58 protein-coding genes are annotated in these 55,235 nt (G+C 70.7%); 29 read left to right on the top strand and 29 right to left on the bottom strand.

Going from position 1 to position 55,235, the window contains the following annotated elements:
• Positions 1–226 precede the first annotated feature (226 nt).
• The 5 genes from ACGFNU_RS49565 to ACGFNU_RS49545 all read right to left on the bottom strand — a co-directional run bounded on the left by ACGFNU_RS49565 (position 227) and on the right by ACGFNU_RS49545 (position 5,203).
• Positions 227–1,093, bottom strand: a complete 867-nt coding sequence (locus tag ACGFNU_RS49565; protein ID WP_392603769.1) for a carbohydrate ABC transporter permease — start codon at positions 1,091–1,093, stop codon at positions 227–229.
• 5 nt (positions 1,094–1,098) lie between these two features.
• Positions 1,099–2,064 carry a carbohydrate ABC transporter permease gene (locus ACGFNU_RS49560; protein WP_392603768.1) on the bottom strand — a complete coding sequence of 322 codons (966 nt, stop codon included), beginning with the start codon at positions 2,062–2,064 and terminating at the stop codon, positions 1,099–1,101.
• Positions 2,065–2,145: 81 nt separating this feature from the next.
• On the bottom strand, positions 2,146–2,799 hold the full coding sequence (locus ACGFNU_RS49555; RefSeq protein WP_392603767.1) for an extracellular solute-binding protein: 654 nt from the start codon (positions 2,797–2,799) through the stop codon (positions 2,146–2,148).
• Between the two features lie 353 nt (positions 2,800–3,152).
• On the bottom strand, positions 3,153–4,007 hold the full coding sequence (locus ACGFNU_RS49550) for an SAM-dependent methyltransferase (protein ID WP_392603766.1): 855 nt from the start codon (positions 4,005–4,007) through the stop codon (positions 3,153–3,155).
• Positions 4,004–5,203, bottom strand: a complete 1,200-nt coding sequence (locus ACGFNU_RS49545; RefSeq protein WP_392603765.1) for a cytochrome P450 — start codon at positions 5,201–5,203, stop codon at positions 4,004–4,006. The genes ACGFNU_RS49550 and ACGFNU_RS49545 overlap by 4 nt, the downstream gene beginning before the upstream one ends.
• A 312-nt stretch (positions 5,204–5,515) precedes the next feature.
• Here ACGFNU_RS49545 and ACGFNU_RS49540 point away from each other — a divergent pair, with 312 nt between their 5' ends.
• The gene (locus ACGFNU_RS49540; protein WP_392603764.1) at positions 5,516–8,479 is read left to right on the top strand and encodes a BTAD domain-containing putative transcriptional regulator; all 2,964 of its coding nucleotides are present in this window, start codon (positions 5,516–5,518) and stop codon (positions 8,477–8,479) included.
• On the opposite strand, the gene ACGFNU_RS49535 is transcribed toward ACGFNU_RS49540, so the two are convergent.
• Positions 8,454–9,836: an MFS transporter gene (locus ACGFNU_RS49535; RefSeq protein WP_392603763.1), complete on the bottom strand. Its 1,383-nt coding sequence runs from the start codon at positions 9,834–9,836 to the stop codon at positions 8,454–8,456. The two genes, ACGFNU_RS49540 and ACGFNU_RS49535, sit on opposite strands and share 26 nt — an antisense overlap.
• Before the next feature lie 30 nt (positions 9,837–9,866).
• Positions 9,867–10,838 carry a TIGR03557 family F420-dependent LLM class oxidoreductase gene (locus ACGFNU_RS49530; protein WP_392603762.1) on the bottom strand — a complete coding sequence of 324 codons (972 nt, stop codon included), beginning with the start codon at positions 10,836–10,838 and terminating at the stop codon, positions 9,867–9,869.
• A gap of 142 nt (positions 10,839–10,980) precedes the next feature.
• Here ACGFNU_RS49530 and ACGFNU_RS49525 point away from each other — a divergent pair, with 142 nt between their 5' ends.
• Complete coding sequence (locus tag ACGFNU_RS49525) at positions 10,981–12,333, top strand: MFS transporter (protein WP_392603794.1); 1,353 nt, start codon at positions 10,981–10,983, stop codon at positions 12,331–12,333.
• 32 nt (positions 12,334–12,365) lie between these two features.
• Here ACGFNU_RS49525 and ACGFNU_RS49520 read toward each other — a convergent pair whose 3' ends face one another.
• Entirely contained in the window at positions 12,366–12,839 is a 474-nt protein-coding gene (locus ACGFNU_RS49520; protein WP_392603761.1) for a hemerythrin domain-containing protein, read from the bottom strand.
• A gap of 226 nt (positions 12,840–13,065) precedes the next feature.
• Between ACGFNU_RS49520 and ACGFNU_RS49515 the strand changes: the two genes are divergently transcribed.
• From ACGFNU_RS49515 to ddaH, 5 genes are read left to right on the top strand one after another with little or no spacing between them, the layout of a single operon-like run.
• Positions 13,066–13,509, top strand: coding sequence for a hypothetical protein (locus tag ACGFNU_RS49515; protein WP_392603760.1), 444 nt, complete (start codon positions 13,066–13,068; stop codon positions 13,507–13,509).
• Positions 13,506–14,735, top strand: coding sequence for an NRAMP family divalent metal transporter (locus ACGFNU_RS49510; RefSeq protein ID WP_392603759.1), 1,230 nt, complete (start codon positions 13,506–13,508; stop codon positions 14,733–14,735). Before ACGFNU_RS49515 ends, ACGFNU_RS49510 begins: the two co-directional genes overlap by 4 nt.
• A 1-nt stretch (position 14,736) precedes the next feature.
• A complete protein-coding gene (locus tag ACGFNU_RS49505) occupies positions 14,737–15,177 on the top strand; it encodes a hypothetical protein (protein ID WP_392603758.1) in 441 nt (146 codons plus the stop codon).
• Entirely contained in the window at positions 15,164–15,523 is a 360-nt protein-coding gene (locus tag ACGFNU_RS49500) for a PRC-barrel domain-containing protein (RefSeq protein ID WP_392603757.1), read from the top strand. The genes ACGFNU_RS49505 and ACGFNU_RS49500 overlap by 14 nt, the downstream gene beginning before the upstream one ends.
• 18 nt (positions 15,524–15,541) lie before the next feature.
• On the top strand, positions 15,542–16,375 hold the full coding sequence (ddaH, locus tag ACGFNU_RS49495) for a dimethylargininase (RefSeq protein WP_392603756.1): 834 nt from the start codon (positions 15,542–15,544) through the stop codon (positions 16,373–16,375).
• 19 nt (positions 16,376–16,394) lie between these two features.
• On the opposite strand, the gene amaP is transcribed toward ddaH, so the two are convergent.
• From amaP to ACGFNU_RS49455, 8 genes are all read right to left on the bottom strand, one after another.
• Entirely contained in the window at positions 16,395–16,973 is a 579-nt protein-coding gene (gene amaP, locus ACGFNU_RS49490) for an alkaline shock response membrane anchor protein AmaP (protein WP_392603755.1), read from the bottom strand.
• A 2-nt stretch (positions 16,974–16,975) separates the two neighbouring features.
• Complete coding sequence (locus tag ACGFNU_RS49485) at positions 16,976–17,611, bottom strand: DUF6286 domain-containing protein (RefSeq protein ID WP_392603754.1); 636 nt, start codon at positions 17,609–17,611, stop codon at positions 16,976–16,978.
• Positions 17,608–17,955: an Asp23/Gls24 family envelope stress response protein gene (locus ACGFNU_RS49480; protein ID WP_392603753.1), complete on the bottom strand. Its 348-nt coding sequence runs from the start codon at positions 17,953–17,955 to the stop codon at positions 17,608–17,610. The genes ACGFNU_RS49485 and ACGFNU_RS49480 overlap by 4 nt, the downstream gene beginning before the upstream one ends.
• Positions 17,952–18,146 carry a hypothetical protein gene (locus ACGFNU_RS49475; RefSeq protein WP_392603793.1) on the bottom strand — a complete coding sequence of 65 codons (195 nt, stop codon included), beginning with the start codon at positions 18,144–18,146 and terminating at the stop codon, positions 17,952–17,954. Before ACGFNU_RS49475 ends, ACGFNU_RS49480 begins: the two co-directional genes overlap by 4 nt.
• Positions 18,147–18,187: 41 nt before the next feature.
• Entirely contained in the window at positions 18,188–18,418 is a 231-nt protein-coding gene (locus ACGFNU_RS49470; protein WP_392603752.1) for a hypothetical protein, read from the bottom strand.
• On the bottom strand, positions 18,415–18,777 hold the full coding sequence (locus ACGFNU_RS49465; protein WP_392603751.1) for a hypothetical protein: 363 nt from the start codon (positions 18,775–18,777) through the stop codon (positions 18,415–18,417). Before ACGFNU_RS49465 ends, ACGFNU_RS49470 begins: the two co-directional genes overlap by 4 nt.
• Complete coding sequence (locus tag ACGFNU_RS49460; RefSeq protein WP_392603750.1) at positions 18,774–19,322, bottom strand: Asp23/Gls24 family envelope stress response protein; 549 nt, start codon at positions 19,320–19,322, stop codon at positions 18,774–18,776. The genes ACGFNU_RS49465 and ACGFNU_RS49460 overlap by 4 nt, the downstream gene beginning before the upstream one ends.
• 137 nt (positions 19,323–19,459) lie before the next feature.
• Complete coding sequence (locus ACGFNU_RS49455; RefSeq protein WP_392603749.1) at positions 19,460–20,311, bottom strand: DUF72 domain-containing protein; 852 nt, start codon at positions 20,309–20,311, stop codon at positions 19,460–19,462.
• A gap of 119 nt (positions 20,312–20,430) precedes the next feature.
• On the opposite strand from ACGFNU_RS49455, the gene ACGFNU_RS49450 reads away from it, so the two are divergent.
• A complete protein-coding gene (locus ACGFNU_RS49450; protein ID WP_392603748.1) occupies positions 20,431–21,684 on the top strand; it encodes a PucR family transcriptional regulator in 1,254 nt (417 codons plus the stop codon).
• A gap of 6 nt (positions 21,685–21,690) precedes the next feature.
• On the opposite strand, the gene ACGFNU_RS49445 is transcribed toward ACGFNU_RS49450, so the two are convergent.
• Positions 21,691–23,151, bottom strand: coding sequence for a sigma-70 family RNA polymerase sigma factor (locus tag ACGFNU_RS49445; RefSeq protein WP_392603747.1), 1,461 nt, complete (start codon positions 23,149–23,151; stop codon positions 21,691–21,693).
• Between the two features lie 268 nt (positions 23,152–23,419).
• On the opposite strand from ACGFNU_RS49445, the gene ACGFNU_RS49440 reads away from it, so the two are divergent.
• Genes ACGFNU_RS49440 through ACGFNU_RS49420 form a run of 5 tightly spaced genes read left to right on the top strand, consistent with a single transcriptional unit; the run spans position 23,420 to position 29,243 of the window.
• A complete protein-coding gene (locus ACGFNU_RS49440) occupies positions 23,420–24,730 on the top strand; it encodes an ABC transporter substrate-binding protein (RefSeq protein WP_392603746.1) in 1,311 nt (436 codons plus the stop codon).
• Positions 24,731–24,734: 4 nt separating this feature from the next.
• Complete coding sequence (locus ACGFNU_RS49435) at positions 24,735–25,745, top strand: carbohydrate ABC transporter permease (RefSeq protein WP_392603745.1); 1,011 nt, start codon at positions 24,735–24,737, stop codon at positions 25,743–25,745.
• Entirely contained in the window at positions 25,742–26,572 is an 831-nt protein-coding gene (locus ACGFNU_RS49430) for a carbohydrate ABC transporter permease (protein WP_392603744.1), read from the top strand. Before ACGFNU_RS49435 ends, ACGFNU_RS49430 begins: the two co-directional genes overlap by 4 nt.
• A gap of 8 nt (positions 26,573–26,580) precedes the next feature.
• A complete protein-coding gene (locus tag ACGFNU_RS49425; RefSeq protein WP_392603743.1) occupies positions 26,581–28,206 on the top strand; it encodes a glycoside hydrolase family 13 protein in 1,626 nt (541 codons plus the stop codon).
• Positions 28,203–29,243, top strand: a complete 1,041-nt coding sequence (locus ACGFNU_RS49420; RefSeq protein WP_392603742.1) for a LacI family DNA-binding transcriptional regulator — start codon at positions 28,203–28,205, stop codon at positions 29,241–29,243. The genes ACGFNU_RS49425 and ACGFNU_RS49420 overlap by 4 nt, the downstream gene beginning before the upstream one ends.
• 12 nt (positions 29,244–29,255) lie before the next feature.
• Here ACGFNU_RS49420 and ACGFNU_RS49415 read toward each other — a convergent pair whose 3' ends face one another.
• The 3 genes from ACGFNU_RS49415 to ACGFNU_RS49405 form a co-directional block, all read right to left on the bottom strand.
• Positions 29,256–29,453, bottom strand: coding sequence for a hypothetical protein (locus ACGFNU_RS49415; protein WP_392603741.1), 198 nt, complete (start codon positions 29,451–29,453; stop codon positions 29,256–29,258).
• An 87-nt stretch (positions 29,454–29,540) separates the two neighbouring features.
• Complete coding sequence (locus ACGFNU_RS49410; protein WP_392603740.1) at positions 29,541–29,753, bottom strand: hypothetical protein; 213 nt, start codon at positions 29,751–29,753, stop codon at positions 29,541–29,543.
• A gap of 118 nt (positions 29,754–29,871) precedes the next feature.
• Positions 29,872–30,657, bottom strand: coding sequence for an SAM-dependent methyltransferase (locus ACGFNU_RS49405; RefSeq protein WP_392603739.1), 786 nt, complete (start codon positions 30,655–30,657; stop codon positions 29,872–29,874).
• A gap of 129 nt (positions 30,658–30,786) precedes the next feature.
• Between ACGFNU_RS49405 and ACGFNU_RS49400 the strand changes: the two genes are divergently transcribed.
• Positions 30,787–32,139 (top strand): cytochrome P450, encoded by a 1,353-nt coding sequence (locus tag ACGFNU_RS49400; RefSeq protein WP_392603738.1) that lies wholly within the window; start codon positions 30,787–30,789, stop codon positions 32,137–32,139.
• Here ACGFNU_RS49400 and ACGFNU_RS49395 read toward each other — a convergent pair.
• Positions 32,136–33,047, bottom strand: a complete 912-nt coding sequence (locus ACGFNU_RS49395; protein ID WP_392603737.1) for an NAD(P)-dependent oxidoreductase — start codon at positions 33,045–33,047, stop codon at positions 32,136–32,138. The genes ACGFNU_RS49400 and ACGFNU_RS49395 overlap by 4 nt on opposite strands.
• A gap of 80 nt (positions 33,048–33,127) precedes the next feature.
• Here ACGFNU_RS49395 and ACGFNU_RS49390 point away from each other — a divergent pair, with 80 nt between their 5' ends.
• Positions 33,128–33,526 carry a MerR family transcriptional regulator gene (locus ACGFNU_RS49390; RefSeq protein WP_392603736.1) on the top strand — a complete coding sequence of 133 codons (399 nt, stop codon included), beginning with the start codon at positions 33,128–33,130 and terminating at the stop codon, positions 33,524–33,526.
• A 65-nt stretch (positions 33,527–33,591) separates the two neighbouring features.
• On the top strand, positions 33,592–33,912 hold the full coding sequence (locus tag ACGFNU_RS49385) for an antibiotic biosynthesis monooxygenase family protein (RefSeq protein ID WP_392603735.1): 321 nt from the start codon (positions 33,592–33,594) through the stop codon (positions 33,910–33,912).
• Between the two features lie 227 nt (positions 33,913–34,139).
• Here the strand turns inward: ACGFNU_RS49385 and ACGFNU_RS49380 are convergent, their stop codons facing one another.
• From ACGFNU_RS49380 to ACGFNU_RS49365, 4 genes are all read right to left on the bottom strand, one after another.
• Positions 34,140–34,622 (bottom strand): hypothetical protein, encoded by a 483-nt coding sequence (locus ACGFNU_RS49380; RefSeq protein ID WP_392603734.1) that lies wholly within the window; start codon positions 34,620–34,622, stop codon positions 34,140–34,142.
• A 525-nt stretch (positions 34,623–35,147) separates the two neighbouring features.
• Positions 35,148–35,582 (bottom strand): hypothetical protein, encoded by a 435-nt coding sequence (locus ACGFNU_RS49375; RefSeq protein ID WP_392603733.1) that lies wholly within the window; start codon positions 35,580–35,582, stop codon positions 35,148–35,150.
• Positions 35,579–37,192: a CocE/NonD family hydrolase gene (locus ACGFNU_RS49370; protein ID WP_392603732.1), complete on the bottom strand. Its 1,614-nt coding sequence runs from the start codon at positions 37,190–37,192 to the stop codon at positions 35,579–35,581. The genes ACGFNU_RS49375 and ACGFNU_RS49370 overlap by 4 nt, the downstream gene beginning before the upstream one ends.
• Positions 37,193–37,342: 150 nt before the next feature.
• Positions 37,343–38,317: a LysR family transcriptional regulator gene (locus ACGFNU_RS49365; RefSeq protein ID WP_392603731.1), complete on the bottom strand. Its 975-nt coding sequence runs from the start codon at positions 38,315–38,317 to the stop codon at positions 37,343–37,345.
• A gap of 96 nt (positions 38,318–38,413) precedes the next feature.
• Between ACGFNU_RS49365 and ACGFNU_RS49360 the strand changes: the two genes are divergently transcribed.
• The 8 genes from ACGFNU_RS49360 to ACGFNU_RS49325 all read left to right on the top strand — a co-directional run bounded on the left by ACGFNU_RS49360 (position 38,414) and on the right by ACGFNU_RS49325 (position 46,934).
• Entirely contained in the window at positions 38,414–39,778 is a 1,365-nt protein-coding gene (locus tag ACGFNU_RS49360; protein ID WP_392603730.1) for a CitMHS family transporter, read from the top strand.
• Between the two features lie 22 nt (positions 39,779–39,800).
• Positions 39,801–41,132 carry an acyclic terpene utilization AtuA family protein gene (locus tag ACGFNU_RS49355; RefSeq protein WP_392603729.1) on the top strand — a complete coding sequence of 444 codons (1,332 nt, stop codon included), beginning with the start codon at positions 39,801–39,803 and terminating at the stop codon, positions 41,130–41,132.
• A complete protein-coding gene (locus ACGFNU_RS49350) occupies positions 41,119–41,427 on the top strand; it encodes a hypothetical protein (RefSeq protein WP_392603728.1) in 309 nt (102 codons plus the stop codon). Before ACGFNU_RS49355 ends, ACGFNU_RS49350 begins: the two co-directional genes overlap by 14 nt.
• Positions 41,428–41,764: 337 nt before the next feature.
• A complete protein-coding gene (locus ACGFNU_RS49345; protein ID WP_392603727.1) occupies positions 41,765–43,360 on the top strand; it encodes a hypothetical protein in 1,596 nt (531 codons plus the stop codon).
• Positions 43,361–43,376: 16 nt separating this feature from the next.
• Positions 43,377–44,312 (top strand): hypothetical protein, encoded by a 936-nt coding sequence (locus ACGFNU_RS49340; protein ID WP_392603726.1) that lies wholly within the window; start codon positions 43,377–43,379, stop codon positions 44,310–44,312.
• Positions 44,309–44,977 carry a hypothetical protein gene (locus ACGFNU_RS49335; protein ID WP_392603725.1) on the top strand — a complete coding sequence of 223 codons (669 nt, stop codon included), beginning with the start codon at positions 44,309–44,311 and terminating at the stop codon, positions 44,975–44,977. The genes ACGFNU_RS49340 and ACGFNU_RS49335 overlap by 4 nt, the downstream gene beginning before the upstream one ends.
• Positions 44,970–46,034, top strand: coding sequence for a WD40/YVTN/BNR-like repeat-containing protein (locus ACGFNU_RS49330; RefSeq protein WP_392603724.1), 1,065 nt, complete (start codon positions 44,970–44,972; stop codon positions 46,032–46,034). Before ACGFNU_RS49335 ends, ACGFNU_RS49330 begins: the two co-directional genes overlap by 8 nt.
• Positions 46,035–46,127: 93 nt before the next feature.
• Positions 46,128–46,934 carry a transporter substrate-binding domain-containing protein gene (locus ACGFNU_RS49325; protein ID WP_392603723.1) on the top strand — a complete coding sequence of 269 codons (807 nt, stop codon included), beginning with the start codon at positions 46,128–46,130 and terminating at the stop codon, positions 46,932–46,934.
• Here ACGFNU_RS49325 and ACGFNU_RS49320 read toward each other — a convergent pair.
• Positions 46,931–47,275 carry a sensor histidine kinase gene (locus tag ACGFNU_RS49320; RefSeq protein ID WP_392603722.1) on the bottom strand — a complete coding sequence of 115 codons (345 nt, stop codon included), beginning with the start codon at positions 47,273–47,275 and terminating at the stop codon, positions 46,931–46,933. The genes ACGFNU_RS49325 and ACGFNU_RS49320 overlap by 4 nt on opposite strands.
• Here ACGFNU_RS49320 and ACGFNU_RS49315 point away from each other — a divergent pair.
• The 5 genes from ACGFNU_RS49315 to ACGFNU_RS49295 all read left to right on the top strand — a co-directional run bounded on the left by ACGFNU_RS49315 (position 47,178) and on the right by ACGFNU_RS49295 (position 53,421).
• Positions 47,178–48,260, top strand: coding sequence for an MMPL family transporter (locus ACGFNU_RS49315; RefSeq protein ID WP_392603721.1), 1,083 nt, complete (start codon positions 47,178–47,180; stop codon positions 48,258–48,260). The two genes, ACGFNU_RS49320 and ACGFNU_RS49315, sit on opposite strands and share 98 nt — an antisense overlap.
• Before the next feature lie 280 nt (positions 48,261–48,540).
• Entirely contained in the window at positions 48,541–49,950 is a 1,410-nt protein-coding gene (locus ACGFNU_RS49310; RefSeq protein ID WP_392603720.1) for an SUMF1/EgtB/PvdO family nonheme iron enzyme, read from the top strand.
• Positions 49,947–50,729 (top strand): phytanoyl-CoA dioxygenase family protein, encoded by a 783-nt coding sequence (locus ACGFNU_RS49305; RefSeq protein WP_392603719.1) that lies wholly within the window; start codon positions 49,947–49,949, stop codon positions 50,727–50,729. Before ACGFNU_RS49310 ends, ACGFNU_RS49305 begins: the two co-directional genes overlap by 4 nt.
• Positions 50,726–52,141 (top strand): formylglycine-generating enzyme family protein, encoded by a 1,416-nt coding sequence (locus tag ACGFNU_RS49300; protein ID WP_392603718.1) that lies wholly within the window; start codon positions 50,726–50,728, stop codon positions 52,139–52,141. The genes ACGFNU_RS49305 and ACGFNU_RS49300 overlap by 4 nt, the downstream gene beginning before the upstream one ends.
• Positions 52,024–53,421, top strand: a complete 1,398-nt coding sequence (locus ACGFNU_RS49295; protein WP_392603792.1) for an MFS transporter — start codon at positions 52,024–52,026, stop codon at positions 53,419–53,421. The genes ACGFNU_RS49300 and ACGFNU_RS49295 overlap by 118 nt, the downstream gene beginning before the upstream one ends.
• Here ACGFNU_RS49295 and ACGFNU_RS49290 read toward each other — a convergent pair.
• The 3 genes from ACGFNU_RS49290 to ACGFNU_RS49280 form a co-directional block, all read right to left on the bottom strand.
• Positions 53,412–53,942 (bottom strand): pyridoxamine 5'-phosphate oxidase family protein, encoded by a 531-nt coding sequence (locus tag ACGFNU_RS49290; protein ID WP_392603717.1) that lies wholly within the window; start codon positions 53,940–53,942, stop codon positions 53,412–53,414. The two genes, ACGFNU_RS49295 and ACGFNU_RS49290, sit on opposite strands and share 10 nt — an antisense overlap.
• Positions 53,943–53,952: 10 nt before the next feature.
• On the bottom strand, positions 53,953–54,729 hold the full coding sequence (locus ACGFNU_RS49285; protein ID WP_392603716.1) for an alpha/beta fold hydrolase: 777 nt from the start codon (positions 54,727–54,729) through the stop codon (positions 53,953–53,955).
• A gap of 129 nt (positions 54,730–54,858) precedes the next feature.
• Positions 54,859–55,128: an acyl carrier protein gene (locus ACGFNU_RS49280; RefSeq protein ID WP_392603715.1), complete on the bottom strand. Its 270-nt coding sequence runs from the start codon at positions 55,126–55,128 to the stop codon at positions 54,859–54,861.
• Positions 55,129–55,235 lie beyond the last annotated feature (107 nt).

Here is a 55,235-nt window from a genome sequence, read left to right as displayed (position 1 = left end):
ACGAGCACGGGCACGTGGACGAGACGGTGCCCGTAGGGAGGACGCGAGGCGGGTGGGACGGCGGCGGAGACGGGATCGTAGAAGAGCGCGTGGGAGCGGACCACGCACGCGAGGTCGATGCGGAGCCGGTCGAGTTCGGCGACCAGCCCCGCCTCGTCCTCGCTCGGGACCTCGTCAGCAGGGAGCGGGCCGAGGATCCGGTTGACATCGATGATCACCGGAGGGGTCAGCCCTTGAGTCCCGTCATCGCGATGCTGTCGGTGAGGTAGCGCTGGAGGAGGCCGAAGACCAGGAGGCTCGGCACCACGGTGATGGTCGCGCCCGCCATGATCTGGTTGATCGGCACGTTCTCGCTCTGCAGCGTGGCGAGCCCGACCGTGAGCGTCTGCATCTCGCCCGACTGGCCGATCACCAGCGGCCACAGGAAGTCGTTCCAGTGCCAGAGGAAGACGAAGACGCCCAGCGTGGCCAGCGCGGGCCGCACCAGCGGCAGCACGATGGTGGTGAAGATCCGCCACTCCGACGCGCCGTCCGTCTCGGCCGCCTCGAACAGCTCGTCCGGAAGCTGCACGATGAACTGCCGCATCAGGAAGATCGCCTGCACGTTCGCCAGCGTCGGCACGATCATGCCCCAGTAGGTGTCCACGCCGCCCAGCTTGGAGACCAGGATGTAGGACGGGATGAGCGTCGCCTGGAACGGCACCATCAGCGTGGCGAGCAGCGTCCAGAAGAGGGCGTCGCGCCCGGGGAAGCGCTTCTTGGCGAACGCGTAGCCCGCCATCGAGGCGAACAGCAGGATCAGCGCGACGGAGACGAACGAGAAGATCAGCGAGTTGAGCGTCCAGCGCGGTACGTCCGAGCTGGAGAGCACGTGCTCGAAGTTCGCCAGCGTGATCTTGCCGGGCACGAGCGCGTCCGGGAACGTCCGCCCGCTCTGGGGCGCGAACGCGACCAGCACCATCGCCGCGAACGGGGTGACGGTGACGATGGCGGTGAGGACGAGCAGCACCGGCAGCGTGAGCCGGCCGGTGCGCGATCGGCGGCCCGCGCGGGCGGGGGTCTTCACCGGGGACTTGCGGGCGAGCGCGGCCATGGCCCTCAGTCCTCCCTTCCCAGGAAGCGGCGCTGCACGAGCGAGATGACGAGGACGATGGCGAACAGCACCAGCCCGATCGCGCTCGCGTAGCCGAAGTCGAAGAACTTGAAGCCCGAGTCGTAGAGCATGTAGACGAGCGAGTAGCTGGAGCGCACGGGCCCGCCGCCGGTCATCACGTACATCGCGTCGAAGACCTGGAACGCGGTGATCGTCTCGATCACCAGCACGAAGAACAGCACCGGCCGCAGCAGCGGCAGCGTGATGTGCCGGAACCGCCGCCACGGCCCGGCGCCGTCGATCATCGCCGCCTCGGTGTAGGAGCGCGGGATGGCCTGCAGCCCGGCGAGCAGGATCAGCATCGAGTAGCCGAAGCCCTTCCACGCCGAGGTGAGCGCGATCGAGGGCAGCACCAGCTCGCTGCGGCCGAGGAAGTCCACCGGGCCCAGCGACGCCAGCTTCAGCAGGCCGTTGATCAGGCCGTCCTCGGCGTCGTAGATCCACTTCCAGAGGACGGCGGCGAGCACGATGCTCGTCACGTACGGCAGGAAGAAGATCCCGCGGAAGAGCCCGCGCCGCCACACCACGCGGTGCAGCATCATCGCGGTGCCGAGCGACATCAGCACGGTCAGCGGCACGAAGATCACGACGTAGAGCAGTGTGACGGTCAGGCTCTCCAGGAAGAGGTCGTCGTCGGCGAGCCGGGTGTAGTTCTCCACGCCGACGAACGTCCACTCGCCGCTGAGCCGGTAGTCGGTCAGCGACAGGAACAGCGCGCCGAGCACCGGCCCGAAGCGGAAGACCACGAAGAGGAGCAGCATCGGGGCCGCGAAGAGCAGCCCCGCCCGGGCCTGCCGCCGTCGTGCCCGCCGCGGACTCCCGTCCGGTCTCGCCTCCCCGGCCGCGGCGGCCGGCGCCGCCTCGGGACCGGCCTGGCCGTCGGGCGGGGATACAACGCTGGATGCGGCCAAGGACGCCTCCACAGGTCCGGGGCGCGGGCCGCCGGGACGGCCCGCGCCGGTGCTTACGTCGGGGTCAGCGCTACGTCTGGATCAGCGCTGCCTCGCCAGCAGGTCGTCACTCTGCTCGGCGGCGTCCTCCAGGGCCTGCTTCGGCGACTTCTTGCCGGTCAGCGCGGCCTGGATCTCGGTGCGCAGCAGCGCCATGACCTGCCGGGCGGCCGGGTTGGTGTCACCGGGGTAGGTGTACTGGAGCGCCTCGGCGAACTTCGCGGCGCGCGCGTTGGGCGGCGGCACCTTCACGTCCGTGCGCGGAGACAGGAAGCCCGAGGCGGTGCCGAGGCTCGTGATCTGCTTCGGGTCGATCATGAACTTGAGGAACGCGTCGGAGGCCGCGGTGTTCTTGGACCGGACGTTGACGGCGAGGCCGCCGGGGATGCCGAAGCCGACGCGCTTCTTGCCCTGGAGCGGCATGCCGACGATGACGTTGTCCTCGCCCCAGGTCTTGGCGGCGATCTCGGCGTCGGCCGGGACGTTCATGAGCCCCGCCGCGACCTCCTGCTTGCCGAGTGCCTGGTCGGCCACCACGTTCTTGTTGGTGAGCGCGCTCTTGGGCACCGCGCCGTCCTTGTAGAGGTCGGTGAGGAAGGTGAGCGCCTCCAGGCCCTCGGGGCTGTTGAACGGTAGAGGTCCGACTGGCTGTGGGTGCCGGCGTAGACGTCCGTCTCGACCTTGCACATCGCCCACACGCCGATGCCGGTGGGGATGTCGAAGTGGCCGGTCACGCCGTCCTTGGCCAGGTCGTACGCGCCGACGACGTTGGGGGAGAGGCCGCGGGTTCCGGCGTAGAGCACGCCGCCCACGAACTCGCCGTTGCCGAGCGGAATGGTGACGCTGGCAGGCCCGAGGTCGGTGACCGTTCCCTCGGCAGGGCGGTGGCCCTGCGCGAGAGCGGGGGAGGGGACAGGAGGGGGAGACCACCCGCGGCGGCTGCCTGGAGGAAACGGCGGCGTTGGAGCACGAGGAACCCTTTCGGTCCGGACCGTAAGTCGCCTGCCAGGCTAGCGGCCGACTGCCTTCCGGTCAGGACCCTAATTCCCCTAGGGATTGGTTCCGGGCCTCCGTATCGCGACCCCGGCGAGGAGCTGTCCACGCGGTGGTGGCGGCGACTCGTCCAGGGGACGCCATTCCGCGGTGGGCACCAGGCCGGGTTCGAGCAGTTCGAAGTCGCCGAAGAACGTCGCGACCTCCTCGCGGCAGCGGAGGACCAGCGGGGTGACACAGGCGGTGGTGTAGAGGTCGGCGGCAGCTTTGGCCGTGTCCGGGGGCGTCCCGGCCGTGGCGTGCGAGATCACCAGTGCGCTCTCGGGTGCGAGCTCGGCGCGCAGGGCGGCGAGGATCCCGGCCGGGTCGTCGGCGTCCGCCACGAAATGCAGCACCGCGGTGAGCAGCACGGCGACGGGCTCCGCCCAGTCGAGCAGGCCGCCGGTCATGACGTCGCCGAGCAGCTCGTCCGGCTTGCGCAGGTCGGACTGGACGACGGCGACATTGCCGTCCTGGGCGAGCAGGGCACGGGCGTGGGCGAGGACGACCGGATCGTGGTCGACGTACACCACGCGTGCGCCGGGGACGCGGCGCGAGGCGATCCGGTGCACGTTCTCCCGGGCGGGCAGCCCGCAGCCGAGATCGAGGAACTGGCGGACGCCGCGCCCGGCGAGGAGACCGACCGCCCGGGTGAGGAACGCGCGGTTCGCCCGCGCGGCGGCGGCCACCCCGGGCTGGAGCTCCAGGAGCCGGTGGGCGAGCTCGCGGTCGGCGGCGTAGTTGTCCATGCCGCCGAGCAGGTAGTCGTAGAGCCGCGCGGGACTGGCCAGATCGGTGCCGCCGCCCGCCGGGGTCCACCCCGGGCCCGCCGTCGTCACCCTCGGCGGGCCGGTCGGTCCGCGCTCGTTCATCGCTCCGCTTCGCTCCAGGTGACCGGGAGCCGGTGGAGGCCGCGCACGCTCAGCCCCTGTTTCCACCGCAGCTCCGGCTCGGGCACCGCGACGCGGAGCGTGGGGAAGCGGGCGAGCAGGGCGCCGAGCGCGACCTGGAGTTCGAGGCGTGCCAGGTGGGCGCCCAGGCAGTGGTGGATGCCGTGGCCGAACGCCAGATGCGGGTTCTCGGCCCGGTCGAGGACGAGCGTCTCGCCGTCGGGGAAGACCCGTTCGTCGCGGTTGGCGGCCGCGCGGGCCACCAGGACCGTGTCCCCCTCGCAGATGAGCACCCCGCCGAGCTCGATGTCGCGGGTCGCGACGCGGGGCATGCCGGTGTCCGAGCCCAGGGGCACGAAGCGCAGGAGCTCCTCGATGGCCCCCGGCAGCAGGTCGGGCCGGCCGGCCAGCCGCAGCCAGTCGTCCCGCCGGGTGAGGAGCGTGTAGGCCAGGTTGGTGATCTGGCCGGCGGTGGTCTCGTACCCGGCGATCAGCAGCCCGATGCCTAGGTCGATCAGTTCGGTCGAGGTGAGCTCGCCGTCCTCGTCGTGCGCGTGGACCAGCGCCGACAGCAGATCGTCGGCCGGTGCCGCCCGGCGCCGCGCGATCAGCTCGCCGAGGTAGGCGTCCAGGCTCTCCTGCGCGGCCGCCACGTCCGCCGCCGCGTACGCGGAGACCGACAGGAACGCGTCGGACCAGCCCTGGAAGCGGAACCGGTCGGCCGGCGGCACGCCGAGCAGCTCGCAGATGACGGTGACCGGGAGCGGCAGGGCCAGCCGCTCGACCAGGTCGGCGGGCGCGCCGTCGAGCTCCATCCGGTCCAGCAGCCAGTCGGTGATCTCCTCCACCCGGGGCCGGAGCTCCCGCACGCGCCGGTGGGTGAAGGCGCGCACCGCCTGGCGGCGCACCCGCGTGTGCTCGGGCGGGTCCATGTCGGTGAGGAAGGTCTCCCGGCGCAGCGCGCCCCTCGGGCGGCCCACGGCCCGGGCCCGGCTGAACGCCGGATCGGCCAGGACCTGCCGCGCCTCCGCCCAGCCGGTGACCAGCCAGCCGTCGGTCCCGTCGGCGAGCCGGACCCGCGCGACCGGTGCGCCGCGCCGGATCCGGCCGAGCTCGGGGTCCAGTTCCAGCCGGTCGCGGCTGAAGTCACCGGCCGAGGGCCGGGATGTCATCGTCATGCTCACCCTCCTCGGGTGCTCCGGGCGGGGGCAGGGAACCGGGGCGGGGGTGCGGATCGGAGGAACCACCGGGGCGGGAAACGGCGGGGGGTCAACGACGGTAGGCCGCGAAGGTCAGCGGAAGGTGAGCGGGCCCGCAGGTGCCGGCGCCGGGACGGCACGACCGGCGTCGCCCGGCCTGGTGATGTCGCAGGCCCCGGCAACACAATCTCTTACTCGCATTGACTCATGACCACATCCGGCCATGATTGTCGCCGCCGTCATTCACTAGCTTGGCCTTCCAGGAGGCATGGAGAGGCTGCGAGAAGGCCAGTGGAGTTTCGAATTCTTGGGCGGCTGGAGATCCGCGCCGACGATGGTGAAGCCATCGCGGTCTCCCAGCCGCTGATCCGTTCGGCGATCAGCGTCCTGGTCCTCAAGAGCGGCCAGGCGCTCTCGTCCGACCAGCTGCAGGCGCTGCTCTGGGATCCGGGCGCGGACGGCGACCGCGCCGACCGCACCGGGGCCATCAAGACCTGCGTCGCGGGCGTGCGCCGGGTGCTGTCCGCCGAGCGCGTTCCGCCAGGCCATGGCGGTTACAGGCTCCAGCTGAGCGACGGTGACACGGTCGACCTCGGCACGTTCCGGGACCGCGTCCACCAGGCCCGCGAGGCCCGCGGCCGCGGCGACGACCCCTTGGCGGCCGAGCTCTACGAGCGCGCCCTCGCCCTCTGGCGCGATCCGCCGCTGGACGACCTTCCGGCGACCTCGGCCATGGCCGGCATCACGGCGGGGCTGCTGGCCGAACGCCGCGTCGTCCGCGAGGAGCTGGTGGAGGCCCGGCTCGCCCTCGGCCGGCACCGGGCGCTCGTCCCCGAGCTGCGGGCCTGGGTGTTCGACGACCCGCTCAACGAGCACCTGTGGGCGCAGCTGCTGCTCGCGCTGTACCGGTCCGGCCGCAAGACCGAGGCCCTCCAGTCCTACGACGAGGCGCACGAGATGCTGGAGCAGGCGGCCGGCGCCGAGCCGGGCCCCGAGCTGCAGCGCATGTGGCACCGGATCAAGGTCGACGATCCCGGCCTGAACCCGAAGGCGGCGCGGGCCGCGGGCACCGGCGGGCATCCCGCCCGGGCGGCGCGCCCGCCCCGGCAGCCGCTGGCCCGCCAGCTCCCGCCCGACGTGCGCGACTTCACCGGCCGCGAGACGGAGCGGGGCAGGCTGCGCCAGCTGCTGGCGTCCGCCGCGGAGGCGACCGCGCCGCCCGTCGTGCACATCAGCGGTCCGCCGGGCGTGGGCAAGACGTCCCTGGCCCTGCACGTCGCGCACCTGGTCACCCCGTTGTTCCCGGACGGCCAGCTCTACCTCCAGCTCGCCGGGGCGTCACAGACCCCGCGCGACCCGGCGGCCGTGCTCAACGAGGTCCTGCGGGCGATCGGGGTCGCCCCCGCCGACATTCCCGAGACCCTCGCCGAACGCGCCGCGCTCTACCGGTCCCGGCTGGCAGGGAAGCGGGTCCTGGTGGTCGCCGACGACGCGGCGTGGCCCGAGCAGATCCAGCCGCTGCTGCCCGGCACGGCCGGCTGCGCGATCCTCATCACCAGCCGCAACCGCTCGCTCAACCTCGACGGCGCGCATCTGCTCGGGCTCGAACGGCTGAGCGACCCGGAGGCCCTCCGCATGCTCGGGCGGATCATCGGGCCGCACCGGGTGACCGCCGAGGAGGCCGCGGCGGCCCGCGTCGTGGCGGCCTGCGACGGGTTCCCGCTGGCGGTGCGCATCGTCGGCGCCCGGCTGGCGGGCCGGCCGACCTGGCCCCTGGCGCACATGGCCGGCCTGCTCACCGACCCCGAGCGCCGGCTCGACCATCTGGTGGCGGGCAACACCGCCGTGCGGGCGCTGATCGAGGCCAGCTACCAGGCGCTGGACGAACGGGCCCGGCGGGCGTTCCGCATGCTCGCCCTCGCCGGGCCGCACGACTTCGCGCCCTGGGTGGTGGGGGTGCTGCTCGACGACCCGTCCGCTGAGGAGGTCGTCGACACCCTGGTCGACAAGAGCCTGCTCTCCGCGGCCGGCGTCGACCAGGTGCACCAGCCCCGGTACCGCCTCCACGATCTGCTGCGCGACTACGCCGCCGAACGGCTCGCCGACGATCCCGAGGCCGAGCCCGCGCTGGAACGGCTGACCATCGGCTGGCTGGAGCTCGTCGACCACGCCGACTCCCTCGTGCCGCACGACCCCTACTTCCCGCCGCCGTCGCGGTTCGTCCCGCGCATGGCGGTGAGCGACGACCTGGTCAAGCGGCTCATCGAGCCCGACCCGGCCGCCTGGTTCGCCAGCGAGCTGCCCAACCTGCGCACCGCCGTGTCGGTCGCGTGCGCCGCCGGGCGCTTCCGGCTGGCCACCGGGCTCGTCCTGCGCATGGCGTCCCATCTGAACCTGCACCACCTGCACGAGGAGGCCGAGCACCTGTGGCGGATCGTCGCGGCGGCGGCCGAGCGCGAGGGCGACGCCCCCGCCGCCGCGCGGGCACGGTTCCGCGCCGCCAAGGTCATCGCCGCCGACCGCGGCAGGCCCGCCGAGGCACTGCCGCTGATCGACGCCTGCGCCGCCATCTTCGCCGAGACCGACAGCCGGCAGGATCTGGCCCGCGCCCTGGAGCTGCGCGCGTACAGCGTCCAGTACCTCGGCCGCCCGCACGACGCCCGCGACGACGCCGAGCGCGCGCTGCTGCTGGCGCGCAAGCTGGACGACCCGCACACCCAGTTCGCCGCGCTGCGGGTGCTCGGGCTCGTCTACAGCCAGATCGGTGAGCCCGAACGGGCCGTCGCCTCGTGCGAGGAGTCGCTCGCCATCGCCCGCGACCTCGGGGAGGCCACGTACGAGGGCATCGCGCTCCACAGCCTGATCCGCGTGCACCTGGCCGCCGGGCACTTCGGCAGGCTGCCGTCGCTCTGCGAGGAGGGGCTGCGCCTCACCACCGGCATCGGGCACAAGCTGGGGGAGGCCTACTTCCACGAGCTGTGGGGCTACTCGCACCAGGAGCTGGGACGGCACGAGGAGGCGGCCGCCCATCTGGAGATCGCCGCCGAGCTCTTCGACGGGGAGGAGGCCGCCGCGGCAGGAGCGGACCTCCGGATGCGGCTGGCGGAGAGCCACGAGGCGCTCGGCCGGCACGCCGAGGCACGGGCCGATCTGGAGTGGTGCGCCGCCACGTTCGCCGATCTCGGGCGGGCCGACGACGAGCGGCGCGCCCGCGCCTCGCTCGGCGGGCTCAACCCCGGGCACCGGGTGCGGTGAGCGCCTCCTCGTGCGTGTCGGTCTCCTCGTCGATCACCTCGATCGGCACCTGGGCCGTCTCCGGGGTGCGCAGGATCGGGACGATCGCGATCGCCGCGGCGCCCATCAGGTAGTAGGCGGGCCAGTTCTTGTCCCCGGTCTTGTTGATCAGCGCCTCGACGATCACGCCGGCGGTGCCGCCGAACAGGGCGGTCGACACGTTGTAGCCGATGGCGAACGAGCCGTAGCGCACGCGTGTCGGGAACATCGCCGGGAACGTTGAGCCGATGACCGCGAGGATCAGCGCCAGCAGGAACGCGACCATGCCGAAGCCGATGATGAGGGTGCCGAGGCTCCCGGTCTGCATCAGCCGGATCGCGGGATAGCTGAGCAGCAGGAAGCCGATGGCGGCGGCCAGCAGCAGCGGTTTTCGCCCGACGCGGTCGGACAGCATGCCGAGCGGGACCAGCACGCAGAGCTGCGCGAGCTCCACCCCGATGATGATCATCGTGGAGGTGTTGGCGCCGATGTCCAGATGCGAGGTGAAGTACGACGGCATCGTGGTCAGCAGCATGTAGTCCGCCACGTTCAGCAGGATGACGATCCCGATGAGGTTGAGGATCATCGGCCAGTGGCCGACCAGCGTCTCCTTCAGGGGAACCTTGTCCGGCTTCTGGCCCGTCTCCTCCAGGTGCCGGAACGCCGGCGGATCCTCCAGCTTGGACCGCAAGTAGAGCCCGACGATGCCCAGCGGCAGCGCCATGATGAAGGGGATGCGCCAGGCCCAGTCGTGCATCGCCTCCGTCCCGGCCAGCAGGCTCACGGTCAGCACCGTGCCGTTTCCCAGGACGTAGCCGGTCAGCGTTCCCACTTCGAGGAAGCTGCCGTAGAAGCCCCGCTTCTTCGTCGGCGCGTACTCGGCGATGAACGTGGCGGCGCCGCCGTACTCCCCGCCGGTGGAGAAGCCCTGGATCAGCCGGAGCAACAGCAACAGCAGGGGCGCGGCGATGCCGATGGCGGCGTAGGTGGGCAGCACGCCGACCAGGAACGTGCAGGTCGACATCAGCAGGATGGTCAGCGCCAGCACCGGCTTCCGGCCGATCTTGTCGCCCAGCGGGCCGAAGAAGGCGCCGCCGAACGGCCGCACGATGAACCCGATCGCGACGAGTGCCAGCGATTTGAGCACGGCGTTGGAGTCGCCGGGAAAGAACGCCGTGCCGATGATGCCGGTGATCGCTCCGGACGTGAAGACGCCGTAGTCGAACCACTCCACGGCGTTTCCCATGGTGGACGCCATGACGGCGCGCCGCACCGCCTGGGGCTCGGCTTTCGGATCGCCTGAGCCCGCCGGGGAATGGGCAGCCGCGGCACTGGTCATGGGGATGTCCTTCCTCAAGCGAAGCGTGCCTCAGGCGAAGCGTTCGCGCAGTTCGGGCAGCAGTTCGACCTCGGCCCAGCGGCGGAAGTCCTTCTGCCGGTCGTGTCCGCTCTGGCAGAAGGAGATGTGCGTGAATCCCGCGTCCGCCCACTGCTGCACGGCCTGGACGTAGCGTTCGACGTCGTCTCCGTAGGGCGCCGCCTTGGCGACGTCGTCCGGGCGCACGGTCTCGGAGGCGGCCTCGAAGCCCTTCGGCCCGGGGAGCTCGGCCATCACCTTCCAGCCGGGGGCGGAGAACTTCCAGTACCGGTGCGCGATCTCCTTGGCCTCGTCCGCGTCGGTGCCGTAGGAGATCGGGATCTGGCCGTACGCCGGCTTGCCCGAGCCGCCGTTCTCGTTGAAGAGCTTGAGGACGTCGCCGACGGGCTGGTCGGAGATGAACGCGTCGGCGTACTTGGCGGCGAGCCGGCCGGCCCGGGGCCCCGCGGCCGCCATGCCGATCGGCACGGGCCGCTCCGGCAGGTCGAAGATCTTGGCCGAGTCGACCGTGAAGTGCCGTCCCCGGTAGTTGACGTAGCCGCCGCCGAACAGCTCCTTGATGATCTCCACCGCTTCGGTGAACATCTCGTGCCGCACGTCCACCGAGGGCCAGCCCCTGCCGACGATGTGCTCGTTGAGGTTCTCGCCCGAGCCGAGCCCCAGCGTGAAACGGCCGTCGGACAGGATCCCGACGGTCGCCGCCTTCTGCGCGACCACGGCGGGGTGGTAGCGCATGATCGGGCAGGTCACGAACGTCATCAGCGGGATCGCGTCGGTGGCCTGGGCCAGCGCGCCCAGCACCGACCAGACGTAGGCCGAGTGCCCCTGCTCCTCCTCCAGCCAGGGGAAGTAGTGGTCGGAGATGACCGAGTAGTCGAAGCCGACCTCCTCGGCCCCGACGAGATCGTCGATCAGCTGTTTGGGCGGGGTCTGCTCGCAGAGCAGCGTGTATCCGAACTTCATGCCGCTCGCATACCCACTTGTCCCGGACACATCCCGGTGACCCGCTTCACATTTCGGGTGGACTGGAAGCCTGGATAGAGCCGCCTTGTTGAAAACCCTCGGAACCCCCAAGGAGAGGTAAAGACACGTGGCTCTACCAGCGATGTTTCGCTCGCTGCGTCATCACAACTACAAGTTGTGGGCAGTTTCGGACATGGTCTCCATCACCGGAACGTGGATGCAGGCGCTGGCGCTGAACTGGTTGATCTTGTCCATCACCCACTCGGCGACCAGCGTCGGGCTCGGCCTGGTGCTCAACGCGGCGCCCGCGCTGCTGCTCGGCCCGCTGGCCGGCGCCCTCGCCGACCGCCTGCCGGTGCGGCCGATCGTGCTCACCGCCCAGGTGCTCCAGGGCTCGCTGGCCGTCCTGCTGGCGTTCATCGCGGCGGGCGACGCCCAGTCCACCGGCGGCCTGTACGCGATCTCGCTGGCGTCCGGCGTCGTCGGCGCGTTCAGCGGCCCCGCGCTGGGCCGGTTCGGCGCCGAGGTGGTCGGCCCCGATGATCTGTCCAACGCGCTGGCGCTGGGCTCGGTGATCAACTCGGCCGGGCGGATCCTGGGCATGAGCCTGGCCGGCGCGCTGATCCCGCTCCTGGGGGTTCCGGGCGTGTTCGTGGCCAACGCGGCCAGCTTCCTCGCCGTCATCGCGGCGATCCTGCTGATGCGGCGCGGCGAGATGCACGTGCTCCCGGCCGCCGCCGCCAGCGAGCGCGGTATCGCCGACGGCCTGCGGTACGTGCTGCGCACCCCGTGGCTGCTGGTGACCTTCGCCCTGGCGTTCGTGATGGGCAGCCTCGGGCGCAACTACCAGGTGACCATGGCGGCCATGAGCGACGGGCCGCTGGACGCTGGCGCCGGAGGCTACGGCATGCTCTCGGTGGCCTTCGCGATCGGCACGATCCTCGGCGGCCTCTACGCGGCGGCGCGGGCACGGCTGCCCCTGGGCCTGCTGCTGGCCGTGTCGGTGGCGGTCTCGGTCGGCCAGCTGCTCGCCGGCGTGTCGCCGGGCCTGGTGGTCTTCGCCCTCGTGATGGTGCCGGTGGCGGCCGGCGCGGTGATCATCGACACCGTCGTCAGCACCCGGGCCCAGCTCGACAGCCCCGACCACCTGCGCGGCCGCGTGATCGCCGCCCAGGGCATGGTCGGCGCCGCCGCCGGCGCCGTCGGCCCGCCCGCCCTCGGCGCCCTCTGCGACACGCTGGGCCCGCGTACCGCGCTGGTGCTGGCAGGCGTGATCACCACGGCCGCCGCCCTGCTCGCCACCTATGTCCTCGTCCGCATCAAGCGCACCCGCGCCGCCGAGGCGATGGCAGCGGGCTTCAGCTCCACCCCCGTCCCGGCCCTGCTCCCCGCGATGACCGCTGCGGCTCCTGCAACGAGCGCGGCGGCTCCCAGCGCGCGGGAGGCGGTTCCGGCTCTGAGTGGTGCCACGGCCGCCGTTCCTTCGTCGGCCTAGGCGGCGCGCTGGCCGCCACGGCCGTTTCTGTGTCACTGCTTGGCGCTCATATTGGCTAGCGGGTCCTTGGGGGCCTTGGACTTCGCCGCCGCCATTCTTTCGCCGAGCTCCTGAAGCGCCTTACGGCCCATGGCCTTGCGCACGTCGGGGAACCAGTCCTTTTCCTCTTCCTCCACGTGGTGGCGCACGTTCTCCATGAGGACGGTGACCTTCGCGTCGAAGCGCTCGTCGGAGGGGTCCATGCCGGACAGCTCCGAGAGCATCCACACCACGACGTGGTGTTCCTCGACGCTTTCGAGAATGTGGTCCTTGGTGTCGGGGGCGGCCTCGCGCGCGGCCGGGTAGAAGAGCTGTTCCTCGATGTAGGCGTGCACGGTCAGCTCTTCGATGATCTGGTCGACCAGCTTCCGCTTGGTCTTCAGCGCGTTGTCCCCGGCCTTCTCGAACTTCTTGAAGAGCTGCTCCACGGTCTTGTGATCGTCTTTCAGCAACACGATCGCGTCCATCCGTCCTCCTTCATTTGCCTGCGCCGCTCATGCCCGCAAAAGCGGTCCCCATGCGTGGCGATGATCAAGGGCGGCGGGCCGGGGTTTTGGACCCGGACGGTGGGGATGATGAGGTCGGAGGGGGGATCGATGCCGTGGAGAACGAAGGCCTGGTGCTGCTCGCGGCCTGGGGGCAGCTGCTCGCGATCCTGGCCGCGCTGGGCTGGTTGCTGCTGAGAGACCAGCGGTGAGGGGCCGGGTGGGGCTCGCGGCCGCCGCGGCGCTGGTCTGCCTGACCGGCTGCGCGGGGCCGTCGCGCACGGACGGCGACTTCACCGCCAAGGCCGCCAACACGGCCGAGGCCGCGGTGTCCTCGGTGCGGACCGCCCGGATCGCGGTCCAGGCGGCGGTGGACGGGAAGGCCCCCGCGCGCTACCTCTCGGTGGTGTTCTCCGACCAGGAGACCGCGCTGACCAGCGTTCAGTCCACGTTCGACTCGGTCCAGCCGCCCTCCAGCGCGGCCGACGACCTCCGCGACGGGCTGGACGAGCTGCTCACCGAGGCCGTCGACCAGGTCGCCCAGTTGCGCATCGACTCGCGGCGCGGCGGCTTCCGGCCCGACCGCGCGACCCTTCAGGCGCTGGACGCGATCGCCGACCGGCTCGACCGGTTCGCCGAGGAGCACTCGTGAAGCGGGTGTACGCCCTCGCGCTGGGCGTGGTGACCGCGTTCGGGGGATTCGTCGACATCGGCGACCTGGTCGCCAACTCGCTCATCGGCGCTCGCTTCGGGCTCGGGCTGGCGTGGGTGATGGTCGTCGCGATCATCGGGATCTGCCTGTTCGCGGAGATGTCCGGGCGGATCGCGGCCGTCTCGCACCGGCCCGTGTTCGACCTCGTGCGCGAGCGGCTCGGACCGCGGGCGGCGCTGGCCAACCTGAGCGCCTCGTTCCTGATCACGCTGCTGACGCTCGCCGCGGAGATCGGCGGTGCGGCGCTGGCCCTGGAGCTGGTGACCGGCGTCAGCTACCTGCTGTTCGTGCCGGTGATCATGCTGACGGCCTGGCTGGTGGTCTGGCGCATGCGGTTCTCGGTCATGGACAACCTGTTCGCGCTCGGCGGCCTCGGGCTGCTCGCCTTCGCCGCGGCGCTCTGGGCGCTCGGCCCGGACTGGGGAGAGCTCGGCCACCAGGCGTTCCATCCGTCGCTGCCCGAGCAGGAGGGCCTGCCGACCTACTTCTACTACGCGATCGCGCTGTTCGGCGGCGCGATGACGCCCTACGAGGTGTTCTTCTTCTCCTCGGGCGGCGTCGAGGAACGCTGGAACCGCAGGGACCTGCTCACGAGCCGGATGAACGTCTTCCTCGGATTCCCGCTCGGGGGACTGCTGTCGCTCTCCATCGCCGCGTGCGCCACGGTGGTGTTCCAGCCGGCGGCGGTCCAGGTCGACGATCTCAGCCAGGTCGTCCTGCCCACCGTCGTGGGCCTCGGCCAGGTCGGCTTCGCGTTCGCGATCCTCGGGATCTTCGCGGCCACTTTCGGTGCCACGCTCGAGACCGCCCTGTCCTGCGGCTACACGGTCGCCCAGTACTTCGGCTGGCAGTGGGGCAAGTTCGTCGCACCCGTCAAGGCCGCCCGGTTCCACACCGTCGTCCTCGCCAGCCTGCTGATCGCCGGCATGGGGATCCTGACGACGGTCGACCCGATCACGGTGACCGAGTACTCGCTGGTGTTCTCGGCCATCGCCCTGCCGCTCACGTACCTGCCGGTGCTGGTGGTCGCCAACGACCGCCAGTTCATGGGCGACAAGGCCAACGGCCACGTCTCCAACGTCTTCGGCTCGGTCTACCTGATCCTGCTGATGGTGGTGTCGGTGGTCGCCATCCCCCTGATGATCGCTACCAAGGCGGGTGAATGACGTGACCCCTCCTGACGTGAACCCCGCGGAACGGCCGTCCGCGCCGCGCTACATCTACGCCCAGCAGGGCCTGCTCGACCGGCAGGTCCTGAACGGCCAGGACCGGATGGTCTGCAAGGTCGACGACGTCGAACTCGACGTCGACGAGGACGGCCGCCCGTACGTCGCGGCGCTGCTGGCGGGGCCGCTCGCGCTCGGCCCGCGCATCGGCGGCAGGCTGGGCCGGTTCATCCACGCCGTCGGCCGCCGCCTCAAGGACGACGGCGACCCGCGGCCCGCCCGCGTCGACTACCGTGCCGTCACGGGGCTGGGGCAGGCCATCCAGGTCGACCGGTCGCCGGAGGCGCTGGACGTCGTCCGCCTCGAGAGCTGGACGCGCGACCACGTCATCGGCAAGATCCCCAGGGCCGCCGGGAAGGGGAGCGGCGATGCGGGCGAGTGAGCTGCTCGGCGCGACCGTCATCGACGCCGACGACCGGCCCGTCGGCGACGTCGTGGACGTGCGCTTCAGCGAGGACGGGCCGCCGCTCGGCCACCGGGCCGCGCTGCGCTTCGACGCCGTCCTGATCTCCCCGCGCCGCACCGGCCGCCTGATGGGCTACGGCGAGGGCCGGCCCGGCCCGGACGGGCCATGGCTGATCAAGGCCATCGTCAAGCGCCTGCACCGGGGCACCACCATCGCCCGCTGGGACGAGATCGCCGAGCTGGCCCCGGGCCGGGTCCGCCTCCGGATCGCGGCGGCGGACCTCACGTCCCTCGGCGACTTCCCGCCCGACGACCAGCACTGAGCCACAAGGAGGAAGGCGATGGGGGAACCCGCCACGCGGACCCGCGAGGAACGGCGCCGCGTCCTCATGTGCCCGCCCGCCCACTACGAGATCACCGACGACAACCCGTGGACGCCCGAGGACCCCGAGACCGACCGGGACGCCGCGATGGCCGAGTGGGAGACCCTGCGCCGCACCTACGAGGGCTTCGGGCATCAGGTCGAGATCGTCGACCCCAGGCCAGGCCTCACCCAGATGGTCTTCGCGGCGAACGGGGCGCTGGCGATCGAGCGCCGGGCGTTCGTCGCCCGCTTCAACAGTGCGGAGCGCGCCGGTGAGCGGCGGGCGCACGAGGCGTGGTTCCGCGACGCGGGCTACGAGGTGCGGCTGTCGCAGGCGACGAGCGAAGGCGAGGGCGACTTCCTGCTGACCGAGGAGTACATCCTCGCCGGCACGGGCTTCCGCACCGACCGGGAGGCGCACTTCGAGGCCCAGCAGTTCTTCGCGCGCCCCGTCGTCGGCCTGCAGTTGATCGACGAGAAGTTCTACCACCTCGACACGGCGCTCTGCGTGATCGACGGGATCACCGTCGCCTACTACCCCAAGGCATTCTCGCCCGACAGCCGCCGGATGCTGGAGCGCCTCTTCCCGGACGCGATCATCGCGACCGACCACGACGCGCACCAGCTCGGCCTCAACGCGTGGTCCGACGGGCGGCACGTGGTGATCCACGGCACGGCGGACGACCTGTGCCGCCAACTCGCCGACCGCGGTTACGAACCCGTCCCCATCGACATGCCGCAGCTCCAGCAGGGCGGCGGTGGCCCCAAGTGCTGCACGATGGGGTTGTTCGAGCAGGTCCCCGGCCACTGATTCGCGCCGGGCCTCGCTATCAGGCGACGGTTCGCCGATGCCCGCCGGAGACCAGGCGCAGGCGGACGACCGTCGGCAGCGCGTTGAGGTCGAGCGCCGCGCGCACGTGCGTCACGGCCTTCTCCTCGATGCCCCTGCGCAGCGCGTCCAGATCCGCGCGGGCGCCGTACGCCACGTTCAGCAGCAGGCGCGGGTGGTCCTTGCCGCCCAGCAGCCGGGCCCGCGCCTCTCGGACGCTCGGCAGCGCCGCGATCTCGTCTTCCAGCGCGGACGTCACGGCCTGCGCGGAGACCCGCGTCTGCCCGTCCGCGTCGTCCGCCTCCAGTGACAGGCCGGGCAGCCTGTCGCTCCGCGCCTGCGCGAGCAGCCACGCCACACCGATCAGCGCGAGGGCGCAGGAGCCGGCCGCCACCGTGGGCCAGAACCAGGAATGTCCGTCCGGGTACCGGCGCATCCCGTCGGTGAGGACGGACGTCGACTCCGCCGAGGAACCCCATGGGCCGAGCGCCCGCGCGAGGACGGCGGTGCCACCGGCCGTGAGCAGCAGTCCCACGATGGTCAGCCCGGTCCGGTTGATGAACGCGGCTCCGCGGTCCATCGTCATACCCCCTTGTGCCGGGCTCGGACGCGTACCGAGCGGGACGGCTCGACCCCGAGGTCGTCGAGGCGGGCGCGCACGGCGTCGCGCACCCTCACCTTGAGGTCCCCGGTGTCCCGTGCCGGCGTGGTCACCGCCACGAGGACCCGGCGGCCCCGCGTCTTGACGCGCGGGACGTCGCTGACCAGGTCGATGTCGCGAGCCGCCGTTTCGGCCGCCGTGCGCAGGCCGCGGTCGGTGACTCCCATGACGAAATCGGGATCGTCGGTGCGCAGCCGTATCAGCCGCGTGTGCCCTGGGAGCAGGCCCGCCAGCAGCGCGATGAGCCCGAGGGCGGCGGTGACGGCGCCGGTCGCTATCACCGCGCCGTTCCGCCAGCGCGTGCCGGCCAGCCAGTCCGTCAGCCTCTCGTAGGGGACGACGCGCGCGGGGTCGCCGGCGAGCGCGGAGATGACCTCGACGGCCACGATCGTTCCGGCGGCCGTCATCACGATCGCCGCGAGCAGCGCGGGCCAGACGCGGCGCGGGCGGAAGACCCGGCGGGCGGCGCGCCGCGCGGGCCGGTCGGCGCCGCGCGGCGGCGCCTCCGCCTCCGCCCGGCCCGGCGCCGACGGCAGCGGTCCGGCGGTGGCGGTCATGGCAGCCGCCTCTCGTGGGTGAGCGCGGCGACGTCGATGTCCACCGGGCCGACGCGCAGGCCGGTCAGGGCCTGTACCTCGTCCCGGATCCGTACGCGGGCGCGCCGGGTCACCTCGCGCACCGAGGCGGGGTAGGCCACCGAGATCCGAACGCGGGGGCGGGCGAGATCGCCGTGGGCGATCGTCCTGCCGCGCGGCCGCCGGTCGCCCACGGGAACGCCGAGGACGGTGCCGTCCACGCCGCCGATGCCCGGTGTCCCGGCCGCGGCCCGGCAGGCGATGGCCACGATCACCCGATCGTCGATCGCGGTGGTGCCGCGGTCGGAGGAGAGCCGCGCCGTCATGACGACGACCTCCCGCGCCGCTCGTTCGCCGGGCCGAACAGGCTGCTCAGATCGAGCTCGCCCTCGATCACCCGGCCGGCGAGGAAGCCGATGATCCCGAGCAGGAGGACGGCCAGGAACGGGCCGAACCCGCCGAATCCGGCGGCCAGTCCCAGCACGGTCCCGAAGGCCAGGCCGGCCAGCGGCCATATCTTGACAGCACCCATCTTCGTTCCCCCCTTCGATTCAGGCTTCAGTTCAGGTCGCGGGCACGCCGCCGGCGGCGGCGCTCCAGCCAGCGGTCCATGGCCCCGCGAGGGCCTCGCCGCCGCCGGACCACGGTCACCTGGCCGTTCGCCGGTGCGGCGGGCGCGGGATGGCGGCGGCGCTGGAGTTCGGCGGCGAACTCCTCCGGGTCGCCGCCCGCGTCCGGATGGTTGGCGCGGATCCAGGCGCGGAAGTCGGCCCGGTCACTCCTGTTCATGGGCTGTGTTCACGGGCCGTGGCGGCGTCGCCCGCGTCCGCGCCGGCGACGACGTCTCCCACGATCACGTGCACGGACCGTTCACCCGCCAGCGGCGCGACGGCCGCAGCCACCGCCTCGGCCGTCTCGTACACGGGCCGCTCCAGCGTCGCGACCACGCACACCACGATCTCGTCGTCGCGCACCGCGACCCCGCGCAACGGCGAGCCCCGCCGGTAGGTGACGACGTCCCCCGGCCCGTCCGCGGACAGGCCTGCCACACCCGGGCATCGGACGGCGGCCGCCGCGACGTGTTCGGCGAATTCCCCCGCGGCCTGAGAGCCGGGGGAATCGATCGGCGGGGCCTCTGCCGCCGTCATTGGACTCGGGATTCCTTGGGCTGACCCGAATCGCGCGACGGGCCGCGGGAGGAGTCGCGCGAATCCGAGGCGCCGTTCCCGTCGTCCTCGGGCAGATGGATGTCGTCGACGGTGATGTTGACCTCGACCACGTCCAGCCCGCACATCTGCTCGACCGAGCGGATCACGTTGTCGCGGACGGCCCCGGCGAGCGCCGGGATCGCGACCCCGTACTCGACGACCACGTCGATGTCGACCGCGGCCTGCCGCTCGCCGACCTCGACCGACACGCCCTGCGAGACGCTCTTGGTCATGCCCGGGATGTGCTCGCGCATCGAACCGAGCGTGCGGCCCATGCCCGCGCCCATGGCGTGCACGCCGCCGACCTCCCGGGCCGCCATCCCCACGATCTTGGCGACGACGCCGTCGGCGATGGTGGTGCGGCCCTGCCGGGTGACCAGCGCCCCGCCGTCCGCCGGGCGCGTGCCCGGTTCGGCCTCCGGTCGACGCGGGACCTCCGTGCCCGGACGGTCCCTGGCCGTGGTCTTCCCGTTGCCCTGACTCACGATCCTCTCCCCCGATCGGTCTGTGAGCGTGAAGCATGGATAACTGGGTCATACCCGCGTTAGCCGTAATATGACGCTACCGATGAAGAATGGATGAATTTGCACGAGTACGCCATTGTCTTGTGCTCATCATTAACTCAGAAGAGGGTCGGGGGCTCCGCCGGAATCGGCTCGGGCAACGGCTCGATTTCGGGTACGAGTTCCCGCACCTCGGCGTGGAACCGGCGGGCGAGCGTCAACGCCTCGGCGTTGTCGGGAGTGTGGATGAAGACCGTCGGCGAACGGCCCTCGCGCAGCCAATCCGCGACCTGGCCGGCCCAGTGGCGCCACCCCTCCACCGTGCGCGCCGTGTCGTCACGGCCCAGATAGCGGACGATGGGCTGGTCGGTCAGCGCCGCCGACCGGCGCGGCACCCGCGGCTTCTTCGTCCAGGCGTCGCGCTCGGCGTCGCTCGTCGGCGGGCTCTGGAACATGGTCACGGTGTCGAACGGGATCCACTCGGCGCCGACCTCGGTGAGGAGGCGTTCGAGCCAGCCCGCCGACCGCGCGTCCTCGAAGAACGCGCGGTGCCGGACCTCGACGGCCCACCGGTACGACCGCGGCTGCCGCCGGAGGAAGGCCGCCAGCGTCCCCAGGTCCGACGGCGCGAACGACCCCGGAAGCTGGATCCAGAGGGCATGGGCCCGCGCCCCGAGGGGCTCGATCGCCGTCAGGAAGGCCCGGAGCTCCTCGTCGGCCCCGGCGAGACGCCGTTCGTGCGTGATGGTCTTCGGCAGCTTGACCACGAAGCGGAAGCCGGGATCGGTCTGCTCGGCCCACGACTCCACGGCGCTCCGGCTCGGCGTGGCGTAGAACGTCGTGTTGCCCTCCACCGCGTTGCACCAGCTGGCGTAGGCCTTCAGGCGCTCCTTGGGGGAGAGCGGGTGCGGCAGCAACCGGCCCTGCCAAGGCGCGTGAGTCCACATCGCGCATCCCACGTGAAGCCGCATGGGCCCGACGTTATCGGCCCCGGCCGATCCGGGAGAAACAGAAAGTTCCGCGAAAGTCCGTAATCAGGCGCTGATCTCGCCGTCTCTCCCGCACGTAAGTACCAGTGAAGGAGGTCTCCTTGTCTGACCGCGACCGGGTGGTCGGCCTCCCCGTGCGCCGTATCGAACTGGGACTCTCGTTCGAGGACGATGCCCGGATCGCACGCGATCTCCGCCCGTCCGTGCCCGGGATCGCCGCGGAGGCCGTCCGCCGGATCGAGGAGCAGGTGCCGGAGTTCCTGCGGCCGGGCGATCCCCGCTACATCGAGGCGCTCGGGCTGGGCGTCGAGTACGCCATCGGGCATTTCCTGGACCTGCTGGCCGACCCCGGCACCGACTCGGCCGAGGTCCTGGAGTTCTGGCGGCGGGTCGGCGTCGGCGAGGCCATCGAGGGACGGACGCTGGACGCCTGGCAGTCCTCGATCCGGATCGGCGCGGGCGTGGCCGTCGAACGGCTGACCGAGCGGGCCGAGGAGCTGGGCTACCGGGCCAGCGCGGCCATCGTGGCGGGCGTCGCCAACGCCGTCTTCAGGTACCTCAACCAGCTGGCCGAGGTGGTCGCGGCGGGGCACGCCGACGCGGCGGCGCGGGCGGCCGGCACGCACCAGGACCGCCGGCGGCGGTTGCTGGACCTGCTGCTCGGCGAGCCCGCCCCCGAACTGAAGGATCTCAGGGAGCCGGCCCGCGAGGCGGGCTGGCCGCTGCCGCGGACCGTGGCCGCCGTCGCGCTGCGCGAGCGCGGCCCCGACGCCCGGCGCCCGGCCGTGCCCCCCGACGTGCTGATCGGCCTGCACCTCCCGCGGCCCTGCCTGATCGTCCCGGATCCGGACGGGCCCGGCCGCCACCAGATCCTGAGGCGGCTGCGCGGCTGGACCGCCGCGATCGGGCCGACGGTGGAGATCACCGGGCTGGCCACGTCGATGCGGTGGGCCGCCGACGCGCTGGAGCTGGCCGGGCAGGGCCTGATCGACGCCGCCGAGCCGATCGTCGCCGAGACGCACATGCCGATCATCTTGATGATGCGGGAACGCGAGCTGGTCGACCGGATGATCAAACGTCGGCTCGCGCCCCTGCGCGCCGTCCGCCCGGCGCAGCGGTACCGGCTCGCCGAGACCCTGCTCACCTGCCTGGAGTGCGGGTTCAACGCCACCGAGGTCGCCGGGCGGCTGCACGTGCACGCCCAGACCGTCCGGTACCGCATCCGCCAGCTCGAGGAGCTCTTCGGGGACGGCATCCACGCCACGGGCGGGCGGCTGGAACTGCACATGGCCCTGCGGGCCTGGCTCACGCTCAATGCCGAGCCCGTCGCCCCGGACCGGATCGGCTGCGGATGATCGCTTCTAGCGTTCGATGGACCAGCCCTGGGCGGCCATGCCGGAGAACGAGGAGGACTTGAGGGTGACGGGCTGGAGGCCCGAATAACTGGCCTGCAAGTACCAGCCGTCGCCGTTGGCCAGCCGTGCGCCGCCCACGCCGCCCGTCTGCACGATCTTCCAGACCTGGTGCGGGCCACCGCACGGGGCCGTGACGACGGCGTACTCCGTGCTGCCTTCCCAGGGTACGGAGGCCGAGGACGCCCCGCGGCCCATGCACTTGCCGTTGGCCCCGCTGGTCAGCGTGAAACCGCCGCTCGTGTTCTTGCGCCGCCAGGCGGTGGCCGAGTCGCCGCAGGGACGCTGCACGACCGCCGTGCCGTTCGGCGCCAGGCATGACTGGAGGGTCGCGCTGCGGATCCGGAAGACCCCGTTCGCGGCGGGGGCGGCGGCGCCCGGAGACTTCCGCTTCGGGGGCTTGATCCGCTTGGGCAGGACGGCGGGCCTGCCCTCGTTCTGGCCGGGCTGAAGGCGCGCGGGAGGAGCCGGGCTCGCGGGCGCCGCGGGTGGGTTGCCCGACGGCGCGGCCCGGGGCGGGGCGGCCTCGTCCGGGCCGAGCCCCACGGTCGCGAACAGGACTGCCAGGAGCGCGGCGGCGCCGGCTCCGGCGATCCCCGCGGGAAGGGCCCAGCCGGGGAGTGCCGCGCCGGGGAGCGCCGCCCCGCCGGTAGAGAGGAGGGCGCCGAGCGGCGCCGACGGCGCCCCCAGCGCGACGACCCCGATCGGAAGGGCGCGCCGCAGTCGCGTGTTGAGGTCGGACATCTCCTCGCCGGCGCGCCGGCACCGTTCGCAGGACTCCAGATGCTGGCGCAGGGCGCGGTTGCGCCGGCGGCCCGGCCGCCGGACGCTCGCGGCGAGCTGGGCGGTGAACCCCGCGCACTCGGGATGGCCCTCGCAGCTCGCGGCCAGGAACGCCTGCCGGAGTCCCTCGCGGGCCCGGAACGCCAGCTGGGCGACCGCGCCGGGCTCCATGCCGAGCAGCTCGGCGACCTGCTGGACGGGCTCGTCCTCGATGATCGTGTGCCACAGGACGGTCTGCCAGCGTTCGGGAAGGGACCTGAAGGCGCGGGCCAGCGCGTCCAGCTCGTCCAGGTCCGGCAGCTCGTCGGCCGGGCGGTCGGCCCAGTCGGCGACCTCGTCGGTCACCACCGTGCGGCGGCCGGCGCGGGCCCAGTCGACGGCGGCGTTGCGCACGACGGTGTAGAGATAGGGCCGGTAGGCCTCGCGGGGCCCCATGCCCTGGCGGAGCGCCGCCAGCGTCCGCGCGAACGCCTCGCTCGTCAGGTCCTCGGCCGCGTGCCGGTCGCGTACCAGGCCGCGGGCGTATCCCAGCACCGCGGTGTGATGCCGGCGGAACAGCTCTCCCGACGCCTGCTCGTCGCCGGACCCGGCCGCCGCCACCAGCTCGGCGTCCGACTCCGTCCCCACGCGTGTGACCACCTGGCCATCAAACCCAAGCCCCACAAGTCACCACAACCCTCGCAGGTCACTATTCGCGCGTCTGGCCACCAGTGGCGAGGCCGTCGCGAGGACGGTGACGGGAGCTGCAAGTCGAGTGCAACCTGTCTGAATCTTTCTGCAAACTCTTTACTCGCTTGCAACGCGTTGCTAACGTCCTCGCTCCAGGAGGCCCCATAGCGGACATGGCGGGGCAGAAATCCGGGGCCCGGCAGCGGCCCCAGACCGAGGAGGACCCATGCGGCGCACACCCCTGGCCGGCATCGTCGCCGGTCTCGCGCTCGTGCTGAGCGCGTGCGGCGGCGGTGACGACGGCGGTGCCGGTACGTCGGCGGGCGGCGGCAAGGCCGCCGCCGGGCAGCTCACCGGGCGCGGTCCGATCACGCTGGCGACGGGCAAGGACCGTTCCGGCTTCATGCAGAAGATGGTCGACGCCTGGAACAAGGACCACCCGACCGAGCAGGCCAAGATCATTGAGCTGCCGGACGAGCCCAACGACCAGCGCCAGCAGATGATCCAGAACGCGACGACCAAGTCCGACGCGTACACGATCCTCAACCTCGACGTCGTCTGGACCGCCGAGTTCGCCGCCAACCGCTGGCTCACGGAGATCCCCGAGGACCAGGTCGAGACCGCCAAGCTGCTCCCCGCCACGCTGACCACCGCCGAATACCGCGGCAAGCTCTTCGGCGTCCCGCTGACCTCCGACTCCGGTCTCCTCTACTACCGCTCCGACCTGCTCAAGAAGGCCGGGGTCGCCGGGCCTCCCAAGACGTGGGCCGAGATGTGGGCCGCGTGCGACAAGGTCAAGGCGCTGCCGGAGGGCAAGGGGGTCGACTGCTTCCTGACCGAGGTCGGCAAGACCGAGGGCCTCACGGTCTCGGCCGCCGAGGCGATCAGCAGCGCCGGCGGCACCATCGTGGACGACGCCGGCAAGCCCGCCGTCTCCACACCGCAGGCCAAGACGGGCGTCGACTTCCTGGTCAACGCCGTCAAGGACGGCCGGATGCCCAAGGCCGCCCTCACGCTCGACGGCGAGGGCGGGCGCCGCCACTTCCAGGCCGGCAAGCTCCTGTTCCACCGGCAGTGGCCGTACCAGTACGAGCTGGCCAACGCAGGCGACGGCTCGTCCAAGGTCGCAGGCAAGTTCCAGGTCGCGCCGATCCCCGGGCCGAGCGGGCCGGGCGCAGCCAACCTCGGCGGGCACAACTACGCCATCTCCGCGTTCGCCAAGAACAAGGCCAGCGCCCTCGACTTCATCAAGTTCTCCGCCGCGGACAAGCAGCAGAAGGACAACTCGCTCGCGACCGCCCAGGCGCCGACGCTCACCTCGCTTTACAGCGACCCCGACATGGTGAAGAAGTTCCCGTTCCTGCCGACGCTGAAGGCGGCCATCGAGAACGCCAAGTCGCGGCCCGTCGTCGTCAAGTACGGCGACGTCACCGCCGCCATCCAGGGGTCGGTGTACGACGCGCTCGGCGGCAAGACGCCCTCCGACAAGGCCCTCACCGACCTGCAGGCCAAGCTCACCCAGCTCACCGCGCAGTAATCCGATGGCCACCACGTTCAAGAGCAAGACCGCCGCGCCGGCGCCCCTGGCCGCCGCGCGGCGGCGGAAGGGCGATCCGCAGGGGTCGGGGCGGATGGCCGCGCTCATGCTGTCGCCGACGTTGCTCGTGCTCGCGCTGGTCGTCGGCTACCCGGTGCTCGCCGGTTTCCGGGAGTCGCTGTACTCGCGCGGTCAGACCCTCGACGCGGACGGGTTCGTCGTCGAGGGCGAGAAGTTCGTCGGCGTCGACAACTACACCGCCATCTTCTCCGGCGACCGCGCCGACGCCTTCTGGAACGCCTTCTTCAACACGACCTTCTTCACGGTGACGACGGTCGTGCTGGAAACGGTGATCGGCGTCGCGATGGCCCTGATCATGCAGCAGGCGTTCCGCGGCCGCGCGCTCGTCCGCGCCGGCATCCTGGTGCCCTGGGCGATCCCCACCGCGATCTCCGGGCTGCTGTGGCGCTGGATCTTCCAGGCGGACGGAGCGTTCAACGCCCTCATCGGCCGGCAGGTGCTCTGGACCGCCGACGGCTCGGAGTCCAAGCTCGCGGTCATCATCGCCGAGGTCTGGAAGACCTCGCCGTTCATCGGCCTGCTGGTGCTCGCCGGGCTGCAGATGATCCCGCGCGAGGTGTACGAGGCGGCCAAGGTCGACGGGGCGGGGGCGGTGCAGCGGTTCGTCCGGATCACGCTGCCGCTCGTCAAGCCCGCCCTGCTGGTCGCGGTGCTGTTCCGGCTGCTGGACGTGCTGCGGATGTTCGACCTGCCCGCGGTGCTCATCGGGGTGAACAAGCGCTCCGTCGAGACACTGACGATGATCTCGTGGTTCGAGTCGAACAACCTGCGCTACGGCTCGGCCGCCGCGTACTCCACGATCCTGTTCCTCTACATCGCGCTCGTCGCCTACCTGTTCGTCAAGCTGCTCGGCGCCGACATCATCGGCCAGGCCCGTGACGTCAGGAAGCGGGAAGTCAGGAAGCGGGAAGCCGGGAAGAAGGGGAGAGCATGAGCTCCGTCGCCGCGCGCCGCGTCCTGGTGTACGCGGGAGTCGCCGTGGTGGCGGCCTACTGCCTCGCGCCGTTCTACTGGATGGTGGTCTCGGCGTTCCGGCGGCCGCAGGACCAGTTCGACAACTCGATCCTGCCGCGCCACTGGTCGGTGGAGAACTTCACCGCGGTGTTCGGCGGGAGCAACGGCTTCGACCGAGCCCTGCTCAACAGCCTCGTCGTGGCGGGCACCACCACGCTGCTCACCCTGCTGATCGGGACCGCCACCGCGTACGCGCTGGCCCGGCTGAGCTTCCGGGGCAAGAACATGTTCCTCGGGCTCATCATCGCCACGACGATGTTCCCCGGCATCTCGCAGCTCATCCCGCTGCTGAAGCTGTTCACCGACCTCAAGTGGATCAACACCTACCAGGCGATGGTGGTGCCCAGCCTCGGGTTCGCGCTGCCGCTGTGCATCTGGCTGCTCACGACGTTCTTCCGGCAGCTGCCGTTCGAGCTGGAGCAGGCGGCCATGGTGGACGGGTGCACGCGCGGTCAGGCGTTCCGGCGGATCATCGTGCCGCTCGCCGCGCCGGGCGTGTTCACGACGGCCATCATCACGTTCATGGCGGCATGGAACGAGTTCATCATCGCCCTGTCGATGACCACCGACAAGGAGATGCAGACCGCCACCGTGGCGATCTCCAAGTTCACCGGAGTGAGCGGCCAGGACCAGCCGTTCGGCACCCAGATGGCGGCCGGTGTGATCGTCACCGTCCCGCTGATCCTCCTGGTGCTCGTCTTCCAGCGCAGGATCGTCGCCGGGCTCACCGCCGGCGGCGTCAAGTAAGGACATCGATGACGCAGAACAGCACGGCCACGTCCACCGCCGCCGCCCCGCTCGCCGAGCGGACCAGGTGGTGGCGGGACGCGGTCATCTACCAGGTGTACGTCCGCAGCTTCGCCGACGGCGACGGCGACGGCATCGGCGACCTGCCGGGCATCCGCAGCCGGCTGCCCCACCTCGCCGAACTCGGGGTGGACGCGCTCTGGATCACCCCGTTCTACACCTCGCCCATGGCCGACTTCGGGTACGACGTCGCCGACTACCGCGACGTCGACCCGATCTTCGGCTCGCTCGACGACGCGCGGGCGCTGGTGCGCGACGCGCACGACTACGGGCTGCGGGTCATCGTGGACGTGGTGCCGAACCACAGCTCGGACATGCACGTGTGGTTCCGGGAGGCGCTGGAGGCGGCGCCGGGCGGCCCTGAACGCGCCCGCTACATCTTCCGCGACGGTCGCGGAGCGTGTGGCGAGGAGCCGCCGAACGACTGGGAGTCGGTGTTCGGAGGGCCCGCCTGGACGCGCGTTCCGGACGGCCAGTGGTACCTGCATCTGTTCGCTCCCGAGCAGCCTGACCTGAACTGGGACAACCCCGAGGTCCGCGCCGACTTCGAGGAGACCCTGCGCTTCTGGCTCGACCTCGGGGTGGACGGCTTCCGGGTCGACGTCGCGCACGGCATGGTCAAGGCGGACGGCCTGCCCGACGCGGGCTTCACCGACCAGATCGAGATGCTGGGCACGACCGTCCTGCCGTACTTCGACCAGGACGGCGTGCACGAGATCCACCGCTCCTGGCGGCGCCTGCTCGACTCCTACGCGGGCGAACGGATCGCCGTGGCGGAGGCGTGGGCGCCGTCGCAGGAGCGCTTGGCCGACTACGTGCGTCCGGACGAGATGCACCAGGCGTTCAACTTCGCCTACATGACCGCCGACTGGGACGTCCAGGCCAAGCGCGCGGTGATCGAGGAGTCGTTGCGCACCTTCGAACGGGTCGGGGCGCCGAGCACATGGGTGCTGTCCAATCACGATGTGAAACGGCACGTCACCCGCTACGGCGACGGCGAGGTCGGGATCCGGCGCGCCCGCGCGGCGGCGCTGCTGATGCTGGCGCTGCCCGGCTCGGCCTACATCTACCAGGGGGAGGAGCTGGGCCTGGCCGAGGTGCTCGACCTGCCCGAGGAGTACCTCCAGGACCCGCAGCGGAACCGCGACCCCGAGTCGGGACGGGACGGCTGCCGCGTGCCGATCCCGTGGTCCGGCGAGGCGCCGCCGTTCGGATTCGGGCCGGGCGGGAGCTGGCTGCCGATGCCCGGGCACTGGCGGGACCTCACCGTCGAACGGCAGGCCGCCGATCACGGCTCGATGCTCGCGCTCTACCGGACGGCTCTGCGGATCCGGCGCGAGCACCCGGCGCTCGGCGACGGCACGCTGCGCTGGCTGGTCGGGCCGCCCGGCACGCTCGTCTTCGAGCGCGAGACCGGCGACGCCCGTCTCACGTGCGCGGTCAACCTCGGCGACCGGAGCGTGCGCGTCCCCGCGTACGGGCGCGCGCTGCTGGCCAGCGGCCCCATCCGCCCGGACGGGGACTGCCTGGTGCTGCCGCCCGACACGGCCGTCTGGTACGAGGGCGACCGATGAGCCAGATGAGGCTGGCCGACATCGCCGCCCACGCGGGGGTCAGCGAGGCGACCGTCAGCCGGGTGCTCAACGGCAAACCGGGCGTGGCCGCCGCGACGCGGCAGGCGGTGCTCACCGCGCTGGACGTCCTCGGCTACGAGCGCCCGGCCCGGCTGCGCCAGCAGCGGGCCGGGCTGATCGGCCTCATCATCCCCGAGCTCACCAACCCGATCTTCCCCGCGTTCGCCCAGGTCATCGAGAACGCCCTCGCGCAGTCGGGGTACACGGCCGTGCTGTGCACGGTCACGCCCGGCGGGATCGGCGAGGACGACTACACCGAGCTCCTGCTCGACCGCGGCGTCGCGGGCATCGTCCTGCTCAGCGGCAAGCACGCCGACTCCGAGTCCGAGCCCGTCCGTTACACCCGGCTCATCGGCCGCGGGCTGCCGATCGTGCTGATCAACGGGTTCCGGCCCGACATCCCGGCGCCGTTCATCTCCAACGACGACACCGCGTCCCTGGAGATGGCCGTCGGGCACCTGGCCGCGCTCGGGCACCGGCGCATCGGGCTCGCGGTCGGCCAGTCGCGGTTCGTCCCGTCGATCCGCAAGACCGAGGGCTTCCGCCGGGGGATGCGAGAGCATCTCGGCACGACCGAGGTGGACGACCTCATCGTCAACACCCTCTTCACGGTCGAGGGCGGCCAGGCCGCGGCCCAGCAGCTCATCGACCGGGGCGCCACCGCCATCTGCTGCGGCAGCGACATCATCGCGATCGGAGCCATCCGCGGCGTCCGCCAGCGCGGGCTGCGCGTCCCCGAGGACGTCTCCGTGGTCGGCTTCGACGACTCCCCGATGACCGCGTACCTCGACCCGCCCCTCACCACGGTCCGCCAGCCCGTCCGCGAGATGGGCCTGGCCGCCGTGGCCTACCTGCTGGAGGAGATCGGCGGCACCCAGGCGCCCCGGACCGAGCTCCTCTACCGGCCGGAGCTCGTCGTGCGCCGGTCCACCGCGCCCCTGGCCACCCCGCTCACCGTCGTCGCCGGAGGATCATGACGGGATGGGCGGTCACTTGCTCGGCTCGGGCGCGTCGCAGGAGATCTTCGGGTTCACGCCGACGTAGTTGAGCGGCCCGGCGATGACGGTCACCACGATCGTCGCCAGGTTCGAGCAGTTGGTGTCGTCGTCGTCGAAGTACTTGCGCTGCCCGGCGGCGAGCGCGCCGATCACGAGCCAGATGACGAGCAGTGCCGTTCCGATCCGCATCGCTACCTCCGACCACCGGCTGCTGGGGGCGTGACGGATGTGCCCCCTGTGTTTGAGGACAAACCCGTTCACCAAGGCCGGACCGTGTCATTCCAGGTCAAGCTGCCGCCTCAGATGATCGCGCTCGATCTCCAGGCTCTCGATGAGCGCGGCCTGCTCCTCCCGGGAGCTCATCTCGGCGGCCGCGTCCCCGTAGTCCTTCGGCTCGTCGGTCGGCGGCCCGACTTCGCGCCGCAGCACGTCCAGCGTCCGCTCGACCTCCGCGAGCCGCTCACGGCCCCCGTCATCCCCAGCGCCCATACCGTCCCCCTCGTGCGATCGTGGCCCGGACCAGCGGTAACGTGCCAAGCCATCGCCCGTCCCCTTCCATGGACGGAACCCGGCGAAACGCTCCGCGCGTCCGGATCGCGGGGGAGACCTAGCCGAGCTTGCGGCCCACGCCCGCGTAGCACCACTGCGTCTCGGCGCCGGGCGGGGGGGTCGTGCCCGGCAGGGGACGCCACAGCGACAGGGTGGACAGGCCCGGCTCCACCAGCTCGAAGCCCTCGAACATCCGCATGACCTCGGCGCGGCTGCGCAGGGTGATCTGGGACGTGGCCTTCTCGTACACCGCGCCGGCTTCGCGGACCCGGCGGTCGGCGTCGAAGTCGGCGGTCACGTGCGACACCGTCAGGTAGCTGCCGGGCGCCATGGCGTCGCGCAGCCGCGCCGCGATCCCCGGGGGATCGTCGTCATCGCCGATGAAGTGCAGCACCGCCAGCATCAGCACGGCGATCGGCTGGTCGAAGTCGATGAGGGCGGTCGCCTCGGGATCGGTCAGGATGTCCTCGACCCGGCGGGCGTCCCCCTGGATGACGGCCACTCCGGGGGTGCTGGCGAGGATCGCGCGTCCGTGGGCCAGCACGATCGGGTCGACGTCCACGTACAGGACGCGGGAGTCCGGGGCGATGTGGTGCGCGATCTCGTGCACGTTGCCCTGGGTGGGCAGGCCCGAGCCGATGTCGACGAACTGCCGTACGCCGGACTCGGCCAGGAAACGCACCGCGCGCCCCAGGAAAGCACGGTTTTCCCGGGCCATGAACGGCGTGTCCGGAGCGTGCCGGACGACCTCGTCGACGGCCGCGCGGTCGGTGGCGTAGTTGTCCTTACCGCCCAGGAGGTAGTCGTACATCCGCGCGACGTTCGGTGTGCGCAGATCGACCATGTTTCATGTCCTCTCCCGGCCGCCACGACGCGGCTTCCAAACGCCAGCCATATCCGTAAATACCTGAGAGCATGCAAGCACAGCACCTATCTCGGGACAACCTAATCAATAACCCGACGCGGGAGTGTCATGCGAGGCGACGGTATTTCCCCGGCCCAGATTCCCGGTCCGCCCGCGGAGGGCGGTATCGAGGCCATCGTGGCGGCGGGAGGGCTGCACAACTACCAGCTGCGGTTGCACGCCGAGTACGGGCCGGTGGTGCGCTTTCCCCTGCCCGGCGCCGACCTGGCGGTGTCGGTCGCGGATCCGGTCCTGCTGGAGGCCACCGCGAAGATGAACAAGCGGCCTGAGAAGCTCTTCGAGTTCCTGACCCCGTTGCAGGAGTCGGGCAACCTGCAGACCATCCCGGCCGACGAGCACGTGCCGTGGCGCAAGGTGATGCTGTCGGTGCTGGCGGGCCGTCCCTCGCACGAGGCGCACTTCGCGCGTTTCACCGAGCTGACGGCCGAGATGGCCGATCGCTGGGCGGGACTGGCCTCCCCGGTCGAGCTGCAGAAGGACTTGAGCGAGCTCTCGCTGCGCATGATCTGCGAATACGCGCTGGGCAGCGGGCTGGAGTCCGAGGAGTCCGCAGGCCGGGTCGTGTCCGCGTTCGAGGACCTCCTCACCGAATACCTCGGGCGGCTGTACCAGCTGGAGACGCCGGGCACCGAGGAGGAACGCGCCGCCCGTGCCGAGGAGGCGCTGACCTACCTGCGCGCCACCGTCGACCAGGTGATCGCCGCGCATCGGGACCGTGACGGCGCCGTTCCTGACGACGCCGATCGCAGCGACCTGGTCGCGGCCCTGGCGGCTTCGGGGGAGACGCCGGCGCGGATCCGCGACACGGTGCTGATGACCTTGCTGGCCGCGCACCACACGACCGGCGTCGCCATCTCCTGGACGCTCTATCTGCTGGCCAGGCACCCGGACGTGGCCAAGCGCGTCAGCGACGAGGTGGACGTGGTCCTGGGCGACCGCGCCGTCCCCGAATACGGCGACCTCAAGCGGATGACCTACCTGGACATGGTGCTCCGGGAGGCGATGCGGCTGTACCCGCCGGGGCCTTACGGCGCGCGTGAGACCACCGAGGAACTGGTGCTCGGCGACTACACCGTTCCGGCGGGCACGACCATCTTCTATCCGTTCTGGGCCGTCCACATGAATCCCGAATACTGGCCCGACCCGGAAGTGTTCGACCCCGACCGCTTCACGCCGGAGGCGTCCGCCGGCCGTCCCCGTCTCGCCTACATTCCGTTCGGAATCGGTCCGCGCAGTTGCGAGGGCGCCGGCCTGGCAATGGTCGAGGCCGAACTCGTCCTTTCGGCTCTGCTCAAGCGTTTCGACTTCGAACTGGCATCCGACCAGTCGATTCAGCCGATCGAACGTTTCGTCCTGTGGGCGGCCGAGGACATCCGCATGAACCTGACTCCGCGCGCTTAGGACGCGCCGGCCCCGGCACGGCGGAACTGCTCGATCATCGCCGCGTAGCCGTCGCCGCCGCGCCCGGCGGCGACGGCACGGTCGGCCAGCGCCTTGACGAACCTCGGCAGCTCGGCGTTGACCCCGAGGGCGTCGCTCTCGTGGACGACGTGCTCCATCGCGGCCACGTGGGTGTCGAGCGTGGAATCGAGCGCCGGGTACTTGCCGTTGTCGATCTGCTGCGCGTAGCCGCTCAGCCAGCCGGTCACGGTCTCGATCCCCATCGTGGCGAGCGGGGTGAAGCTCGTGGCGTCCACCCCCGCCGTGCCGACCAGGGCGGCACCGTGCAGGAAGCCGTTCAGGACACTCCACATCAAGCTCAGCACGGCGACCTCATGGAGCGCGGAGAGCCCGTGGTCGTCGCCGAGGTGCATCGCCGCGCCCAGCTCCGCCAGCGTCGCCTCGTGCGCGTCGAAGGCCGATCGTGGCCCGCTGTAGACGATGGCGGAGTCCGCCGTGCCGATGCCCTCGGGGACGGCCATGATCGCGCCATCGAGATAGGCGGCGCCCTGGCGTTCGGCCCACGCGGCGGTCTCCCGCGCCTGGGCCGAGGTGCCCGAGGACAGATTAACCAGGACGCGGCCTTCCAGGACGCGGCCGTTCGCGTCCTGGCCGTCTGAGGCCTCGCCCAGCGACAACTCGTGCAGTGCGTCGTAGTCCGAGACGCACACGACCACCAGCGGGCTGGCCGCGACGGCCTCGCCCACCGAGCCGGCGAGCTCGGCGCCCTCCGCGACGAGCCGGTCGGCCTTGGCCGCCGTGCGATTCCATACCGTCGTGGGATGACCCTCCCGCAGGAACGCTCCGGCCAGCGCCTGGCCCATCATCCCCAGGCCGATGACCGTCACGGGAGTACGGCGATTCTCCATCATGTGCCCCTCTAGTGCGTTTGGCAGTGATGGCAGAATCATCAACGTTCATACCGATATGAAGGTCAAGGGGAGCGAGCGTGCTGATCGGGGAACTGAGCCGCCGGACCGGAGTCCACACGCATCAACTGCGCTACTACGAGTCCCAGGGACTGCTCGAACCCGGCCGAGGCGCCAACGGCTACCGCGAGTACCCCGACGACGCCATCGTGACCGTGACCCAGATCAGGAAGCTGCTCCAGGCCGGGCTCTCCACCCAGGAGATCGGGTACATGCTTCCCTGCGCCACCGGCGCCGGCCCCGACCTCGAACCGTGCCCGGAGCTCGTGGCCACGCTGCGGACGCGCCTGGGCGGGCTGGACGAGCAGATCGACACCCTCGTCCGGACGCGCCAGGCCCTGCACGACTACATCGACGCCACCGAGCGGTGGGTCGTCCAGCAGACCCGAGCGTGCGACACCCCGCCACCCGGCGGATAATCCCTCCCGTTATGGGCCCGGCATCAGTACCATCGGCCCATAACGATCCTTACAGGGGAGTATCCGTGGCGCGTCCCGAGCCTCCGTACATCGCCGTCTTCATCACCTCGACCCTCTCCGACGACCTCGACGGCTATGACGAGCTGAACGACCAGATGGTGAAGCTCTCCGAAGAGCAGCCCGGCTACCTGGGGCGCGAATCGTTGCCGGGCGAGGCGAACGAGGAACGCGTCGTCATCTACTGGGCCGACCAGGAGTCCCTCAAGGGCTGGCGCCTGCACCCCGACCACCAGGTCGCGATGCGCGCCGGCCGCGAGCGGTATTACGACTCGTACGACATCCGCGTCACCAGGGTCGAACGCGAGTACGGCTTCCGCCGCGACTAGAACCGGTTCATATATGCGGCCGCGCATGGGAGTGGGCGACCACGGAACTGTCGGCTCAATGGCCGACTCGTTTGCCCGGCCTATTGAGCTCTTTAATGGAGGTGCCGGCGTGCCCCTGTGCAATTCGCCGGCACGGGTGGCCCAGGGCCGTGACCCCGGAAAGAGGCAGCCGGGGTCACGGCGGTGGGGGCGGGGTTCAGCTCGCGCGTCCGGTCAACTCCAGATCTCTAGGAGAAGACGTAGTTGGCGGTGAGCTTGGCCGTGGAGGGGCAGAGGAAGCTGCCGCTGATCTTGGAGACGGGCGCGTCCTTGAAGCTGACGGTGACCGGCAGCGGGCCAACGGGGTAGGTGCCGGACAGGCTGCCGCCGTAGACGCAGCCGGCCGCACTGATCCGGAAGCCGGAGATGGTGACGTTGCCGCCGGCGAGCGAGCCGGTCCACGGGAAGTTGGAGGCGGTGACGGTGACGCCGCAGCCGCCGACGGAGGCCGTGGTGATGGAGAGCGCGCCGCTGACGTCGTCGAGGGTGCCGGTCAGGGTGGAGCTCGTGCAGGTGAAGTTGAGGCCCGCGTTGATCGTCATGTTGCCGGAGAGGGTGGCGCTGATGGGAACGACGGCCTCGGCGTGGGCGGGGGCGGTGGAGACGGCGACGGCACAGGCGGCGGCGACTGTGGCCGCGGACACCGCGGCCAGCTTCTTGGTGCGGGACAAGGAAGTCCTCGTTTCAGGAAGGGTGGGCGTCGCGCCAGCGCCCAGGGGGTGGGATGGAGGCCGGTGAATTCGATGGGCCGCGCCGCCCCTGTCGAATGGGCGTCGAAGGCACCGCGAATCCAGGACCCAGGAGACGGAACCGGCTTTCTGTTTCGACATGAGGTTCCGGTCACCAAGTAGAACGCGTTCTATGGAGAAGGTATGTAATAGCCCCCGGTCGGTCAATAGTCAACGGGGTTCCAATTTGGACGGATCGGGTCATCGGTCGCAGGAGTGCTTTCGCGGGCACCGTTCGGACTGGTAAGCGTGAGAAGCTGATCACGTTCGGTCGACCATCGGTGCGGGCTGTATTCGCAACATCACCACAAGTGGTGAGCGGCGGTAAATCCTGGCTAGAACCTGTTATATGTAGTTTTCATTTGGTTTTCTTTTTGACCTGCTTATAGGCCGTCCCATTTTGACGGACGGCCGGGATGCGGTTCGCCGGTCAAGATCTCTAGCAGGTGAAGGGGCGCAGGGCGCGGGTCATGCCGGGCGCCATGAACAGCCGCGCGAACGGTCGCCTTGCCCCGGCACTGCCCGACGGCCGCGTTCGTCAGGAGCGGCAGCTTGGCCGCCGGGACGATCGGCTCTGAGTTGTTCCCGGCGTTGTGATGGCATCCAGACCTCGAAGCCGATCTTTGAGTCCGGCACCGGCCGGGCCACGCCGTGGACCCGGCAGAACGCGGGCACCGACGGCAGGACCCGGCCGTCGGGAGCGGTGTACCGGCCCGCGGGGACCTGCTCGGCGATGGTGACCGTCGCATCGGGCAGCGACGCGGAGGCCAGGCGTTCGCACGCCCGGTCGGCGGCCCCGGCTGTCGCGGACGTTGCGGCGGGCCGGGCCGTGGCCGTCGCGGTGGGTGCGTGCACGACGATCGTCGCTAGCAGCAGTGCGAACGCGGCCGTGAGCCTGTTCATCTCGAGTCCTCGGGCAGGACGGTCAGTTCGGCGTAGGAGCCGCGAGCGCCGACCTTGAGGCCGATCCGTCCGGCCGGGGCGTCGGAGTCGATCTCCGGGTAGTCGTCGCTGGACACGGTGACGCGGAGCCGGTGCCCGCTCTTCAGCCGGTAGTGGGTGGGCCACACGTGCACCCGCAGATCGTTGGTCAGGCCCGGGACGACGGGGACCGAGCGGCGATGCCCGAAGCGGTGGCTCGCCTTGAGCCAGCCTTCGGTCACCCTCGTCGCGGTGCCGTCGGGGGCGACGTCGGACACGACGATCGCGATGTTGCCGTCCCGGGCGGTGAACGACGCCTTGACGGTGGTCTCGATGTCACCGGCCAGCACGACGTCACGTCGGAGCGGGTCGGTTTGGAAGACGAGCCGTTCGTCAGGGGTGGCGGGTGTCTGTTCGGTGTTGACGGTGAATCCGGCCGTGCCGGTACGTCCGGGAGCCTGGCGGAGGCCGCCGTCCCGCGTGAACGCGAGGCGCAGGGAGCGCGCCCCGGGCGGTGGCCAGTCGGGATACTGCCGCCATCCCGCACCCGCGCCCGGGCCGGGGGTCTCGTACGAGGTGATCTTCGCGCGGGGGAGCGGGGCGGCGCGGTCGTGCCGCAGCCACCGGTCCCACCAGGCGAGATAGGCGCCGGGACCGATGTCGGCGTACTGCTTCGCGGGGTAGCCGTGTTGCCAGGGCCCCGAGACCATCCAGACGTTCTCCTTGCGGGCCAGATAGTTCTTGACCATGCCGTCGCGGTAGCGGTCGTACCAGCCGTTGATCTCCAGGGTCGGGACGGTGAGCCGGTTCCGGCGCGACGCCACGCTGCGGTCCTGCCAGAAGCGGTCGTAGCGCGGGTGCGCGGCGTAGGTGGTCAGGGTCTCCGGGGCCACGGACTGCTGCCATGGGCGGATCCGGGCCGAGTAGACGCCGCCCCGGTAGATCGTGTTCTCGTACCAGTCGCTGAGCCCGTTCACCGGGATGATGGCCTTGAGGTGCGGCGGCCGGTTCACCGCGACCAGCAGGGACGAGTGGCCGCCGTAGCTGACGCCCATCTGGCCGATGTCGCCGGTCGACCACGGCTGCGCGGCGAGCCACTCGATGACGTCGTAGTTGTCGCGCTGTTCCTGCGGGCCGAACGGATCGATGCGGCCGGGTGACTCACCCGAGCCGCGCGTACGGCACACCAGGCCGTTGTAGCCGCGCTGGGCGAAGTAGCCCGCCTGCGCGCCGAACCCCTCGGCCTGGTCGGCGTAGGCGGTGTAGTCGAGGACGATGCCGGGACGGCGGCCCGGAGCGGGGCCCGCCGAGCCGCCCGGCCGGTAGAGGTCGCAGTCGATGAAGCCGCCGTCGCGCACGGGAACGCGCACGTCCGCGCGGTCGACGCCGTACTGCGCGGGCCGGTCGTACGTGAAGAACGGGTCGTCCATGACGTTGGATGCCTGGGGAGAGGTGCCGGCGGCGGGGGCGGGCCCGGCGGTCACCGCCGTGAGCGTGGCCGCCGTGGCGACCGCCGCGGCAGCCAGAGCGCCCTGTCGCAGGCGACGGCTCGGATAGATCGTTCCCTGGCCGGTCGGGGGACGCGCTCGCATCGTTTCGGCCTCCTCGCTGATCGCGTGACACCCGGCGTCCGGGTCCGCACGGACCATAGATTCGGCTGCGGCGAACGGGCCAACATCAATGGCGGATACATTGATGCGTGAGTAGCATAATGCCTGGTGATGGCCTGTCTCGCGCGGCGGTCAGCCGGGCTGCCAGTCGGCGCCCTCGGGAAAGGCCGGCCCTGTTTCCGGCCCGGCTTCCAGCAGCTCCATGAAGTGGCGGACCGCCGGGGCCTGCGGCCGTACGGGGTCGAACATGACGCCGATGGGGCGGGCGAGCGCGGGCTGTTCGAGCCGGCGCCGGTCCAGGCGGGCGAACTCGATGAGCGGGAGCACGAGCCCCGGGACGGCCGAGACCCCGAGGCCCGCCGCGGCCAGCCCCGCGACGGCCGCGATGTTGCGGGCCTCGGTGATGGGACCGAGCCGTACCCGCGCCTCGCGCAGCGCGCGGTCGGCGAAGACCCGCACGCTGCTCGCCTGGTCGAACGCGATGAACGGCTCGCCGGTCAGCTCCGCCCAGGCGAGCGGGGGCCGGGCCGTGCCCTCGGCGGCTCCGCCCTTGCCGGCGGGGCCGTCGCCTTCGCCGAAGCGGTGGCCTCGCGGGAAGACGCAGTAGAAGTGGTCGACGGCGATCTGGCGGAAGCCCAGCGTCTCCGGCGGGCCGGTGAGCACGGTCAGCGCCAGGTCGACCTGCCCCGTCCGGACCCGGTCGAGGACCTGGCCGAGCAGGCCGTCCTCGATGTGGATCCGCACGTCCGGATGGTCGCGCCGGAACCGGGACACGATCGCCGGCAGGAGCGTGGCGGCCAGCGAGGGCAGGGTCGCGATGCGGACGAGCCCGCGCGTGCCCGCCAGGAAGCCGCTGAAGTGGTTGATGCCGCGGTCGAACTCCGCGACGACCCGTTCTGCGACGTCCGCGAACTCGCGGCCGGCCGGGGTCAGCAGCACCCGCCGGGTGGTGCGCTCGAACAGCGTGATGCCGACCCTGCGCTCGACCTCGGCGACCGTCCGGCTGAGCGACGACTGGGCGAGCCGCATGCGTTCGCCCGCCGCCGTGAAGCTGCCTTCGCGGGCGACGGACAGGACGACGCGTAGCTGCTGGATGGTGAGATCCATGCCTTCTCTACATCAAACTATGTGGAATTGATGTTGGACATACAAGAGTGTCTCACCTCACACTCGCTGGCAACCCCGAACCGAGGAGGTGGGCACATGGTCGCCACGCTGGGCTTTGTCACCGTCGGGCTGTTCCTCGCCCTGACACTCACCCGCCGCGTCTCGGTCCTGCTGGCGCTCGTGCTGGTGCCGATCGGGACCGCGCTGGCGGGCGGGTTCGGCGGCGAACTCGGCGACATGATCGCCAAGGGGGTCGTGAAGGTCGCCCCGGTCGCCGTCATGATCACGTTCGCGGTGCTGTACTTCAGCCTGATGCTCGACACCGGGCTCTTCGATCCGGTCATCCGGGGCGTGCTGCGGTTCGCCAAGGGCGATCCGATGAAGATCACTGTGGGCACGGCGGTGCTGACATTGCTGGTCGCGCTGGACGGCGACGGCGCCTCCACGTTCCTCATCACCGTGTCCGCGCTGCTGCCGATCTACCAGCGGCTGGGCATGCGGCCGCTCGTCCTCACCGGCGTGGTGTGCATGGGCGCCGGGGTGATGAACATGGTGCCCTGGGGCGGTCCGACCGCCCGCGCCATGGCCGCTCTCAAGATGGACAGCTCCGACATCTTCCGTCCCGTGCTGCCCGCCATGATCGCCGGGATCGTCTGGGTGCTGGTGGCCGCCTACTTCATCGGGCGCCGCGAACGGGCCAGGCTGGTGGAGGAGGGCGTCACGCTGCCCGACCCCGACGCCGGGACCGGCCCCGGCGCCGGGACCGAAGTCGCCGGAGTGCGCGCCTCAGGTCCGGGTACTCCCCGGGCCGACGAACTGCGGGCTCCCCGCGGCACGGCCCGCGGCGTGCGGTTCTGGATCAACCTGGCGCTGACCATCGTGCTGATCGTGGCGCTGGTCATGGAGCTGATGCCGCTGGAGGTGCTGTTCGCCGTGGCGTTCGCGGTGGCCCTGGTCATCAACCGGCCGAGCTGGGCGCAGCAGCAGGAGCTCCTGGAGCGGCACGGGGCCAACGTCGTGCTCGTCACGACGATGATCTTCGCCGCCGGGGTCTTCACCGGTGTCCTCGGCGGGACCAAGATGATCACCGAGATGGCCGAGGCGATCGTGTCGATCGTGCCCGACGGGACCGGCGGGATCCTGCCGGTGGCGACGGCCGTGACCAGCATGCCGCTCAGCCTGGTGTTCACGCCCGACGCCTATTACTACGGCATCATGCCCGTCGTCGCCGAGACCAGCGCCGGGCTGGGCGGCGACCCGGCCGAGATCGCCCGCGCCGCCGTCCTCGGGCAGATGACCACCGGGTTCCCGCTGAGCCCGCTCACCGCGTCCACGTTCATCCTCATCGGGATGGCGAAGGTCGACCTCGGCGCCCACCAGCGGTTCATCTTCGGCTGGGCGTTCGGGACCACGCTGGTCATGACCGTGGTCGCCCTGCTCACCGGCGCCATCTCGATCTGACCGTCAGCAAATCGGGGGTTCCATGTCAGCGCACCGTTTCACGTCGGCCCGCAATGGCCGCGCGACGATGCGGATCGGCTGCGGCGCGGGCTTCGCGGGCGACCGCGTCCCGCCCGCCGTCGAGCTGCTCGAACGCGGCGACCTCGACGTCCTGGTGCTCGAATGCCTGGCCGAGCGGACGATCGCGCTCGGCCAGCGACGGCGCCTCAAGGACCCCGGGCAGGGCTACGATCCGCGCCTGCGCGCACGCTTGACCGCTCTCCTGCCCGAGGCGGCCCGCCAGGGTGTGCCGATCATCAGCAACATGGGCGCGGCCAACCCGCGTGCCGCGGGCCTCGCCGCCAGGGCGCTGGCCGACGAGCTCGGACTGAACGACCTGCGCGTGGCCGTGGTCACCGGGGACGACGTCCTCGACCAGATCGACGTTCAGGCCCCGGCCCTGGAGGACGGCCGGCCGCTCGCCGACCACGGCCCGATCATCTCCGCCAACGCCTACCTGGGCGCCGACGCCCTGCTCCCCGCCCTCGCAGCGGGCGCCGACGTGATCCTCACCGGCCGGGTCGCCGACCCGTCCCTCTTCCTGGCGCCGCTGGCGTACGGCCTGGGCTGGGACCTGGCGGACTGGCCGCGCGTGGCCGCCGGCACCCTCGTCGGCCACCTGCTCGAATGCGCCGGCCAGATCACCGGCGGATACTTCGCCGACCCCGGCCACAAGGACGTTCCCGACCTGGCGAACCTCGGCTTCCCGTACGCCGACGTCGCCGCCGACGGCACCGCCGTCATCGGCAAACCGCCCGGCACCGGCGGCCTCGTCACGCGCGCCACCGTGCGCGAACAGCTGCTGTACGAGATCACCGACCCCACCGCCTACCTGACCCCCGACGTCGTGCTCGACCTGCGTGGTGTCACCGTCCACGAACAGCGCCCCGACAACGTGCTCGTCCGCGGCGCCGCGGGCCGTCCCCGCCCCGGCACGCTCAAGGTCAGCGTCGGCTACCACGCCGGTCACCGCGCCGAGGCCGAGATCTCCTACGCCGGACCGAACGCCCGCCGCCGCGCCGAGCTCGCGGGCCAGATCGTCGCCGACCGGCTCGCCCCGACCGGCCTGCGCCTGCGCACCGACGTGACCGGCACCGAGGAGTGCCGCCTGCGCGTCGCCGCCCTGACCCCCTCGCCCGGACGCGCCGACGACGTCTGCTTCGAGGTCGAGGCGCTCTACACCAACGGCCCCGCGGGCGGCGGCGGCGTCCGCACCACCGTCACCGACGTCGTCGGGATCGTGTCGACCCTGCTGCCCCGCGAGGCCGTCACCCCCCGAACCGAGATCCTGGAGACGGCGCATGAGACTGCATGACCTCGCCCACGCCCGCACCGGCGACAAGGGCGACACCTCGACCCTGTCGATCTTCCCCTACCGCGACGAGCACTACCCGGACCTCGTCAGGGAGCTGACCTCCGAGGCGGTCCGCCGGCACCTGAGCGCCCACATCCGCGGCGAGGTGATCCGCTACGAGCTGCCGAACCTGTGCGCCCTGCAGTTCGTCTGCCGCCGCGCGCTCGACGGCGGCGTCACCACCTCACTGGCCCTCGACACCCACGGCAAAAGCCTCAGCTCCCGCCTCCTCTCCTTGGAAATCGACATTCCCTGAGGCAAAGAGCGAAAGAAAATCTCTGACGGCCGGGGCCCATAACATCTTTATGGCTTCCGTGTCACGCGTCACGAATGGCCGGAGACGGACGTCCCTTTCGTGTATCTGTCAACCCCCACATCCCGCACTTACGCTGTGATGGGCGATTCAGTCGACTGGGTTCGGGGGTCCCGTGGCCACTTCGTTGACGAAAACGAGAGGACTGAAGACCGGCAGTCTGCGGATCAAGGAATATAGCGATCACCCCGTGGAGCGCAGGCTCTGTGCCGGGACCTACCTTGATCGGCATTTCCGTGACTTTCTCATTCGAGAGATTTACAACAAACGTTTTCGCTGGGTGGCGCCCTCGTACGGGTTCGACCTCGTACCGGTGCTGCGGCACGCCTGGTTCTCCTGGTGGGCCGAGTCGACCGAGCGCGTCCTGCTGCTGGGCCTGCTCGTCTTCATAGGAGTCCGCTACCCCTTGGAGGGGCTGCTCGTCGTCGTGGTCCTCGTGCTGGGGTTCTTCTGCTGGCGATGCCTGCAAATGGCACCCAAGCGCTTGCAGTACGCAAGGTACCGGCTCGGCCTTGGCATATCCGGGAACGGACCGTCGTGGCGCGGGCAGCGGGAATCTTCCCGGAAACCCGGCGTCCAGCGGCAGCGCTCCCGGCATTTCCAGGACGAGCGGGAACAGCTGACCGCTCAGAGCAAGCTGCACATGCGAGGCGTCAAGATCTGTGCGGCCATTCTGATCGTCATGTTCATGTTCGACATCGAACGCAGAGGCGCCGCCACATCCGTCCTGCGGTCAATGGTCATCGTCGTCATGCTGGCGACGGCGGCCGGCATCGTCGGGGCGGTACTCCAGCAGAGCGCCCTGATGCGGCTGCGGCACGCGAGGCCGGTGCCGCCCGGCCGGCTGAGCCGCCGGATGGAGAGGATCGCGGAGCAACAAGTCTCTCCCGTGACGATCTACTCCGGCTCCAGGTCCTTCGTGGGTGCCGGACTGGGATTCCGCCGCTGGTCCATCGCCCAGCGGCTGATCAAGGCGAAGGGGCATCGCGGCAAGAACGAGCAGGCGCAGGAGTGGGAGGAACTGCCGTTCAAGACGGAGGATCTCCTCGGCCGCCTCAGTGAGGCCATCGAAGATCTCCGCACCGAGGACGATCCGGAGCTCCGGCTGCCGGGGCTCACGGTGAAGGAACGTGTCTTCGTCAAAGGCGTGCGGGCGACGTCCGTCCTCAGGCGTGTGGCGGAGAAGGGGACGGGCAGGCTGGTCGCGGAGGTGCTGACCGAACCGGGAGGCGCCGCACGTCACTATCTCGTGTGCACGGTCGTGTCATGGGACGGGGATCTCGTCGCGCTCGTCTTCGTGCACATGTCGTTGCAGGGCCGGACGCTCTATCTGGAGTTCGTTCCCCAGGAACTGCGCCCGCCGCAGGATCTCTACAACGTGATCGAGGAGCCGGGCGGGACGGGAGGGCGGGCTCTGCTCTCCGCCATCGTGCGGAGCTTGGAGGAGTTCCCGTTCCGCGTGTTCGACCTCTGGCGGCTCGTGCTGGTGCCGGCGGTCCTGTGCAAAGCCCTCCTGGCGTGGCGGGGACCTGAGCCCTCCATACGCCGCGCGGTGGACATCGGGGCCAGGGCGAGCGCGAGGGAGAACGCGACGGGCCTGGACCACGACAACTCGTCGGCCTGGGATCACGACGAGGACGAGTTCCAGACCACCGACGTCGTGCGCAGCATCAAGATCATCCAGCGGCGGCTGTTGTCCACGGTCGAGGACTTCCTCGGCGCGCACAAGGTCGACACCTCGGAGTTCCGTGACTACGCCATGACGATCATCAAGGGCGGAATCGTCAACATGGGCGGCGGCACCGTCACTGCTCAGGGCAACACCTTCGGAGATCACTCAGGCATCGGCAAACCGTCCTCCGGCGACGACGAATAGCGCGAGGAGCGATCCCGTGAACGGTGACGAATACGAGATCCACGGCTCAGGCATCATCAACTCCGGCGGAGGCAAGGTGATCGCCACTCAGAACACCTTTGGTTCTCATTCCCCCATCACGATCAACCAGGGTGCGAAACCCGCCGGTGATGAACGGCCGGACTCCGGCTCCAGCGAGCGGGCACGGCTTGGCATCGTCACCATCCTTCCCGAAGAGACCGACGCCGTGCTGTCCATGTTGCGTCGGCACGGCACCTGCGAACCGTCCGAGACGGAGTACGGCTGCTACGAGGGCCGCCTCGGCACCGCACCGGACGACATTCGTGTGACGGTGATCCAGGCTCTCGTTCAGGGCAACCAGTCCGCGCTGGCGGCCGTCGGACGCCTGCGCCGGGCGTACGAGCCGGAGATGGTGGCGGTCGTCGGGATCGCGGGGGCGATCCACAAATCCCTGCGAAACGGCGATGTCGTGATCGCTGACCAGGTCATCTACTACGACCTGCGCAAGGAGACCGACGACGGGCCGAAACCCCGCACGCGCAGTTATCCCGTGCCCGCTCAAGGACTGCATGCGATCAACGCCTTCTTCGTCGCGCTCCGCCGGATGCCCGCCCGGGTGGAGATCCAGACTCCTGGCGGGAGTCGCGACTGCGCCGTCGCCCTCGGGCCGATCGGCTCCGGAGACGCCGTCGTGGCGTCCCGCCGATCGTGGATCCGGCGGCATCTGGAAGCGATCAATGACAAGGTCCTCGCGGTCGAGATGGAGGGGGCCGGTCTCGCGCAGGCGTTCTACGAGGAGCCGGGTCCGGGCGGCTGGCTGATGATCCGCGGGATATCCGACCTCGCCGGCCCGGACAAGGGTGACGGGGCGCGCGAGGTGGCGGCCCAGAACGCCGCCGCGGTGCTCGAAGCGCTCGTGCCGCACCTGGCGAATGGACGGCGGACCCCTTGAGCGGGTTCATCGTCGGAGTCATCAGTTCGCTGGCCGCCTCAGTGGTCACGGTGGCGAGCGGTTGGGTCTTCTCGCAGCGGATACGCAACCGGCTCGTCGTCCTGCTCTCTTCGATCACGGGCCTGGGCGTCGCCAGGACCTACCCGAGCCAGCGGGAGGCCAACGCCGATCTCCACCGCGCCCTGGAGAAGGCACGCTGGGTGAAGGTGCTGGTGAGCCGCGGCAACGAGTTGACGCGCGACAGCTTCCAGGACGTGTGGCGAGCGGCAGGCGGGCGGATCGAGTCGGTTCAGATCCTGCTGCCGGATCCCGAGAGCGGCACCGACTCGTGGCTGGGCGACCGCGAGGCCGAGATGCGAAGGCTCGACCCCGGAATGGAGAACGGGCTCCTGGCCGAGCAGATCCAGGCCAACGTCCGCTACCTCGCCGCCCGCGTGGGAGACAACGAGGCCGTCCAGCTCCGCCTCTACGACCTGCCGCACGTCTGCCGCGTCATCCTCACGGACAAGCTCGCCTACCTGACCCTCTACGGACCGGACGAGCACGGCCGCAACTCGCCCTGCGTCGTCTGCCGCAGCCCCGGCCTGATGTACGACTTCGTGTCCCGGATCTTCACCACCGCCTGGTCCCGAGCCGACTCTCTCCAAGGAGGTTTCCATGCGTGATCGAGTGTTGGCCTGCCTGTGCGCCCTGGGGTTTGTCGGCGCCCTCACGGCTCCGGCGGCTGCGGCGTCCGCACGTGTGGCATGGCGCTTCACGCCGACCGCCACGCAGAGCACTCTTTCCGCGGTGGACGTCGTCGACCGTTCGGTGGTGTGGGCCTCAGGCGGTGGCTTCGCAAGCGGCCCCGCGGGCTCCATCGTACGGACCGTCAACGGCGGCCGGACCTGGCAGAACATCACCCCGCCCGGTGGAGCGGGTGAGGAGTTCCGCGATGTGGAGGCGTTCGACCGCGACCATGCCGTGGTCCTCGCGCTCGCGAATACCGTCACGGGCTCTCCCGCGCAGGTTTACCGCACCACCGACGGCGGCGCGACGTGGCGCGTGGCGTACCAGAGTCCCGACGCCACGACGTACTACACCTGCATGGCCTTCTTCGACCGCCGCCACGGCCTGGTGGTGAGCGATCCGGTCAACGGCAGGTTCCCGCTCCTGGTCACCGATGACGGCGGCCGCACCTGGAAGCCGGCCGAAGACTTCCCACCGGCACTGCCCGGCGAGGCCACTCGGGGATCGGGCACATGCCTGACCGCGATAGGCCCTCACGATGCCTGGTTCGGAACCGACAACCCCAATGCCCGCGCCCGGGTGCTCCACACACAGAACAGAGGAAAGACCTGGACGGCCGCCACCACACCGATCCCCGGCTATCCGGCGGGCATCCTCTCGGTCGCGTTCCGGGATCGCCGCCACGGCCTGGCCGTCGGAGGCGCCCTCCCGGAGATCAGGAGTACCGCCGCTGGCACCTCTGACGCGGGCCGGACCTGGACCCGGGCGGGCGCACCGCACGGGTTCCGCACCGGCGTGGCCTGGATCCCCGGCTTCAAGGAAGCTGCGGTCATGGTCGGTGTCGATGGCAGCGACGTGAGCTTCAACGGCGGACGCACCTGGACCCTGTTCGACCGCACCCCACTGCTGGGCGTCGATTGCCTGCCCCACGTCGCCTGCTGGACCGTCGGCGAGAAGGGACTGGCAGGCGAACTCACCCGCCGGCACCACTGACACGAGTGCGCTTTCGTTGAGAAAGATCTCGACATCGGTGGCCGCGATGATCGACTCTGGGTGTGCTGGTCGGGTGCGGAGAGTGGGGACCGAATGAGGCTTGCGTTCAGCGCGCTGGTCGCTCTGGTGGCGTGTGCGGCGCTCACCGGGTGCGGGGGGACGGGGGAGTCGTCGATCCTGGACAAGGACACGCTGGTCGCGGGGGTGCGGCCGGACCTTCCCGGGATCGGGTTGAAGGGCCGCGATGGCGCGTTCGAGGGGTTTGATGTCGATGTCGCGCGAGAGGTGGGGGCGCGGCTCGGCAAGAAGGTGACGTTCGTCCAGGCGTTCGCGGCGGATCGGGAACGGTTGCTGGTGGAGCGGCGCGCCGATCTGGTGCTCACCTTCTGGGTGCGACCCGACTGGAAGCTCCGGCTGGCCTTCGCTGGCCCTTACTATCCGTCGTACCAGGACATTCTGGTGCGTGCTGGTGAGCGCGAGATACGGGGCGTGCAGGATCTGAAGGGGCGCAAGATCTGTGCCGTCCGGGGGGCCGGGGCGGCCGACCAGGTGACCAAGGAACGCGGCGTCGCGGCGGAGCAGGTGTCCGCGCAGTCCTACGACCAGTGCGCGGACATGCTGCGGAGCCGGAGCATCGACGCCATCACGACGAACGACACGATTCTCGCGGGCATCAAGGTGCGGCAGGGCGCCGACTTCCGGCTGCTGAACGCGCGGTTCGGCGAACAGCGGACGGGGATCGGGATGCGGCGCGGCGACCCCGACGGCTGCGAGGCCGTCAACCGGGCCATCACGCAGATGTACCAGGACGACACGATGGCCAAGCTGATGCACAAGTGGTTCGGGCGATCGGGGCTGGATCTGTCGGTCATCGAGGTTCCGGAGTTCGAGGGTTGTTAGAGGCGGATCGTGGTGGTGAAGCCCTCGCCCGGGGCGGTGGTGACCTCCGCCGCGCCGTGGTGGGCCTCTGCCGCTGCTCGTACGATCGCCATTCCCAGGCCGCTCCCGGTGCCTACACGGAAGAAGCGGTCGAACACGCGGTCGGCGTCCTCGGGTTCCATGCCGGCGCCGTCGTCTGCCACTTGGAGGACGGTTTGGTTCTCCTGCCGGCGGAGGACGACCCGTACCGGGGTGTTGGCGGGGGTGTGGATCCTGCAACGCCGCCCGCGGATCGTGGGCGCGGCGGCGCTGGTGCTGGTCGCCCTGCTGTCGCTGCCCGCGTTCTCGCTGCGGCTCGGCACGAGCGACCAGGGCACGCTGCCAGAGTCCAGCACCGCACGCCGCGCGTACGACATGCCGGCCGACGGTTTCGGGCCGGGCTTCAACGGGCCGCTGCAGCTGGTGGTGCGCGGGCGCGGCCGAGAGGTGCCGCAGGCTGAGCTGGAACGGCTCGTGAACGACGTCCGCGCGACGCGCGGCGTGGCGCAGGTCGCCGCGATGCCCCCGCCCAGCCGGTCCGGCGGCGGGCAGCCGCCGATGACGATCGTTCAGGTGGTGCCCACGACCTCGCCGCAGGACGCGGGGACCGACGCGCTCATCGACCGGCTCCGCGCCGGGCCCGCGAAGCGCGCCGGCTCACTGGAGGTGCTGGTGGGCGGCGGCACGGCCATCAACAAGGACCTCGCCTCGGCGCTGACGTCCCGGCTGCCGCTGTTCGTCGGCACGATCGCGATCCTCGGCTCGGCACTGCTGCTGCTGGCCTTCCGCAGCCTGGCGGTGGCGCTGCTGGCGGCGCTGATGAACGTGGCGGCGGCGGGCGCCGCGTTCGGCATCACCGTGGCGCTGTTCCAGTGGGGCTGGGGCACCGGCGTCCTCGGCATCGGCAAGCCCGTGCCGATCACCTCGTTCCTGCCGGTCATCATGATCGCGATGCTGTTCGGCCTGTCCATGGACTACCAGGTGTTCCTGGTCGGCCGGATGCGGGAGGAATGGCTGCGGACGCGCGACGCCCGGTACGCGGTCCACGCCGGGCTCGCCTGCAACGGCAGGGGTGATCGCCTCGGCGGCGGTCATCATGATCTCGGTGTTCGGGGCGTTCGTGCTGAGCGGCGACATGGAGGGCATGCTGGTCGGCGCCGGGCTGGCGGGCGCGGTGGCCGTGGACGCCTTCGTCCTGCGCATGGCGCTCGTCCCGGCCGTGATGATCACGCTCGTCCCGGCCACCTGGCGGCTGCCGCGCCGTACCAGACTGCCGCAGCCGGCGGCGTCCGTACAACTGCGGAATGAACGCGGTCGAACGGCTCCGGATTCCTCGCCGGCTTCGCGCAATCCAGAAGACGCGTCCCGTAAATCGAGCGGATGAGGATGGGTTGTCCGAGAAGCACGGTGAGGGAGGGAGGTGGCATCGATGAAGGTCGTTCGTAAGTGGAACGCGCTGCGTTCCGAGCGTGTGGGCGCCGTTCGCCCGGCCGGCAGGCACTTCAAGTGGTCCACCTGATTCGGTTCAGCGCCTGTGGAGGGCCGTCGTGGCCCTCCACAGGCCCACCCAAGGCGAGAGGAGAGCCCGGTGCATCGGTGGAGCGTCGAATGTCTTCTAGCTGACCAGCAGATCCTGGAGTCCTTGGCCGGGCGTTTCCTGGACGTCGATTCGTGGCGGAAACCGCGCGACCCGTTGACCGCCGCCGAACGGGACGAGCTCCGCCGGTCGATCGCCGGACTCCGCCATCCCAGGGCCATCGAGGAGCTTTGCGCGTTCGCGGCGACCCACCCCAGCGCCGAGGTCAGGCGGGCGGTCGTGGAGGCGGTCGAGCCGTTCGTCGCCGCCCATCCCGCGGCCCGTGAACTGGTCGTCTGGCTGCTCGGCGACGACGAGGACTTCGTGGTCTTCGCGGCCGTGCGGATCGCCGGGCGCAATCGTCTCGGTGAGGCCTTCCAGGAATTGGAGGACATCACCGGCCCCGCGGAACTCGGGCTGTTCCGCAGCCTCAAGCCGGTGGGCATCGGCGCCGCGGTCGTGAGCAAGGCGATGGGGCAGATACTGGGGGCCGAGGATCGCGCGGTCAGAATCGAATGCGAGAAGGACTACGCCCGCACCGGCCAATTGCCGCCGGGCGCGGAGCTCGATGAGCACTGGGACTACGAGCCGGAGAACCTGCCCACACCCGTCCCCGATGGCATGGTGCTCATCCCGGCGTCGGAGTTCACCGCCGGAATCGGGATCGACGACCTCGTTCATCCGCTCTACGACGTGAGCGACGCGGTCCCGAGGCGGCGGCGCTACCTCCCCGGCTTCCTCATCGACCGGTATCCGGTGACCAACCGGCAGTACGACGAGTGGGCGGACGGCCCGGCGGCGACCGAGCATCTGCTGTGCCATCCCGACGAACCGGCGGAGAAGGACCACCGGCGCGCGCTGATCGCCGATGCGCGGTTCGGTCCCGATCACCCCGCTACCGGCGTCGACTGGTTCGACGCGTACGCCTACCTGGCCCATCACGGCAAGCGCCTGCCCACCGAGCTGGAGTGGGAGAAGGCCGCCCGTGGCCGGCAGGGCTCACGCTACCCGTGGGGAGACGAATTCGATTCCGACGCGTTGCGGTGGTTCGGTGCGGCCTTCTGCCCGCCGGAGAGTGTGGAGCATTGGCGGGAGGTGTTGTGCACGTTCGACGACACGACCCCTGAAGTCACCACCGTGCCGGTGGGCTCCCATCCCAAGAACGTGAGTGATTACGGGGTCGCCGACCTGGTGGGGAACTGCTGGGAGTGGACGGACACCAACTTCTTCACCCGGGACCGGATGAAGCCGATGATCACGGGTCGGCCGAGGCCCGAATGGGCCACCGCCGAAGAGACGTCCGTGGTCATCCGGGGCGGCGCGTGGACCTCCATCGCGGAGGAGCTGATGACGTTCTTCCGGGGCAAGGACCTGTTCACCGACCGGCACAACGAGATCGGATTCCGAGGGGTCATCCGATGACCCGGCCTCAGCGCGTTCCGTGGTTCAGGTTCAACAAAGGTGTGAGCGGTGAGCAGCGCGCGTTCTACGAGCGGCATGGATTCATCGTCTACCGGAGCGTCTTCGACGCCGATGACGTCGAAGTCATCAGAGCCGACGCCGAGCAACTCGAAAGCGATACGCTCGCCGGGAGGATCCCGGCCGAACACCGCGACAGAATCCTCCAGCCCTCCTACGACGAACGGGGTCGTGCGAGCCTGCACCGGTTGCCGTACTTCACGCTGCACCGCCCGAAGACCCGGGAACTGGTGGAACGGCGCGGGCTGGACGTACTCGGCCCCGGACTGCTGGGCAAGCCGACGTGGCGGTTCGAGGACGCCATCGACGGTGCGGTCTGGCAGATGAAACGAGGGAAGAGGACGTCCTACAACGCGCTGGACTGGCACCTCGATTTCCCGCACGACCATCCCGTCGCTCCGTTGGTGAACGTGGGGATCTACCTGAACCCGGCCACCACCCAGAACGGATGCCTCGTCGTGGTTCCCGGCTCTCACCGCTTCCCGCCGCGACGCCTGGAACCCGTCGGACTGCCTGTCGAGGTCGATGCCGGAGACGTCATCTGCCATACCAATAACATCCTCCACCATTCCGGTCCTGTGCTCGACGACACCAGCCGGGCGACGCTGTATCTCTATTACGCGGCGGGCGAGAAGCCGGCGGCCGGAACGGAATTCAGCCATAAGGCGGGCGATGATTTCGCGACGTTGTTCATCGACTCGGAAGCCGGTGCGGCGCGATGACAATCTCTGAGCACCCGTACGCAGCCGTCCCGGTCGAGGTACTCCGGATGGCCAACTGGACCGAGGGGCCGCCGGCGGAACGAGACGCCCTGCTCAAGGACTACCTGGGCAGCCTGGAACGGATGGGCGATCCGCAGGCCGGAGACAGGCGGCTGCTTGATGAATGCCTGGTGGTCGGCTTGATGCACGCCGCGCCCGAGGTGCGCAGGCAGGCGCAGGCGGCCGCCGCCCGGCTCAGCCCGGAGCTGGCGGCGGACGCGACCGGCTGGACGTTGGGCGACCCCGACGAGACCGTCCGGGCGACCGCTCTGCGGTCGGTGGCCGGCGCAGCCGGATCTATAGAGGGCGAGGCTGGATCCATGGGCGGTGCGGCGGCGCTTCATGCCTTGCTGGCCTCGTTCGGCAGGTCGCCGGAGCTCATCGCCTCAGGCGACGACGTCTGCGTGACGGCGACGGACGCGCGCGGCCTGGCCCTGGCACGGTCGCTGCTGTCCGACACCGAACTGGTCGACGCCGTGATGGCCGATCTTCCGATGCCGCTGTCCGCGGACCGGATGCCCAACCGGCTTTCTCTGGAAGGGATGCGCCTCGTTCCGGCAGGGAGACTGCGCCGAGGGCCCCGCCCCGACCAGCGGTCGCCCTGGGGCGACCCTCCCGCGCCCGCGGTGGCCGAGGCCCTCGTGGAGGGCTTCTACATGGACGCTCATCCCGTCACCAACGATGAGTACGACGCCTTCGCCGCCGACGTCACCGAGCGCGGCCACCTGTGGTGCCATCCCGACGAGCCGCGCGACACCGACCACACCCGGTCCACCGTGGACGATCCCCGCTGCGCCGGTGACCATCCCGCGACTGGGGTGAACTGGTACGACGCGGCCGCCTACGCCGGATGGTGCGGCAAGCGGCTGCCCACCGAGGACGAATGGGAACGAGCCGCGCGCGGCGACGACCATCGCCGTCACCCGTGGGGCGATGGTTTCCGCGCGGATCAGGTACGCGGCTTGCACTCGGTGACCTCGGCCGACGGTGACGGCGGCGCCGGCATGGACCGCCAGGAATGGCTGCGACGGCTCGGGGACCTGCCCGTCGAGTCGCTGCCCGCGCTGACCGGACCGGTGGGCCACCATCCGGGCGACGAGTCCCCGTTCGGCGTCCGGGACCTGTGCGGCAACGTCTGGGAGTGGACGTCCAGCCGGTTCCTCGACGGCCTGCCGCTCGCACCGAACTTCGGCACCATGGAGCCGGGCGATCTGTGGGGCGAATGGTCGGCCGAGGCCGCCGTCCGCGGTGGCGCGTGGAGCTCGCCGCCCGCGCTGCTGACCGCGTTCGGCAGAGCGGGGAAACTGCTGGTGACCAGGAGCCCGGAGATCGGGTTCAGGTGCGTGGTGAGCGAGGCCGAGACCGTCGATTGACGGCCGGAGGAGGTGGTTCGGTGACCGGCTATGCGCGTTGCCTTGCCAACCGTGACTTTCGCCGGATGCAACCCGGGTTCTTCGTCTCCTTCCTAGGCGACGGGATGAGTTTGCTGGGCGTGGCCTGGCTCGCCCTGGAACTCGCTCCTTCCGACAGGCGGGCGACCGTGGTCGGGCTGGCCGTCGCGGCGTACAGCCTGCCCGCGGCGATCGGGTCTCTGACGCTCGGACGCTGGCTGAGCTCGCGGAGCGCCAAGAGCCTGATCCTCCTGGACTCGTCCCTGCGGGCGGTCGTGTTCATCCTGATCCCGGTATCGCACTGGTCGGGCCTGCTGAACGCCACGGCCTTCATCGCGTTGCTCGCGCTGTCCTCGCTGCTGCATTCCTGGGGGATCGCAGGACGGCAGACCTTCGTCGCCGAGCACCTGCCGTCCGAGGACCGGCTCGCCGGCCATTCGCTGGTGGCCGGCCAGGAACAGGTGTCCTTCATCGCCGGACCGCCGCTGGCCGGGCTGGTGACCGCCGCGTTCGGACCGGCGGCGGTGCTGGCCTGTGACGCGGTCAGCTACGTGTATCTGGCGATCATGGCGGCACGGGCGCGGGTGGACGGTACCGTCGGCCGGCGCCCGCCGATCCCGTTGCGCCGCGCCGGCCGGACGCTCGTCCGCCATCCGGAGCTGCTGTGCCTGCTGGCGCTGAGCTTCGTCTTCTACCTGCTGTACGGGCCGATCGAGGTGGCCGTGCCGGTCTTCGTGGACGATCGGCTAGGCGGCGACCCCGCGGCGCTGGGGTGGATCTGGGGCGCGTTCGGCGTCGGAGCGGTGGTCGGCGCCCTGATCACCGGAACCCTGCGGCGCCTTCCGCTGTGGCCGATCGCTCTGGTCATCGTGGCCGGCTGGGGGCTGGCGGTACTCCCGCTCGCGGCGTTCGGCACTCTCGCCGCCGGGATCGTGGGTTTCGCCGTCGGCGGACTGATCTACGCGCCGTACGGCCCGGTGTCGATCACGTTGCTGCAACGGCAGGCGCCGCCGGACGAACTGGTGAGCGTCACCGCGTTCCGCAGCGCCATTCTCGTGATCGCGAGCCCGCTGGGCGCGGCGCTGGGCGGGCCCCTGATCGCCGAGATCGGCGCCGCGCGGACGATCTGGCTCTCCGGCCTGGCCACCGTGGGGCTCGCAGCCACCGGCGCGACTCTCGTCCTGCTCGTGCGGCTCAGCCGTCGCGCCGGAGACCTCCCCGGACGGCCCGTGTCCGACAGAGAGTACGCCGATCAGGCCTGACCGGCGGATCGGCGCCATGGCAGATCGCGCCACGAAAGGCCGCGCCAGGGCAGGTCGCGCCACGGCCGCCATCCGCGGCCGTCGGAGGATCGTTCGGTGTACGCCCAGCCGGTCCAGTCCTTGATGTCGACCGCCAGTACCGGACCGCCGTGGTCGAGGTACGCGTCGCCGGCGAACTGCCTGTACTTCCTGTCCAGCAGGCCGGCCACACGCGCGCGCTCCGGACCCTCGTGGATCACACGGCCGGTGCCGCGAAGCCGTACCCACCAGGCCTTCAGCCAGTCCTCGTGATAAAAGTCCGCCAGGACCGTGACCCGGTCGTCGTGGTCCAGATGGCTCAGCCGCTTGGCCGGCCGAGATCGCTTGGCCGACGGCTTGTCCGTCGGCGAGTAGAAGACGTCGCCGTCGACGACGAAGAGGACCGGGACCACATGGGCCCGTCCGAGTTCGTCGATCGTGGCCAGCCGGACGACGCGCAACCGCTCGACGCGCCGTCGCATCTCGTCTCGCCCGAGGATCATCAGCGCCCCCTCAGGTGGTGGCGAACCCGGCCAGGACACGGCCGAGGATGTCCATCTCCACCCGGTGCCACGAGCCGGGCAACTGCATCCCCCAGCCGTTGGGCAGCGCCTTCGCGGTCTCCCGCGCCGCCGCGCGCAGCCAATCGCTGGTGTGGTCGCTGTTGACGACCAGCGCCGGGGTCCGGACGGTGGCCAGCCGCTCGGCGGGGACGGTGAAGTCGCCGCAGATGGCCGTGTCATAGGGGAGCGTGTGCGCGTTCGCCTCGTTCCCCGCCCACAGTGGGCCCTTCCGCCACTCCGCGATCACCTCGGGGGCGAGATCCATCAGGTCGGCGAGGAAACGCTCCGCGGCCTCGCCGCGCCTGTCGTCCGCCAGGAGGGCGTTGAGCGTGTCCATGAAGCCGGCCGGGGGCATCGGATACCCCTCGACCCGGAAGTACGGCTCGTGGAGCGCCAGCTTCGTGATCGGGACGCCGGCCAGTGCCGCCGCGAGCGCCAGGTTCGCGCCGCAGGAACCGGCGAACACCACCGCGCTGCCGCCCGCCTCGCCGATCACCGCCTCGAGATCCTCGATCTCCCGTTCGACGGCGTAGGCGGGAGTGTCGCCGCTCTCGCCGCGGCCCCGGCGGTCGTAGACGTAGGTGGTGCAGTGCGGCGCCAGTTCGGGCACCAGCTGATCGAAGATCGTGTGATCGCGGAACGCGCCGTTGAGAAGCACGATCGGCGGGCCGTCACCCGCCTTCTCATAGGCGATCGTCGTGCCGTCCCTGGAAACGACTTTGCGCATCACGCTCTCCTTGTTCATCCGAGCCGTTAATTTCCGGCACTGGTAGTCGGCCGGTCGAGAGCCGAATGGTACGGCGGGCATGCCGCCGTACCATTCGCGGCTGAGGCGCCCCGCTGCGGGCACGCCCGGTCACAGATTCCCGTTCACGGTGAGCTGTGCGTTCACGGCCTCGATCAGGGCGCGAGGAGTGACCGAATCGAAGAGTGTCTCCTCGTCCAGCAAGATTCCGAATCTGCGCTCGATCCAGTTCCCGGTTTCGAGCAGCGCCACCGAGTCGTAGCCGAGCTGAACGAAATCGACGTCCATGGTGCCGGCCTCGACACCGGCGCCGTCGCTCTCGCCCGCGGCCTCATGCAGGATGTGCCTGAGATCCTTGATGGTGAATTCACTGGATGCCATTGAGGCTCCTCCTCATGTGGTGGTTTGGAGTATGAGGGCGGTGTTGAAGCCGCCGTGGCCTCGTGCGAGGACGAGGGCTGTGCGGGCAGGGGCGGTGCGGGGGGCGG

It is taken from the genome of Spirillospora sp. NPDC048911, assembly GCF_043198015.1.
GTDB lineage: Bacteria > Actinomycetota > Actinomycetes > Streptosporangiales > Streptosporangiaceae > Spirillospora.
Note: the sequence above shows the minus strand (reverse complement) of the source record. Positions and strands in the feature narration are given on the sequence as shown.

Bases quoted from the DNA above. Each gene is read 5' to 3' on its own strand.
- ACGFNU_RS49565 (WP_392603769.1), bottom strand. From the start codon at position 1,093: ATGGCCGCGCTCGCCCGCAAGTCCCCGGTGAAGACCCCCGCCCGCGCG.
- ACGFNU_RS49550 (WP_392603766.1), bottom strand. From the start codon at position 4,007: ATGAACGAGCGCGGACCGACCGGCCCGCCGAGGGTGACGACGGCGGGC.
- ACGFNU_RS49545 (WP_392603765.1), bottom strand. From the start codon at position 5,203: ATGACGATGACATCCCGGCCCTCGGCCGGTGACTTCAGCCGCGACCGG.
- ACGFNU_RS49535 (WP_392603763.1), bottom strand. From the start codon at position 9,836: ATGACCAGTGCCGCGGCTGCCCATTCCCCGGCGGGCTCAGGCGATCCG.
- ACGFNU_RS49530 (WP_392603762.1), bottom strand. From the start codon at position 10,838: ATGAAGTTCGGATACACGCTGCTCTGCGAGCAGACCCCGCCCAAACAG.
- ACGFNU_RS49525 (WP_392603794.1), top strand. From the start codon at position 10,981: ATGTTTCGCTCGCTGCGTCATCACAACTACAAGTTGTGGGCAGTTTCG.
- ACGFNU_RS49520 (WP_392603761.1), bottom strand. From the start codon at position 12,839: ATGGACGCGATCGTGTTGCTGAAAGACGATCACAAGACCGTGGAGCAG.
- ACGFNU_RS49500 (WP_392603757.1), top strand. From the start codon at position 15,164: ATGCGGGCGAGTGAGCTGCTCGGCGCGACCGTCATCGACGCCGACGAC.
- ddaH (WP_392603756.1), top strand. From the start codon at position 15,542: ATGGGGGAACCCGCCACGCGGACCCGCGAGGAACGGCGCCGCGTCCTC.
- amaP (WP_392603755.1), bottom strand. From the start codon at position 16,973: ATGGACCGCGGAGCCGCGTTCATCAACCGGACCGGGCTGACCATCGTG.
- ACGFNU_RS49485 (WP_392603754.1), bottom strand. From the start codon at position 17,611: ATGACCGCCACCGCCGGACCGCTGCCGTCGGCGCCGGGCCGGGCGGAG.
- ACGFNU_RS49480 (WP_392603753.1), bottom strand. From the start codon at position 17,955: ATGACGGCGCGGCTCTCCTCCGACCGCGGCACCACCGCGATCGACGAT.
- ACGFNU_RS49470 (WP_392603752.1), bottom strand. From the start codon at position 18,418: ATGAACAGGAGTGACCGGGCCGACTTCCGCGCCTGGATCCGCGCCAAC.
- ACGFNU_RS49465 (WP_392603751.1), bottom strand. From the start codon at position 18,777: ATGACGGCGGCAGAGGCCCCGCCGATCGATTCCCCCGGCTCTCAGGCC.
- ACGFNU_RS49455 (WP_392603749.1), bottom strand. From the start codon at position 20,311: ATGCGGCTTCACGTGGGATGCGCGATGTGGACTCACGCGCCTTGGCAG.
- ACGFNU_RS49440 (WP_392603746.1), top strand. From the start codon at position 23,420: ATGCGGCGCACACCCCTGGCCGGCATCGTCGCCGGTCTCGCGCTCGTG.
- ACGFNU_RS49435 (WP_392603745.1), top strand. From the start codon at position 24,735: ATGGCCACCACGTTCAAGAGCAAGACCGCCGCGCCGGCGCCCCTGGCC.
- ACGFNU_RS49430 (WP_392603744.1), top strand. From the start codon at position 25,742: ATGAGCTCCGTCGCCGCGCGCCGCGTCCTGGTGTACGCGGGAGTCGCC.
- ACGFNU_RS49425 (WP_392603743.1), top strand. From the start codon at position 26,581: ATGACGCAGAACAGCACGGCCACGTCCACCGCCGCCGCCCCGCTCGCC.
- ACGFNU_RS49420 (WP_392603742.1), top strand. From the start codon at position 28,203: ATGAGCCAGATGAGGCTGGCCGACATCGCCGCCCACGCGGGGGTCAGC.
- ACGFNU_RS49415 (WP_392603741.1), bottom strand. From the start codon at position 29,453: ATGCGGATCGGAACGGCACTGCTCGTCATCTGGCTCGTGATCGGCGCG.
- ACGFNU_RS49410 (WP_392603740.1), bottom strand. From the start codon at position 29,753: ATGGGCGCTGGGGATGACGGGGGCCGTGAGCGGCTCGCGGAGGTCGAG.
- ACGFNU_RS49405 (WP_392603739.1), bottom strand. From the start codon at position 30,657: ATGGTCGATCTGCGCACACCGAACGTCGCGCGGATGTACGACTACCTC.
- ACGFNU_RS49400 (WP_392603738.1), top strand. From the start codon at position 30,787: ATGCGAGGCGACGGTATTTCCCCGGCCCAGATTCCCGGTCCGCCCGCG.
- ACGFNU_RS49395 (WP_392603737.1), bottom strand. From the start codon at position 33,047: ATGGAGAATCGCCGTACTCCCGTGACGGTCATCGGCCTGGGGATGATG.
- ACGFNU_RS49375 (WP_392603733.1), bottom strand. From the start codon at position 35,582: ATGAACAGGCTCACGGCCGCGTTCGCACTGCTGCTAGCGACGATCGTC.
- ACGFNU_RS49370 (WP_392603732.1), bottom strand. From the start codon at position 37,192: ATGCGAGCGCGTCCCCCGACCGGCCAGGGAACGATCTATCCGAGCCGT.
- ACGFNU_RS49365 (WP_392603731.1), bottom strand. From the start codon at position 38,317: ATGGATCTCACCATCCAGCAGCTACGCGTCGTCCTGTCCGTCGCCCGC.
- ACGFNU_RS49360 (WP_392603730.1), top strand. From the start codon at position 38,414: ATGGTCGCCACGCTGGGCTTTGTCACCGTCGGGCTGTTCCTCGCCCTG.
- ACGFNU_RS49355 (WP_392603729.1), top strand. From the start codon at position 39,801: ATGTCAGCGCACCGTTTCACGTCGGCCCGCAATGGCCGCGCGACGATG.
- ACGFNU_RS49350 (WP_392603728.1), top strand. From the start codon at position 41,119: ATGAGACTGCATGACCTCGCCCACGCCCGCACCGGCGACAAGGGCGAC.
- ACGFNU_RS49330 (WP_392603724.1), top strand. From the start codon at position 44,970: ATGCGTGATCGAGTGTTGGCCTGCCTGTGCGCCCTGGGGTTTGTCGGC.
- ACGFNU_RS49325 (WP_392603723.1), top strand. From the start codon at position 46,128: ATGAGGCTTGCGTTCAGCGCGCTGGTCGCTCTGGTGGCGTGTGCGGCG.
- ACGFNU_RS49305 (WP_392603719.1), top strand. From the start codon at position 49,947: ATGACCCGGCCTCAGCGCGTTCCGTGGTTCAGGTTCAACAAAGGTGTG.
- ACGFNU_RS49300 (WP_392603718.1), top strand. From the start codon at position 50,726: ATGACAATCTCTGAGCACCCGTACGCAGCCGTCCCGGTCGAGGTACTC.
- ACGFNU_RS49290 (WP_392603717.1), bottom strand. From the start codon at position 53,942: ATGATCCTCGGGCGAGACGAGATGCGACGGCGCGTCGAGCGGTTGCGC.
- ACGFNU_RS49285 (WP_392603716.1), bottom strand. From the start codon at position 54,729: ATGCGCAAAGTCGTTTCCAGGGACGGCACGACGATCGCCTATGAGAAG.
- ACGFNU_RS49280 (WP_392603715.1), bottom strand. From the start codon at position 55,128: ATGGCATCCAGTGAATTCACCATCAAGGATCTCAGGCACATCCTGCAT.